Here is a 56,821-nt window from a genome sequence, read left to right on the forward strand (position 1 = left end):
GGGGGTTGTTTTTTTTTTTTTTCCTAGTTTTTATCGGGGGCGGTGATTCGCCATGGGTTTGGTATTCCGGGGGGGGGGGCCCCCTTCCAACCCGGGGCCCCCCCCACCGACGTATCCGGAGAAGCTAGTCCGCGTTCTCGCTGTCGATTCCCAGGCCTGGGAGGAGGCCCGGGAGGAGGGGTGGCAGGGTTACGTCCGGCTCTGCCGGTGGGGTGTTCTTGCCGGACGGGGAGGCGCTGGTCTCGTCCTCGGGCGGGTCCAGGAGGCCGCCGGTGTTGCCGCCGAGCAGGCCGTCGTCCTGGGTCTTGGACGTGGACGGCTTGGGGTTGCCGTTGCTGGAGCCGGTGCCGTCGGACGACCCGCCGCCGGTGGCGCTGGGGGCGGCCGGCCGGTCCGTACGGGACGAGCCGGTGGCGTCCGAGCTTGCGCCGCGGTGGCGGCCGGTGCCCTCCGGGGAGGGCGGCTGCGGGAGCAGCGAGCGCAGCGGTTCGACCTCTTCGTCTATGGCGTCGAAGACCGAGCTGACCTGGCGGCTGACGTCGCCCAGTTGCACGGGCAGCCGGTCGCGCAGGGCGCCCCAGGCCTCGCGGTGCGACTGGGAGAAGGCGGAGAGGGCCTGGATGGGGCCCAGGGAGTCCGGGTCCCGCTCATAGGCCTCGCGCAGCAGGCGGTGGCCCTCGGAGGCGTCGTGCTGCATGCCGGACAGCGCGCGCCGGATCTCGCCCAGGGACTCGTGGTCGAGGGGCCCCGAGCGGCCGCGCTCCATCAGGCGGCGCGCCTCGCTCAGCCGGGTGGAGGCCTGGTCGAGGTAGAGCCGGCCGCGGTCGCCCTCGCCGTCGGCCATGCCCAGCTTGAGGTCCTCCATGCCGCGCTTGAGCCCGTAGAGCGAGTCACCGGGCAGGGCGTCGGAACTGGCAGCGGCGACACCGCTGAAGGCTCCGGCGGCCACACCGACGGTGAGCCCGCCCGCGGCGAGCCCCTTCGACAACCGGGAACGCGGTCGCAACTTCCCAAGACCGGTCGCCCGGTGCGCGCCCCGGCCCCGGTGGGAACGCTGCTCGGGCACCGAAGGGTCCGCCGCCCGGCCTCCCGCGGCCGTGCCCTCCTGGAGCATGGCCTCCATCGCGGCCACCAGCTGGGCCCGCTGGACGACCTTGACCTCGGGGTCCAGCTCCGGTTTGGGCAGTTCGCCGAGGCCGGTCGCCAGGGACAGCATCCGGCCCTGCTCGGGCCGGTCCACGACGGCCGGAGCGGGTCCTTCGGACTGCTCGGCCGCCGTGCCCCGGTCGGGCTGCTCATCCAGGGCCTGGGCGAAGGCGTTCGCCCGCCGGTGCGCCGATACGTTCGCGATCACTGGCGGCACCTCCTCTCGTCATCACGGTCGACTCCCCAGGGGGTCCTGAGGGTTGCACACCCCGACCACGACCACTCGATCGAGTGATCGAAGTCGGCCAGGGTGTGACCACAGGGAGCCTGTATCCCGCACAACGAGCGGCTCGGCACTTGGGTTACGGACGACGGATGATCGGACCGCGAAGTCAACGGACTTTCACGGACGGTGAGTTGGGCATCGCTGAGCGTATGGAGCCATACGGATTCGTACGGAGAGGGGGCGGGGCAGGGCCCGCCGTGTACGGGGTCTCAGCGGGCGTCTTCCGGGAGGAGCCGGGCCAGTGTGCGCACCGCCCGGTACTGGAGGGTCTTGATCGCGCCCTCGTTCTTGCCCATCACGCGGGCGGTCTCGGCGACCGAGAGGCCCTGGAGGAAGCGCAGGGTCACGCACTCCTGCTGCTGCGGGTTGAGGCGGCGGACGGCATCCAGCAGCGCCGCGTTCGAGAGGGACTCCAGTACGGAGTCCTCGGGGGAGCGCTCGACCTCGTTGGCGTCGAGCATCTCGCCGGTGGTCACTTCGAGCCGGAAGCGGCTCGACTTGAAGTGGTCCGCGACGAGGTTACGGGCGATGGTGACTAGCCAGGCGCCGAAGTCACGGCCCTGCCAGGTGAACGTGCCGATGCGGCGCAGGGCGCGCAGGAACGTCTCGCTTGTGAGGTCTTCCGCGGTCGCCTTCCCGCCGACGCGGTAATAGATGTAGCGGTACACAGTGTCGCTGTACTGGTCGTAGAGCCGGCCGAAGGCCTCGGCCTCACCGGCCTGTGCGCGCTCCACGAGGTCCATCATCCGGGCGCTGTCACTGTCTGCGGCCGGGCGGCGTGCGGTGGTGGCCGACGCGCTCGAACGACCTCGTCTGCCCACCGCCGCGCTGCCGTCGGCCAGTGCGTAGCACGGGCCGACGGGCGCGACGGAGACAGCGAGGGCGGGGACGGCGTACGCGGTGGGGACGAAGCCGCGCAGGCGGTCGATGACCGTTGCGCGCAGCGTAGCCAGGCCCGAGGCGTCAACCCCGACGTGTGGGTACACGGGACTCCCAGAGGCAGAGCTTCCATCACGTGCAGTACCGGACCGTTCACCCGTCGTAGCGAAGAGCGGGGCCCGTCATGCGTCTGAGGAGAATAACGCTTCGTACAGGCAGTGCTACACCCAGTTGCTCAAATCATCGATTACGTCGCTTCTGTTACCGAACGACGCCTCTTCAAGTGCCGGAGAGTGACCGGTTGTTGATCGAATGAGTCCGTGTTCCGGCTGAGTCCGGGGCGTGTTGTGGCCGGGTGCCGTTAACGGGACTGGCGTGGGCTCTGTGCGGGTAGGACAGCACGATTGCCCGCATGTCAGTGCGGGGGGCCGCTGGTCAGCGGGTGTTCGAGGGGTGCCGGCGACGCTGCGTCAGCGTCTGTGTCAACGACGGCGGCGGTGCAGGGCGATCGCGGCCGCCGTGCCGCCCGCGACCGCGCCGACGCCTGCCGCCGCGGGAATGCCGACCTTCGCCGCCTTGCGGCCCGTGCGGTAGTCGCGCAGCCGCCAGTCGAGCCTGCGGGCGTGCTTGCGGAGCTTGGCGTCCGGGTTGATCGCGTACGGGTGCCCGACCAGCGAGAGCATCGGGATGTCGTTGTGGGAGTCGCTGTACGCGGCACAGCGGCCGAGGTCCAGGCCCTCCGCCGCGGCCAGGGCGCGTACCGCCTCCGCCTTCGCGGGGCCGTGCAGCGGTTCGCCGACGAGCTTGCCGGTGTAGACGCCGTCGACCGACTCGGCGACCGTGCCGAGCGCGCCGGTCAGGCCCAGGCGGCGGGCGATCACCGTGGCGATCTCGACGGGCGCGGCCGTGACCAGCCACACCTTCTGGCCCGCGTCCAGGTGGGCCTGGGCGAGGGCGCGGGTGCCGGGCCAGATGCGCTCGGCCATGTACTCGTCGTAGATCTCCTCGCCGATCGACATCAGCTCGGAGACGCGGTGGCCCTTCACGATGGACAGCGCCGAGTCGCGGGCGTCCTGCATGTGCTCGGGGTCCTCGACGCCGGCCAGCCGGAACCAGGCCTGCTGCCAGGCGAACCGGTAGAGGTCGCGGGACTCGAAGAACTTCCGCTTGTAGAGGCCACGGCCGAAGTGGAAGATCGCGGCGCCCTGCATCACGGTGTTGTCGAGGTCGAAGAACGCGGCGGCCTTGTCGTCACCGATGACCGGGAACTCCGGTTCGGTGCCTTCGGGCGCGGCTTCGTGCGCCAGCTCCTCCAGCTCCTGGGAGGACTTGCGCGCTGCCTCAGCCGAGGCCTCGCCTGCCAGCACGCTCCGCGCGGTGGCGGAGCGCCTACGGGGGGTGAGCCATCCGAGAGCGGCCATGGCGTGAGCATAGCCAGTTTGTTCGGTGGTTCCGGAGTCGGGAGGTTTGCTGGCTGTGAACTCTCCGCGACCGTGTCGTTAAAGAGCTCATCCCCTTGGGATCGCTCTTTGGCTTGCTTCGCGGTGGTTGTGCGTCGGGTGCGGGTCTGTGGGGGCTGGGCGCGCAGTTCCCCGCGCCCCTTACGGGGCGCTGTCGGCTGGGGCGGAGAATGGAGGGTATGAGTCCCATTTTTCGGCGTGGTGAGCGTCGTGCGGAGAAGAGTGTGACGCCGGAGCGGCTGGTCACCCTGATTGGGAAGCCCGACTGTCATTTGTGCGAAGACGCACAGGGAGTCGTGGAGAAGGTCTGTGCTGATCTCGGTGTCCGCTGGGAGAAGAAGGACATCACCCAGGACGAGGAACTGCACCGCGAGTACTGGGAGCAGATCCCGGTGGTGCTGGTGGACGGGGCCCAGCACACGTTCTGGCGGGTGGACGAGGAGCGGCTGCGCAGGGCGCTCAAGGCGTAGCCAATGGGGCGGAGTAATGGAACCGTGGCCTGACCGAGGCGTCCGGAGGGGCCGGAAAGTCACTTAGGATCGAGGGCGGTTCGAACTCGGGGGCGGGGATCGTAGAGGAGAGTGTGCGGTTTTGCCCCCAACATGTGAGGAACGAAGGTGCCTGTGCGCCGGTTCCGTACGGGTGCGCCGGGGGTGCGTGACCCCGGTCACGTTGGCCGGGCAAATCGGACACCATCTTTGTGCACGCGTTCACAAAGACATAGCCTGCATTCGACGGGGCGGTCTAGGTACGTGCGACCGCCTGCAGCCCCGCGCTACCCGCAGGAGCACCGTGGCAACTGGCCGAACTCACCGACCGGCGACCCGCAGCCGAGGGATTCCCGAGGCCACCGTCGCCAGGCTTCCGCTGTACCTCCGAGCCCTCACCGCTCTGTCGGAGCGCTCGGTACCCACGGTCTCCTCCGAGGAGCTCGCGGCCGCGGCGGGGGTCAACTCCGCCAAGCTGCGCAAGGACTTCTCGTACCTCGGGTCGTACGGGACGCGCGGTGTGGGCTATGACGTCGAGTACCTCGTGTACCAGATCTCCCGCGAGCTCGGTCTCACGCAGGACTGGCCGGTCGTGATCGTCGGTATCGGTAACCTCGGCGCGGCGCTGGCCAACTACGGCGGGTTCGCCTCGCGCGGGTTCCGGGTCGCGGCGCTGATCGACGCCGATCCCGAGATGGCGGGCAAGCCCGTCGCCGGGATCCCCGTGCAGCACACGGACGAGCTGGAAAAGATCATCGACGACAACGGTGTGTCGATCGGTGTCATCGCCACCCCCGCCGGCGCGGCCCAGCAGGTCTGCGACCGGCTCGTCGCCGCCGGTGTGACCTCCATCCTGAACTTCGCGCCGACCGTCCTGACCGTCCCGGACGGTGTCGACGTACGCAAGGTCGATCTCTCCATCGAGCTGCAGATCCTCGCCTTCCACGAGCAGCGCAAGGCCGGCGAGGAGGCCGAGGCGCAGGCCGGGGCCGCGATGGAGGCGGAGGCCGAGGCGGCCGCCGCGGCCAAGGAGGCCGGGAAAGGGCCCGACGGGGATGTCCCCGCCGTGATGCCGGCATGAGTCTTCTTGTCGTCGGACTGAGCCACCGCAGCGCTCCGGTCAGCGTCCTGGAGCGGGCCGCGCTGTCCGCGGACGCCCAGATCAAGCTGCTCCAGGACACGGTCGCCGCCGAACCGGCCGCCGAGGCCGCGGTGCTCGCCACCTGCAACCGGATCGAGCTCTACGCCGACGTGGACAAGTTCCACGCGGGCGTCGCCGAGCTCTCCACGCTGCTCGCGCAGCACAGCGGTGTCGGTCTCGAAGAGCTCACCCCTTATCTGTACGTGCACTACGAGGACCGGGCCGTCCACCACTTCTTCTCGGTGGCCTGCGGGCTCGACTCGATGGTCGTCGGCGAGGGGCAGATCCTCGGCCAGATCAAGGACGCCCTCGCCACCGCGCAGGAACTGCACACGGCCGGGCGGCTGCTGAACGACCTCTTCCAGCAGGCGCTGCGGGTCGGCAAGCGCGCCCACTCCGAGACCGGTATCGACCGGGCCGGGCAGTCCCTGGTGACCTTCGGCCTGGAGCAGCTGTCGTCCGGCGCCCCGGTCGACGCCTGGCTCAAGGGCAAGCGGGCCCTGGTGATCGGCGCGGGCTCCATGTCCTCGCTCGCCGCGGCGACCCTCGCGCGGGCCGGGGTGGCCGAGCTGGTCGTCGCCAACCGGACGTTCGACCGGGCGGAGCGCCTCGCGGCCCTCCTCGCCGAGCAGTACGGACAACGCCCCGCGGAACAGGGCGACCTGGACGTGCTGGCCCGCGCGGTACCGATGGAATCGGTGCCGGGCGAGCTGACACGTGCCGATGTCGTCGTGTCCTGCACCGGCGCGACCGGCCTCGTTCTGACGGCGGACCTCGTGGCCGAGGCCGTCGAGGGACGCACGGGCGCGCCCGCCGTGGAGCGCGCCGCGGACTCCGCCGCCGTACGGTCCGGCCTTCCGCCCACCAGCGTCGGCAGCGAGGACGGCTGTCCGCTGGACCTGGCTGCCGTGCAGGGTGCCGCCGTGCAGGGTTCCACCGGCTTCTCCGTCATGGGGGAGGCCGCGGTGGCCGGCATGGACGCGGCCACCCTGGAACAGCACGCCGCCTGGGTCGACAACGGGACCGTCGACCGTCGCGAGGGCCGCCGTACGCCCGAGATCGACACCGACGCCGTCGCAGCCCTCGCCGCCGCCGCGGCCACCCTCGGGCGGGTGCCCGAGCGGCGTCGGCCCGAGCCCGTCGCCGAGGTGCCCCGGCCGCTGCCCGTACTCTCCCTGCTCGACCTCGCCATGCCCCGCGACATCGACGCGGCCGTGCACCGGCTGCTCGGGGTGCGGCTGGTCGACATCGAGTCCCTCGCCGAGGCCTCCGCGGACGCCCCGATGGCCGCCGACGTGGACCAGGTGCGCGGGATCGTCTCCGACGAGGTCGCCGCCTTCGACGCCGCTCAGCGGGCTGCGCACATCACACCCACCGTCGTGGCGCTGCGCACCATGGCTGCCGATGTCGTGGCCGGCGAGATCGCCCGGCTCGACGGCCGGCTGCCCGGCCTCGACGACAAGCAGCGCGGCGAGATCACCCAGACCGTGCGACGCGTCGTGGACAAGCTCCTGCACGCGCCGACCGTACGGGTCAAGCAACTGGCCGCCGAGCCCGGCGGCGCCGGATACGCGGACGCGCTGCGGACCCTGTTCGACCTGGACCCCGAGACGGTCGCCGCCGTCTCCCGGGCCGACGACAGCCGGGACGGCAACAGCCGGGACGAGGACAGCGCTGCTCCTGGCGGTCCGGACTTCGGCCGCGAGAACTTTGACAGCAGCAATTTCGAGAGCGCCGAGAACCGAGGGCGAGCATGAATGGGCAAGCACTGAGACTGGGGACGAGGCGGAGCAAACTCGCCATGGCCCAGTCCCGGCAGGTGGCGGATGCCGTGAGCCAGGTGACAGGGCGATCCGTCGAGCTTGTGGAGATCACGACCTACGGGGACACGTCCCGCGAGCAGCTCGCGCAGATCGGCGGTACGGGGGTCTTCGTGACCGCCCTGCGCGACGCGCTCCTGAGCGGTGAGGTCGACTTCGCCGTCCACTCCCTCAAGGACCTGCCGACCGCGCAGCCCGACGATCTGGTGCTGGCCGCCGTGCCGGTGCGCGAGGACCCGCGCGACGTGCTGATCGCCCGCGACGGGCGCACCTTCGCGCAACTGCCCGACGGGGCACGGATCGGAACCGGCTCGCCGCGTCGCATGGCCCAGCTGAACGCGTACGCGCGGGACCACGGGATGACGATAGAGACCGTTCCGATCCGTGGGAACGTCGATACGCGGATCGGGTACGTGCGCAGTGGTGAGCTGGATGGTGTGGTGCTTGCCGCGGCTGGAATGAAGCGGATCGGACGGGTCGGGGACGTCAGCGAGTTCCTGCCCGTCGACACAATTTTGCCCGCCCCCGGACAGGGGGCCCTCGCGATCGAGTGTGCCGCGGACAACGCGGACCTCGTCGCTGCGCTCGCCGAGCTCGACGACCCGTTCACCCGGGCCGCCGTGACCGCCGAGCGGTCCCTGCTCGCCGCCCTGGAGGCCGGCTGCAGTGCACCTGTGGGTGCGCTCGCCGACCTTCTGGCCGACGGGCAGATTGTCAAGGAAATGCGCCTGCGCGGCGTCGTCGGCACGACCGACGGCTCGACGCTGGTGCAGTTGTCCACCACCGGTCCCGTGCCCGAGACACATGACCAAGCAATGGCGCTCGGCCGTGAACTCGCCGCCGAGATGCTTGCCAAGGGCGCGGCCGGTCTGATGGGGGAGCGAGCACATTGAGCCCCACCACCCTTCCCGCCGGCCTCGAACACGGGCACGTCACCTTCCTCGGTGCCGGACCCGGGGATCCGGGACTGCTGACTCTGCGCGCCGTCGAGGCGCTGGCGAACGCGGATGTCCTGGTCGCCGAACCCGAAGTGATCGACGTCGTCCGCACGCACGCCAGACGAAACGTCACCGTGCTCGACACCGATTCGGGCCCGAGCCCGGACACGCCTCAGCTAACGGTAGTTGACGGTGCGTCAACCACCTCTGGCGTCCCCGCGTCGAAGGACGCGGCCAATATTGTCATGGAGGCCGCGAGGGGTGGCAGGCGGGTCGTCCGTGCCGTCTCCGGTGACCCCGGACTCGATGCGTACGCCGCCGAGGAGATGCTCGCCTGTGCCGCCGCGGGTGTGCCCTTCGAGGTCGTACCCGGCGTTGCCGCCGCCGTCGGTGTGCCCGCTTACGCGGGTGTTCCGTTGCGGGACGCCCAGGGTGCGGACGTGCGGTTCGTGGACGCCCGTACGGCGTCCGGGCGCTGCTGGACCGAGGTCGGGGCGTCCGACGGGACCGTTGTCGTCTCGGCGACCCTTGATTCCGTGGGCGCTGCTGCGGGGGAGCTTGTCGCCTCGGGGCGCAAGCCCGATACGCCTATGACCGTCACTGTTGCCGGTACCACTACTCGGCAGCGGACCTGGGCCGCGACGCTCGGGACCATCGCGCAGACGCTCAAGCAGGCCAAGGTGCTGCCCTCGCCCGATGGCGGGCGGCCGGTGATAGCCGTGGTCGGTGAGCGTTCCGCCGCCGCCCAGCGCGACCAGTTGTCGTGGTTCGAGTCCAAGCCGCTGTTCGGCTGGAAGGTGCTCGTGCCGCGTACGAAGGAGCAGGCGGCTTCGCTCTCCGACCAGCTGCGGTCGTACGGGGCCGTGCCGCACGAGGTGCCGACGATCGCCGTCGAGCCGCCGCGGACGCCTCAGCAGATGGAGCGGGCCGTCAAGGGGCTTGTGACCGGGCGGTACGAGTGGATCGCCTTCACGTCGGTGAACGCGGTCAAGGCCGTGCGGGAGAAGTTCGAGGAGTACGGGCTCGATGCTCGGGCCTTCGCGGGGATCAAGGTCGCCGCGGTGGGGGAGCAGACCGCCAAGGCGTTGGTCGCCTTTGGTGTGAAGCCGGATCTGGTGCCCAGTGGGGAGCAGTCGGCTGCTGGGCTTTTGGAGGACTGGCCTCCGTACGATCCCGTTTTTGATCCGATCGATCGGGTGTTTCTGCCTCGGGCCGATATCGCTACGGAGACGTTGGTCGCCGGGCTGATCGAGCTTGGGTGGGAGGTTGACGACGTTACGGCTTATCGGACCGTGCGGGCCTCGCCTCCGCCTGCGGAGACTCGGGAGGCGATCAAGGGGGGTGGGTTTGATGCCGTTCTCTTTACGTCGTCCTCTACGGTGCGGAACCTGGTGGGTATTGCCGGGAAGCCTCACAACGTGACCGTCATCGCCTGTATCGGGCCCGCCACGGCCAAGACCGCCGAGGAGCATGGGCTGCGGGTCGATGTCATGGCTCCTGAGCCGTCTGTGCATCGGCTGGCCGAGGCGTTGGCGGACTTCGGGTTGCGGCGGCGGGCTGCGGCGCTTGAGGCCGGGGATCCTGTTACTCGGCCCAGTGAGCGGCGGCCTGGGTCTCGGCGGCGGCGTACTACGTAGTCGACGGTCCAGGTGTAGTGGCAGCGCGTCGCGTCCCTTGTGGGGTGCGGCGCGTTGTTGTGTGCGGCGCCGTTGTTCTTTTGGAGCGCGGGCCGTGCCGGTACGTCGAGCCCGCCGCTGCCGGGTGTACTGCTGTCGTTTTGATGGTTCCGTTTTTGGGAGGAGCCGTACGCGGCGGGCTTTCGACGTACCGGCACGGCCCGCTCCCGTGCGTACTTGGGTGCGCGGCGGATCTTGGTTTTATGCCGCTGGTGGTACTGCGTGGCCGTAGCGGAGGAGGTTTGCCGGGTCGTGGGTGGCCTTGGTTCGCTGGAGGTGCTTGTAGACCTCTGGGGTCCAGGCTCGGGCTCGGTCTGCTTCTGTGCCGGGGGTGCCGTGGATGTTGACCATGGTGTGGCCCGTGCCGTAGGGGGTCATTGCTTGTTGTAGGGCTGTTGTGGCTTCTTCTACTGCTTCTGCGGTTTTCGGGTCGGGCAGGATTGCCACTGATTCCAGGAAGTACGTTGCGTCCCGGGCGCAGACCGCGTCCTTGGTGCGGGCGGGGCGGGACAGTGCGCCGCCCATGTGGCGTAGTTCGACCAGGAGGAGGGGGCAGTCTGTTGCTGATGGCCCGACCTGGTCGAGGAACGTTTGGATGGCGTCTGGGGTCAGGTCGTTGAGCAGGGCGCATGATTCGCGGGCGGGGAGTGGGTCCTCGGGTTCCGCGTAGATCTGGTCCACGGCCGTGTAGTCCATGGGTGCGATGGTGTCGATCACCGGTGGTGCGGCTGCGCGTATGGGGGTCAGGAGGCGGTTGCCTTCTGTTGGGTCGCCTGTCCAGGCGACTGCTATTCGGGACCAGAAGCCGCCGCGCAGGGGTTCCGGGATCTGGGGGAGGGGAGGGAGGCGTAGCAGGCTGAATGCTGTGCACATCTCTGGGGGGAGGGTGCGTGTCCAGGTCGCGTACGCGTTGAGCAGGGGCTCCGCGTCCGTGCCCGCGCAGTAGATCGCGCCGCCCAGGATGCGGGAGAGCGGGATCAGGTCGGTGACCAGGGATGTTACGACGCCTACGTTGCCCTTGCCGCCGCGCAGGGCGCGGAAAAGGTCGGGCTCGTGGGTCGCGTCGGTCTCGTGCAGGACTCCGTCGGGGGTCACCACCTGGAAGGAGCGGACCAGGTCGGACGCGTAGCCGTAGGTCCGGCCCAGGACCGGCAGGCCGCCGCCCAGCGTGTAGCCGATCACGCCCACGTCGGTCGAGGAGCCGTTGAGTGCGGCCAGACCGTGGGGTGCGGCCGCCTCCAGGACGTCTCGCCATTTCGCTCCGGCCGAAACTGTGGCGGTACGTTCGGCCGGGTCTATTCGTACGTCCGTCATGCGGCTGGTGTTGATCAGCAGGCCGTCGTCTATGGGGAAGTTCGCTCCGTGGCCCGTCGCCTGGACCGAGACCGGGGTGCCTGTCGCCGTCGCCCAGCGCAGTGCCGCGACGATGTCGTCCGTTCCCGTTGCCCCGATCACTATGTCCGGTGCGTGGCGCTGCGCGAGGTTGAAGCCTGTGACCTCTGCTGTGTACGCCTCGTCGTCGGGTCTCAGGACCGGGCCCCGGATCTCCGAGAGGGCGAAGAGGTCGGGGGTGGTGGGGGTGCGGTGCGCCGTCGTCATCGCGTCCTCCTGCGCGGAGAGGCCGTCGGGGTCCTTGTTCTCCAGCTTGCGCCCCGGGCTTGCTGGGCGCATGTGGGGAGCAGAGGGTCCCCTGTGGCGCCGACGGCTTGTTGGCAAAGGGGGGTCCGGGGCGGGCGTAGCGTTGGTGTATGACGACGTACGGATCCTTTCCGGGCAGCCGGCCTCGGCGGCTGCGGACCACCCCTGTGATGCGGCGCATGGTCGCCGAGACGCGGCTGCATCCCGCCGACTTCATCCTCCCGGCGTTCGTGCGTGAGGGAGTGGCCGAACCCGTGCCGATCGCGGCGATGCCGGGCGTTGTGCAGCACACCCGGGACAGTCTGAAGAAGGCTGCCGCGGAGGCCGTGGCGGCGGGGATCTCCGGGATCATGCTCTTCGGTGTTCCGGAGGAGTCCAAGAAGGACGCGGTGGGGACTGCGGGGACCGATCCGGACGGGATTCTGCAGGTCGCCCTTCGGGATGTGCGGGCCGAGGTCGGCGACGAGCTGCTGGTGATGTCCGATCTGTGTCTCGATGAGACCACTGATCATGGACATTGCGGGGTGTTGGACGGTCAGGGGCGCGTCGACAATGACGCGACCCTGGAGCGGTATGCCGAGATGGCGCAGGTACAGGCCGATGCCGGGGCCCATGTGGTGGGCCCCAGCGGGATGATGGACGGCCAGATCGGCGTCGTGCGTGATGCTCTTGATCAGATCGGGCGCGAGGACGTGGCGATTCTGGCGTACACCGTCAAGTACTCCTCCGCCTTCTTCGGGCCCTTCCGGGAGGCTGTGGGCTCCTCGCTGAAGGGCGACCGGAAGACCTATCAGCAGGATCCCGCCAATGCGCGTGAGTCCCTGCGGGAGCTGGCCCTCGATCTGGAGGAGGGGGCCGACATGGTGATGGTCAAGCCGGCCGGCCCCTATCTCGACATCCTCGCGCGGGTCGCGGACGCCGTGGAGGTGCCTGTGGCCGCCTACCAGATCTCCGGTGAGTACTCGATGGTCGAAGCCGCCGCCGAGAAGGGGTGGATCGACCGGGATCAGGCGATCCTGGAGACGCTCACCGGGATCAAGCGGGCCGGCGCCCAGAACATCCTCACGTACTGGGCGACCGAGGTGGCGCAGAAGCTGCGCTGAGCTCCTCCGCTCACCAGGTGCTTACCAGGTGAGCGCGTCCGCCATCGTCTGCTGCCAGTACGTGACGGCGATCGAGTCGTCCACGTACACGCCCTTGGCGGGCAGCGACGGCTTCGACGCGGCTGCCGAGTCCTTCAGGTAGAGCGAGAGCGACTTGGCCGTGTAGCCGTTGGAGCCGCTGCCGTCCGCCGCGGAGAGGCGCACGCCCGCGTAGCCCGACTCGCCCGGGGCCAGCGTGACCACCGCCTGCGGCTGGGACTCCTCCATGACCGGCGGGACCGACTGCGCCTCGCCGAAGCGGACGGCCGGGTAGCCGATCACGTTGCAGTTCTTCGAGCCGGTGTTGGTGACGGTGAGGAGAAGGTGGTTCAGCGGGCGGGCGACCACCGTGGCCGTCATACGGGTGTTGGCGGCGGTGCAGGGCGTGCGGGTGGGGCCGGGGTCCTGCGAGTCCGACGACTTCGACGCGTCCGATGAGCCCGTCGAGCCCGACGAGTTCTGCGTGCCCTTCCCGTCCTTGGGCTTGGAGTTCGAGTCCGAGTCCGACGAGGAACCCGCCTGTCCCGCGTCCGTGGTCGTCTCCTTGTTCTTCTGCGACCCGGACGTCGGCGTGGACGACGGCTGGGACGTGGCGCCCGCCGAGGCGCCCTCGTCGCGTACGCCCTCTCCGTTGTTGCAGGCCGTCAGTGTCAGCGTGGCGACGGCGAGCGCTGCGGCGGCGAGGACACGGGTGCGGGTGGTGCGAGCGGACATGGATGATCCCCCTGATGCGGTACGGGCCTTGGTGCAGGCCGCTCGACCGAGTGACGGGAGCGGCGTGCTTGGATGGCCCAAGCTTGTGCGGCGATCTGTCCCGGCCGCCACACCTGCCGGGGTTTCCGGGACGCCGGAACGCTCGCAATGGCTCTGACCTGGGGGAACGACCCTCCCCTGGAACGCTGATCCGGGACGTGGGAGAGGGAGGAACGGTGGCGGGGGACGAGTTCTCAGAGCTCTTGGGACAGTTGAAGGAGCGGTCCGGGCTCAGTTACGGGGTGCTCGGGAAGCGGCTTCACACGAGTACGTCCACGCTTCACCGGTATGTCAACGGGGATGCCGTGCCGACGGACTACGCGCCCGTGGAGCGGTTCGCCCGCGCCTGCAAGGCCTCCCCCGAGGAACTGGTGGAGCTGCACCGGCGGTGGGTTCTCGCGGATGCGCGGCGGGGGCAGAAGGCGGGGGAGGGGGACGGTGAGTCCCCTCCGGCCGGTGGCTCGGCTTTGGGTTCGACCTTGGCTTCGGAGTCGACCATTGATTCGGGCTCGGCCACTGCCTCGGCGTCCGTTTCGGAGTCGGCCGCGGACGTGGCTGTCGGGGGCGATGTCGTCAGCTCAGCGGCGGCGGACGCGCCCGCTTCGCGGCGGCGGCGTACCGTCGTGCTCGCCGGTGCCGCCGTGGCCGCCGCGGTCGTGTCGGCCGCCCTCGTGGTGAACCTCGTGCCGGGCAAGAGCGATGACGGTGGGGGCAGGAAGCAGTCCGTGGGGGCCGCCGCCGAGACCGTCGACGACACTCCCGGGGCCAGTGAGTCCGGCGATGTGAAGGGCAGGTCGGCCTCGCCGTCCGCCTCGCGCAGTGGTACTCCCACGGCGTCCTCCTCCGCCTCCCGGAGCGCCGGCGCCGGGGGCGGGGCCGCGCAGGACTCCGGGGCGAAGGAGAGCGTCTCCGCGCCTACCGTCGCCGTCAATCCGTACAAGTGGGATTCCCCGTGCAGTCAGCACTACCTCGTCGACCGGAAGCCCGAGCAGGTGCCTCCGCCGCCGAGTGAGTCGGACGCGCGCGGGTGGGTCTCCGCGCTCGGCGGGGTCGCCGGCGGGCAGCAGATGCTCGCGCTGACCGTGCAGGGCACCGGGAAGGCCACCGTCGTCCTGGAGGCGCTGCATGTGCGGGTGGTGGAGAAGAGCGCGCCGCTCGCCTGGAACGACTTCGAGATGGGTGTGGGGTGCGGTGGCGGGGTGGAGACCACGTCGTTCGGCGTGAACCTCGACGCGGGGCGGCCCGCGACCTCGCCCAAGGCCGGGCAGCGCGACTTCCCGTACAAGGTGAGCGAGTCCGACCCCGAGGTCTTCTACATCTTCGCGGACGCCAGGACGCACAACGTGAGCTGGTATCTGGAGCTCGACTGGTCCAGCGGGACCAAGCAGGGCACCGTACGCGTCGACGACAAGGGGCAGCCCTTCCGGACCAGCGGGAACGTGGGGCGGCCCGCGTACTGGTATCCACTCGGTGACTCCGAATGGGGGCGGAACGAGTACGAGCCCGACGTTCCGGGCTGAGTGCCTCTCCGCTGCCGGCCGTGCGGCCGGCGGAATCCGGCGGACGCGAGTCGCACAGCGGATCTGCCGGTCGGGGCACCATCAAGTCACCCCGAGAGTTAGGTTGTTGCTCGTTTGATGACGCGACTCTCCAGGGAGGGGCCCTATGCCCGGTGATGCTCTCAGCCAGGACCCCGCAGAGCTGAGAAGGAGGATCGACACCACCAAGGCACACCCGGCACGTGTCTACGACGTCTTCCTCGGGGGCAAGGACAACTACGAGGTCGACCGGGCCGCTGCCGCAGCCGCGCTCACGGCCAACCCGCGCGGCTATCTGGACGTCCGGCACAATCGCGACTTCCTGCGCCGGGCCGTGAACACGCTGACGGGCGAAGAGGGCATCCGGCAGTATCTGGACATCGGCACGGGTCTGCCGACCCAGGAGAACGTCCACCAGATCGCCCAGCGCCTCGCCCCCGACTCCCGGGTCGTGTACGTCGACAACGACCCGGTCGTCCTCGCCCATGCGCGCGCCCTGCTCACCAGCGGGCCCGAGGGCCGGACCGACTACATCGACGCCGACCTCGAGAACCCGGCCCAGATCCTCGAAGCGGCCGCCAAGACCCTCGACTTCGAGCAGCCGGTCGCCCTCGCGCTGGTGGCGATCCTGCACTTCGTCGAGGACGACAAGGCCTACCCGATCGTGCGCGAGCTGATCGACGCCCTGCCCTCGGGCAGCCGGCTCGTGCTCAGCCACCTCACCGAGGATCTCAACGCCGAGAACATCCGCGCGGTCCAGCGGACGTACACCGAGCGCGGTTTCACCTTTGTGCTGCGCTCGAAGGCGGAGGTCGAGCGGTTCCTCACCGAGAACGGCCTGGAGGTCGACGAGCCCGGCGTGGTCCCCGCCCACCACTGGCGGCCCGACAACGCGGCCCCCGTCCCCGAGCAGCCCGAGCCCGGCTACTTCGACGGCCTCGACGACATCGAGAAGGTCAGGTACCGCGACATCAACGACGTGACGGACGCGGACATCAACGTGTACGCGGTCACCGGCCGCAAGCCCTGAGCCACCGGACCCGGCCGGCGCCGCGTCCGTCACACCGCCCGGCTCAGTCCCAACGGAACGTCCAGGAGCGGGCGCCGAGTACCTCCTGCTCGGCGTACGCCCACAAAGAGCCGTGGCCGCTCTGGTCGATGTTGTCCGGGCAGAACGCGTAGTGCTCGGCGGCGACCGCCTCCGCCTCGGTCGCTGTCCGGGGCGGGGCCGCGACCGAGACGATCAGCTGGTCGTAGGTCATCGCCACGATCCGTATCCCGAAGCGGTCCTCCCAGGAGCGGAGGACCGCGCACAGCGGCGCCACGTCGTCCAGGTGGTTGACCGGGCCGCACCAGCCGACGGCCGCCGGGATGTCCGCGCTGCGGCGGGCCGGCACGAGGGCGAGGTGCGCCCGCTCCAGCCAACTCCCGCCGCCGGTCAGGGAGTCGGCGACCTCGGCCGCCTGCTCGTCCGGGTCGGCGTCCGGCGGGCCCGCCTCGGCGAGGCCCGGCCAGTCGGCGTCCTGCGACTCGGCCGCGCACTCCTCCCAGAGGTCCGCCAGTACCTCCTCCGCGTCGTGGTCGCCCGGATACGACGCGAGGTCGGGGTCCAGCTCCCACTTGTCCGGGTGGGGTTCGCTGTCCGCGTCGGCGCCGAGCAGCACCGGATGCAGGCCCGCCGTGCGGCGCGCGGACGCCAGCCGCAGCCAGTCGCCCGGCGCCGCCCGGTCGTCGGCCCGCCACAGCAGCGGTTCGTCCCAGGGGCCGTCGACCGTCGTGTCGAGCAGCGTCCCGGGCGGGAGGTCGAGACCGAGCGAGCGGCCGGTCGGGTCGGCCGCCAGCGTCGGCAGCTGGTTCGGAAGAGTCGCCATGCAGGTGACTCTAGGGCCCGGCACTGACAACGCCCGCGGGAGCCGTCAGCCGGTGCCGAACCATGTCTCGGCGAGCGAGTCCAGCGTCCGCTCCGGCGGCTTGGGCAGCGCGCTCAGATAGTCGGGGAGGTTGCTGTAGACGTGCAGCAGCGTGTACGCCATGAGCGTGTGCGGGTCGATCGGCGGGCACCCGTAGGCCTCGTAGAACCGCTTCAGCAGCCGCGGGTCCCCGCACGAGATGAACAGGCCGACGCTCACGAAGTCGTACGCCGGGTCGCCGATCATCGCAGGCTCGAAGTCGAACAGGCCCGTCAGGCGCCAGCCGTCCGGGTCCACCGTCAGATGCTGGCGCATGAACTCCGTGTGCAGCAGTACGCGCCGGGCCGGCGGGGCCAGCGGCACCGAGCTCAGGAACCACGGGATCTGCTCCAGCCAGGTGTCCGACAGGCCGGCCTCGCGCTGCTGCTCCACCGCGTTCGCCCGCTGCGAGTCGACGAACAGGCCCCAGTCGGAGGGGCCGAGCGACCTCGCGAGCGGCGCCGCGTTCAGCGCGTGCAGCGCCGCGAGGGTCTCGCCGGCCTCCGTGACGATACGGTCCTGCTCCGCGGCCGGAATCCGCGGCCACGCGTCGGCGAGGCTCTCGCCGGGCAGCCGGGACATCAGGACGAACGACCAGCCGTTCTTGTACGCCCCGGCCGAGTACACCTGCGGTGTCGGAACCGGCAGCCTGCCGTACACATGGCTCAGTACCCGCTCCTCGCGCCTGGCGTCGATCTCCTCGAAGGCGGGGAACAGCTTGACGACGTGCGCGGCGCCGACGGAGTACACCGGAAGTGAACCCTCGATGAAGCGGATCAGCGGCTTCACGGTCACCCCGAGGCGCTCGCACAGGTCCATGACGGCGGGCCGCAGCAGGGCCTCGTCACGGACCATGTCGTCCAGTTCCTCGCCGGTCTCAACGAGTGGCAGCACGGGTCAACACCATCCAGACGGCCGAGGTGACGGAGAAGGGCAGTGCAGTGCTCATTGGGCTCCCAGTGCGGTCCAACAGGGCTCTGGATTCCCCGGAGTTGGGGTTTGCGCCCCGCAGCATCGCATACTCCGGGGTGCGCCCGAGCACCTCAACCTTTGGCCTTCACTCGTACGGATTGCCAGGTCAGCGGGGGTAGAGACCACTGGCATATGCGGGCCTCCGGCGCCGCACGGGTCACCTCTATCGCGGGCTTTCGCCTGTCGTGTACGCCTTCAACTTCCTTCACCCGAACGGGGGAAGCGGCCGGGCCGGTTGTCGTATGTGCCGAGACCCGGGCGCGGCCCCGTGGTGAGGGGCCGCGCCCGGGTCTCGGGTGGCTGCCGGTGGAGCTTGGCGGCGATCAGAGGCGGTCGGGCGTCCTGATGCCGAGCAGGGCCATGCCCTGGTGGAGCGTGCGGGCCGTCAGGTCGACGAGGAACAGCCTGTTCTCGACGACCTCCTTCGGGTTCTCGTCGCTCAGCACATGGCACTGGTCGTAGAACGTCGTCAGGTGCGACGCCAGCTGGTACAGGTACGAGGCCAGCTTGTGCGGCTCGTACCCCGACGCCACGTCCAGGAGCAGCTCGCCGAACTGGTCCAGGTGCAGTCCCAGCGCGCGCTCCGCCGGGGCCAGTCCGAGCTCCGGGTGGGCCAGCGGACGCGCGTCCCCTGCCTTGCGGAGGATCGACTGGATACGGGCGTACGCGTACTGGAGGTACACGCTCGTGTCGCCGTTCAGCGACACCATCTGGTCCAGGTCGAACTTGTAGTCCCGGACGGCCGACGTGGACAGGTCCGCGTACTTCACGGCGCCGATCCCGACGTACCGGCCGTTCTCGACGATCTCGTCCTCGGTGAGGCCCACCTTCCCGGCCTTCTCGCGGACCACCGCCGTGGCACGGTCGATCGCCTCGTCGAGCAGGTCGACCAGCCGGATCGTCTCGCCCTCACGGGTCTTGAACGGCTTGCCGTCCTTGCCGAGCACCGTGCCGAACGCCAGCTGCTCCGCCTTCGCGTCGCCGTTCAGCCAGCCCGCCCTGCGCGCCGTCTCGAAGACCATCTTGAAGTGCAGGGACTGGCGGGCGTCGACCACGTAGATCAGGTTGCTGGCCTTCAGGTCGAAGACGCGGTTCCTGATCGCGGAGAGGTCCGTCGCCGCGTAGCCGTAGCCGCCGTCCGACTTCTTCACGATCAGCGGGACCGGGTTGCCGTCCGGGCCCTTGACGTCGTCGAAGAACACGCACAGGGCGCCCTCGGACCACACCGCCACGCCGGCCTCTTCGAGGAGGCGGCACGTCTCGTCCAGCATGTCGTTGTAGCCCGACTCGCCGACGATGTCCGCGTCCCGGACCTCCATGTCCAGCTTCTCGAAGACCGAGAAGAAGTAGATCTTCGACTCGTCCACGAACTTCTGCCAGGTGGCCAGGGTGTGCGGGTCGCCCGCCTGGAGGTCGACCACCCTGCGCCGGGCGCGCGTCTTGAACTCCTCGTCGGAGTCGAAGTGCGTGCGGGCGGCCTTGTAGAGGCGGTTGAGGTTCGACATCGCCTCCTCGCCCGTCACCGCGGCGTCCTCGGCGGCGTCGTGGTCCAGCTCGTGCGGGTGCTCGTCCAGATACTGGATGAGCATGCCGAACTGGGTGCCCCAGTCGCCGATGTGGTGCCGCCTGACGACGGTCTCGCCGACGAACTCCAGGATCTGGACGACCGCGTCGCCGATCACCGCGGAGCGGAGGTGGCCTACGTGCATCTCCTTCGCCACGTTCGGCTGGGCGTAGTCGATGACCGTCGTGCCCGGGTTCTCCAGGAACGGGACGCCGAGGCGGTCCGCCGGGTCCGTGGCGCGGGCCGCGAGGTTCTCCGTGATCGCCCGGTCCGTGATCGTGATGTTCAGGAAGCCGGGGCCCGAGACCTCGATGTCCTTGATCACGTCACCCTTGACGATCCGGTCGACGACCTGGGTCGCGAGGTCCCTCGGGTTGGCCTTCGCCTTCTTCGCCAGGGCGAGGATTCCGTTGGCCTGGTAGTCCGCCCTGTCGCTGCGTCGCAGCAGCGGGTCCGCGGGCGCGGTCTCCGGCAGGGCTGCCGTGAGCGCGTCCGCCAGGCGCTGGTGGACGTGGGCGGTGAGGGACGTGACCGAGGCCATGGGGTGGGTGCCGTTCTCCTCGTGGGTACGGGTGGATCTGCCCAGTATCCCACGGTGGGTAAAGCGATTTTCGCCCCCGCCGCCCCTACCCATTCCCGTCACTTACTCAGGGGCTCCGCCCCCGAACCCCCGAAAGACTGCGCAGTTCCCCGCGCCCCTGAAGGGGCGCGACGAACCCGCGCACTCCCAGCCGCTCCGGCGTTTGAAAAGCTGTTTTCGTGGATGCGGGGGGAGCTGGGAGAATGGGGCGGTCAGCCGTGCGAACCGTACCGCCGGCCAAAGACACCTCCTGAGGAAAGAAGGACGTGCCGATCGTGGCTCAGAGCACCGAGACCACCGACTGGGTCTCCCGTTACGCGGATGAGGTCATCGAGGAGTCGGAGCGTCGGGCCCCGGGCAAACCGGTCGTCGTCGCGTCCGGACTGTCCCCTTCCGGGCCCATCCACCTCGGGAATCTCAGGGAGGTCATGACCCCGCACCTCGTCGCCGACGAGATCCGCCGCCGGGGCCACGAGGTCAGGCACCTCATCTCCTGGGACGACTACGACCGCTACCGCAAGGTGCCGAACGGCGTCGCGGGTGTCGATGACTCCTGGGGCGAGCACATCGGCAGGCCCCTCACCGCCGTACCCGCCCCGAAGGGCTCCCCGTACGCGAGCTGGGCCGAGCACTTCAAGGCCGCCATGGTCGAGGCCCTCGGCGAGCTGGGCGTCGAGTTCGACGGCATCAGCCAGACCGAGCAGTACACCTCCGGCACGTACCGCGAGCAGATCCTGCACGCGATGAAGCACCGCGGGGACATCGACACGATTCTTGATCAGTACCGGACCAAGAAGGCGCCCGCCAAGAAGCAGTCGCAGAAGGCCGTCGACGAGGCCGAGCTCGAAGCCGCCGAGGGGTCGGGCGCCGCGGCCGAGGACGACGGCTTCGGCTCCGCCGGGTACTACCCGTACAAGCCCTACTGCGGCGACTGCGGCAAGGACCTCACCACCGTCACGGCCTACGACGACGACACCACCGAGCTGACGTACACCTGCACCGCGTGCGACTTCTCGGAGACCGTGCGGCTCAGCGAGTTCAACCGCGGCAAGCTGGTCTGGAAGGTCGACTGGCCGATGCGCTGGGCGTACGAGGGCGTCGTCTTCGAGCCCTCCGGCGTCGACCACTCCTCGCCCGGCTCCAGCTTCCAGGTCGGCGGACAGATCGTCGGCAGCATCTTCGGCGGCAAGCAGCCCATCGGCCCGATGTACGCCTTCGTGGGCATCTCCGGCATGGCGAAGATGTCCTCCTCCAAGGGAGGCGTGCCCACCCCCGGTGACGCGCTGAAGATCATGGAGCCGCAGATCCTCCGCTGGCTCTACGCCCGCCGCCGCCCCAACCAGTCCTTCAAGATCGCCTTCGACCAGGAGATCCAGCGGCTCTACGACGAGTGGGACAAGCTGGAGGGCAAGGTCGCCGACGGGTCTGCCCTGCCGGCCGACGTCGCCGCGCACTCGCGTGCCGTCGGCACCGCCGCCGGTGAACTGCCGAAGACGCCCCGCCCGATGGCCTACCGCACGCTCGCCTCCGTCGCCGACATCACCGCCGGCGCCGAGGACCAGACCCTGCGCATCCTCAGCGAACTCGACCCCGCCGACCCGCTCTCGTCCCTCGACGAGGTCCGGCCGCGCCTCGACAGGGCCGAGGCCTGGATCAACACCCAGGTCCCCGCCGACCAGCGCACGGTCGTCCGCAAGGAGGCCGACACCGAGCTGATCAAGTCCCTCGACGACCAGGGCCGCGCATCACTGCGGCTCCTCCTCGAAGGCCTCGACTCGCACTGGTCGCTCGACGGACTCACGCACCTCGTGTACGGAGTCCCGAAGGTCCAGGCCGGCTTCTCCGCCGACGCCACGCCCAAGGAGCTCCCGGCGGAGATCAAGGTCGCCCAGCGCACCTTCTTCGCCCTGCTCTACCACCTGCTGGTCGGCCGCGACACCGGCCCCCGCCTGCCCACCCTGCTCCTCGCGGTGGGCCAGGAGCGGGTGAGGAAGCTGCTCGGGGAGTAAGCGACCGCCAGGCCCGGCACGGCCGTACGTGCCTGTACGTGGAGGGGGCGCCCGGAGATGTCCGGGCGCCCCCTCCACGTATCCACACCGGGCTTTACGCGATGTGGTCTTCCTGCAGTTCCGCCGTGTGGCGGTTGGTGAAGCGGTTGACCATGCGGTCGGCCTCGCGCTGCGGGAGCGTCGTGCCGTACGTCGCCTCCACGTCACCCCTGAACTGGCCCGAGGTCGGGTAGCTGCCGTCTATCGACTTCTTGAAGACCAGGTAGTAGTCCTCCTCGGTCGGCTCTGTGCCGCCGCCCGCCCCCATTTCACGGGTACGGCCCGGGCCTGCCGGGATCGGGAAGGTACCGGTGTCCTCCGGAGAGGGCTCCGGGACAAGAGCGGGCGGCTCCTCGAACTGCTGCGGGAACGCCTCCTGCTCGAACTGCCGCGGGTCCTCGAACTGCCGCGGGTCCTCGAACCGCCGCTGGTTCTCGAACTGTTCGGCCTGCTGCTGCTCCCCGTACCACTCGGCGTACGCAGCCTCCGGGTCGTACGTCGGGTCGTAGCCGCCCTGGTACTCGATGGACTGGGGGTCCCGGGCATGCAGCCACTGATTCTGCGGCTCGGCAAAGTCCGGCTGCTCGGGGGGTTCGTCGCCCTCGGGAGCGGGACGCTGCATCTGGGCAGCTGAGGCGTCGTTCTGTACGGCGTACGCGGACTCGGGGGTGTGACGGCCCGAAGCCGCGTTGACCGGCTCCAGGGCGGGCTGCGGCGCCGGAGGCAGCAGCGCGGGCTCGATGCCCGCCGCGGCCAGGCCCGAGGGGGCCGTCTCCGCCAGGGGTACGCCGTAGCGCGCGAGCCGCAGCGGCATCAGGGACTCGACCGGGGCCTTGCGGCGCCAGGCGCGGCCGAAGCGCGAACGCAGCCGGGCCTGGTAGACGAGACGCTCCTGCTCCAGCTTGATGACCTGCTCGTAGGAGCGCAGCTCCCACAGCTTCATCCGGCGCCAGAGGAGGAACGTGGGGAGCGGCGACAGCAGCCAGCGGGTGAGGCGCACGCCCTCCATGTGCTTGTCGGCCGTGATGTCCGCTATCCGGCCGATCGCGTGCCGGGCCGCCTCCACGGAGACCACGAACAGGATCGGGATGACACCGTGCATCCCGACGCCCAGCGGGTCCGGCCACGCGGCCGCGCCGTTGAACGCGATCGTCGCCGCCGTCAGCAGCCACGCCGTCTGGCGCAGCAGCGGGAAGGGGATCCTGATCCAGGTCAGGAGCAGATCGAGCGAGAGCAGGACACATATTCCCGCGTCGATACCGATCGGGAAGACGTAGCTGAATTTCCCGAAGCCCTTCTCGAGGGCGAGTTCGCGCACCGCCGCGTACGAACCGGCGAAGCCGATACCGGCGATGATGACGGCTCCGAAAACGACCACCCCGATGAGAATCCGGTGCGTCTTCGTGAGCTCCATAGGCGCGGACACCCGTACTCCCCTCCCATGAGGACCTGTTGCGCGCAACAGAGTGGCACATGTGTACGGGCTCCGGGCGCGCAGTCCGGCACCGGCCCGGCCCCCACGGAGGCCGGGCCGCTGCAAATGTCCTGGTCCGGCCGCGAGTTGGGCCCCGGCCGGATTGCCGGAACCGCCGTCAGTCCTTCTTCGTGGCCGACTTGCTCGGGCTGTTGCTCGTGCTCGTGCCCGAGTCCTTGCCGAGGTCCGATCCCTGGCCCGCGCTCTTGCTGGGGCTCTTGCTCGCGCCGGGGCTCTTGCTCGGTGCCGTGCTGCCACCGGCCGCTGAGCCGCCGCCGGCCCCGTTCGCCGTCCGGACCGCTTCCACGGCCTCCTTGGCGGCCTTCTCGGCCGCCTTCGTCAGATCGGCCACCTTCGGGGACTTGTCGCCCGCCAGGCCCGCGCCGTTGTAGTCGAGCGTCACGACGACGTTCTCGACCCGCGTCACGAGCGTCTGCTGCTTGAAGGTGCCTTCCTTCTTCTTCAGGTCGTACGTCACCAGCGTCGCCTCGTTGCCCATCCCGGTCAGCTGCTGCGACTTGGTGTCCTTCGCGCCCTCGACCGAGCGCGCGTCCTCGGCGTGCTTGGTGAAGTACTCCGAGGCCAGCTTCTCGCCCGTACCGCGGGCCGCGTCCGACTCGAAACGCAGCAGGGACACGTTCAGCCAGCGGAACTGCGAACCGTCCACGCCGTTGTTGTCCAGGCTGTTCCAGGAGCAGCTGCCGCGCGTCTCCGCGTCGCCCGACTTGCCCTCCTTGCTGGACTTGGTGCCCTTCGGCACCATTTCCTCCAACGTCTTGGACGAGAACACCTTGCAGGGCTCGGGAAGCTTCGCGTACGCGGCCTCCTTCACCACCGAGCCCGCCTCCGTCGTGGACGACGACGCCGAGGCGCCGGAGTCCTTCTTCGCGTCGTCGCCGGAGCCGTCGCCGGAGTCCGAGGAGCAGCCGGAGGCGACGAGCATCATCGGGACGGCGGCCGCGCCGACAAGGATGCGGGTGAGTCGCTGACGCTGGCGCTGTGCGGGTCGGTGCATGGTTCCTTCACTCAAGACGCTGGGTGTGCGTGCGAACGGCCGCGTCCTCGGTCGGCCGCACTCGGTCGGGTCCGAGGGGCCACGGTACGCCGAACGGGACACGGGTGACTCGGGTTCCGCCCAGCCCGAAACCCCTGCCGGGAGCCCCTAGTCGTTGAACGTCCCGGCGAGCTGGCCCGCCAGTTTCCGCGCTCTGTCCTGCATGTCCTTGCTGCTCGGGACGTCGGTCGTGGTCGCCGGCTGCTCGTCGTACCGGATCGTCACGACCACGTTGGACGTGCGGAACACCACAGTCACCGTGCGCTGCCGGGAGCTGCTCAGCGCGTCGTCCAGGAACGCCTCGTCGCCCAGGTCGTCGAGCGTGCGGGGCTGGAGGGCGGAGGGGGTGGAGCCGTCGGAGGGGGTGGCGGAACCGCTCTCGTCGTCGCTCCCCGCGCCCGACGCACTGGAACTCGGACCGGAACTGGAGTCGCCCGAAGGCGATCCGCTCCCATCGGGGGAAGATCCGGGCGAGCCGGATGATTCGGGCGACTCGGATGAATCCGACGACTCCGACGCGTCCGGTGATTCCGACGGGGCGGCCGGCTCCGGAAGGTCCGCCGCCGTCTCCCGCGTCAGGTAGATCTCCGTCGCGCGGTTGTCGTCGCTGACCGCGTTGTCGTACGAGACCACGCGCTCGAAGTCCACCAGCAGGTGATCCGTCGCCGACGTCGACTCCGCCTTCCAGCGGCAGCCGACCTTGCGGTCCGTGTCGTAGGTCTGCGTCGCCGTGCCCTCGTACGCCTGCTCGCGCTGCTCCTCGTCCGTGACCTGCTTGATGCCGGGCAGCAGCGAGTCCAGCGTGCCGTGCGACACCGCGGCGCACGGCTCGGGGAGCGTGCGGTACTTGCCGGGCTGCGCCGCGGTCGGCGTCGTGGCCGATTCGCCCGGCTTCGGGTCGGTCGAGCCGTCGTCGTCGCCCGATCCACCGGTGCAGCCGGCCAGCAGCACCGCGAGGAGCGCGGCGACGCCGGGTACGTACGCCTTCCGCTGCACGGTGGGGCTCCTCTCGACGGGTCGCCGCGCTGGGCGCGCGACCGGGGTGTCCTGTGGTTATGCGTTGGTTATTCAGTTGCCGCGCGGGGGCGGCTCCTGGAGACAATGTGTATCGCACGCACTGCCGTGGACGCCGGTCCGTTGTCCCAAACGTTGACCTTGGTGCCAGTTTTGCGATTTGCGACTTCTGCTTGTTTTACGGGGGAATGAGGACGATATGTCGTACGTGGAAGTGCCGGGCGCGAAGGTTCCGATCCGTATGTGGGCGGACCCGGCGTCGGTCGAGGACGTCGCGATGCAGCAGCTCCGCAACGTCTCGACGCTCCCCTGGATCAAGGGCCTCGCCGTCATGCCGGACGTCCACTTCGGCAAGGGTGCGACGGTCGGTTCCGTGATCGCCATGCAGGGGGCCGTGTGTCCTGCGGCGGTCGGGGTCGACATCGGCTGCGGGATGTCCGCGGTCAGGACGTCCCTGACGGCCAACGACCTGCCGGGCGACCTTTCCCGGCTGCGGTCGAAGGTCGAGCAGGCCATTCCGGTGGGGCGGGGTATGCACGACAGCCCGGTGGAGCCCGGACGATTCCACGGGCTGGCCACTTCGGGGTGGGACGACTTCTGGGGGCGGTTCGACGGTGTGGCCGAGGCGGTCAAATTCCGTCAGGAGCGGGCCACCAAGCAGATGGGAACGCTCGGATCCGGAAATCATTTTGTCGAAGTGTGCACGGATACGACCGGTTCTGTTTGGTTGATGCTGCACTCCGGATCCCGGAACATCGGCAAGGAACTGGCCGAGCACCACATAGGTATTGCGCAGAAGCTCCCGCACAACCAGGGGCTGATCGATCGGGACCTCGCCGTATTCATCGCGGACACCCCGCAGATGGCGGCTTACCGCAACGACCTGTTCTGGGCGCAGGAGTACGCGAAGTACAACCGCACGCTCATGATGGCTCTCCTGAAGGACGTGGTCCGCAAGGAGTTCAAGAAGGCGAAGCCGACCTTCGAGCCGGAGATCAGCGCGCACCACAATTACGTGGCCGAGGAGCGGTATGAGGGCATGGACCTGCTGGTCACCCGCAAGGGCGCGATCCGCGCGGGCTCCGGCGAGTACGGGATCATTCCGGGCTCGATGGGCACGGGTTCGTACATCGTGAAGGGCCTCGGCAACGAGAAGGCGTTCAACTCGGCCTCGCACGGGGCGGGCCGGCGGATGAGCCGTAACGCCGCCAAGCGTCGCTTCTCGACAAAGGATCTGGAGGAGCAGACGCAGGGTGTGGAGTGCCGCAAGGACTCCGGCGTCGTGGACGAGATCCCGAGCGCGTACAAGCCGATCGAGCAGGTCATCGACCAGCAGCGCGACCTCGTGGAGGTCGTGGCAAAGCTGAAGCAGGTCGTCTGCGTGAAGGGCTGAACTCATGGGTGGGGCTCGGGCTGTTGTCGGCCCGGGCCCCCTTTTTTCACTTCGTCGACGGGAACTGCCATTGCTGTCCAGCGAGTTGTTGGGTTTCCCCGCTGATGCGCCTGTCCTCATTGTCAATTGTGATGACTTCGGGATGCGTCGGGGGATCAATGCCGCCGTCGTCGAGGCGATCGAGAGCGGGATCGCCGGGTCGTGCAGCCTGATGGTGCCCTGTGGTGGGACGGAAGAGGCCATGCGGCTGTTGCGGGAGCGGCCCGAGGTGTCGTTCGGGGTGCATCTCTCGCTGGTGTGTGAGGTGGGGGCACGGAGTGGGCGGGGGCCCGCTGCGCCGAAGGCGGACGTCGGGTCCTTGGTTGATGCGGACGGGGAGCTCTATACGCCCGAGCGGAGTTCCGAGTTGATGGGGCGGGCTCGGATCGAGGATGTCGAGGTGGAGTTCCGGGCTCAGGTCGAGACGGTGGTCGCGGCCGGGCTGGAGCCGACCCATCTTGACTGGCATTGCCTGCTCGATGGTGGGCGCGGCGATATTTTCGAGCTGACCGTGGCCCTGGCAGGGGAGTACGGGCTTGCCGTGCGGGTCTGGGGGGAGGCCGGGCGGCAGCGAGTGCGTGGGCTGCCCGTTGTCGATCACGACTTTCTCGACAGCTTTTCGCTGCCGCTCGACGGCAAGGCGGAGCGGTACGCGCGGCTGCTGCGGGAGCTTCCGGTCGGGCTGAGCGAGTGGGCCGTGCATCCGGGGCTGGGGGATGCGGAGTCGCGGGTCGTTGAGCCTGGGGGGTGGCGGGTTCGGCAGGGCGACTATGAGTTTCTTGTCTCGGCCGGAGCTCGTGAACTCCTCAGGGAGGAAGGGGTGTTCGTGATCGACTACCGGGGTGTGCGGGAGGGGTGGCGGTCATGAGACCGGCCTGGGCGCACTACTTCGCGTGCGTGACCGCGTAGCCGGCCAGGCGGCGTTGTTCCTGGTCCTGAGTGGGTGAGGACGTGGTGGGCTGTTCCTGGGCCGGAGGGCCGGCGTCCGGCATTACAGCTCCCTGTGGACCTTTGTGTTGGAGGCCTGGGCGCGGGGGCGTACGACCAGGAGGTCGATGTTGACGTGGGAGGGGCGGGTGACCGTCCAGGTGATGGTGTCGGCGACGTCGTCGGCGGTCAGGGGCTCCGCCACGCCGGCGTAGACCTTCGAGGCCTTGTCCGTGTCGCCGCCGAAGCGGGTCAGGGCGAACTCGTCCGTCTTGACCATGCCGGGGGCGATCTCGATGACCCGGACCGGGGTGCCGACGATCTCCAGGCGGAGGGTCTCGGCCAGCACGTGCTCGGCGTGCTTGGCGGCCACATAGCCCGCGCCGCCCTCGTACGTGCTGTGGCCCGCAGTCGAGGAGACGACGACCACCGTGCCGTCGCCGGACGCGGTCAGGGCGGGGAGGAGGGCCTGGGTGACGTTCAGCGTGCCGATGACGTTCGTCTCGTACATCTGGCGCCACTCCGCCGGGTCGCCGGACGCGACCGGGTCGGCCCCGAGCGCCCCGCCCGCGTTGTTGATCAGTACGCCGATCTTCTTGAAGGCCGTCGCGAACTCGTCGACCGCCGCGCGGTCGGTGACGTCCAGCGCGTACGCCGTCGCCTGGCCGCCCGCCGCCTCGATCTCCTCCGCGAGCGCCTCGATACGGTCCTTGCGGCGGGCCGTGAGGACGACGCGGTAGCCCGCGGCCGCCAGCTGCCTGGCCGTCGCGGCGCCGATTCCGCTGCTCGCGCCGGTGACGACGGCGATGCGGGAGGCTGCGGAGGGCGCGGCGGATGCGGCGGCGGTCATGGGCTGCTCCTCGGGGGAGGGGGCGGGCGCGGCCGTGGTGCGGGGCCGCCGCTCGCTCGTACGGTCGATTGCTTCACCGGCCAGGATAGGCGGGCGGGGTGTGCGGCCCCGTCGGGCGTCTCACCTGATGGGCGGCGCCTGTCGTGCGGCCCAGGTGGCATACATCCGTCGACGTACGGAGACATGCGGGTCGACGCGGAGGACATGACACATGCGGATGCGGATTCTTTGTGGGCTGGGTGCGGTTGCTTTGGTGGCCCTGGGCTCTCCGGCTGCGACTGCCACTCCCATGGCGGCGGTACCGGGCGTGGCCCCGGCCCCGGCCCCGGCTGCGGCTGCGGCTGCGGCGCCCGAGGCTGATCTCGCCTATCACGGGCATCTGTCGATGACCGGCGGGCGCGTGGATCTGCGGATGACTCCGCAGAACCATGGTCCCGCTGGTGTCGCGGAGGCGACCGTACGGCTGCGGTGGTCGGTGCCGCTCGCGGACGAGCAGGGGCTGCCGGCCGGGTGCGCGCGGACGGAGGTGCGGACGGTGATGTGCCGGACGGGGTCGCTGCCGGCGGACGGGTGGGGGGAGGCGATCACCATGGCCGTACGGCTGAGGGGGGCGCCCTCGGAGGTGACGCTGGGCATCGACACGGTGTGGGGCGGCGGGGCGGTCGATCGGAACCATCACAACGACCGGCAGGAGGTGTTGGTGCTGGACACCGGGGACACGTATGTCTTCTAGCGGGTGTCTTTAGCGGGTTCCGGTGTGCTCTGGCTGGCGCCGGCGGGCGGTTGTGGATTGGCTGCGGGTGGGTGGGGGCTGGTCGCGCAGTTCCCCGCGCCCCTAAAAGGGGCTCGCGGTTCCGCGTGCCTGAAGGGGCTCCCCGGTCCCGTGTGCCTGAAGGGGCTCGCGGTCCTGCGTGCCTGAAGGGGTTCCCCGGTCCCGCGTGCCTGGGCTTGCTCCCAACCCTCCCCGCGTCCTTGAGGGGCGTCCCCCATTCCCTCCGCGTCCTCAGTGTGTGTTCTGGGTGTATGCCGTTGGGGGGACGCCCACTGTTGCTGTGAAGTCGCGGATCAGGTGGGCCTGGTCTGCGTAGCCGAGGTCTGCCGCGAGGGTGGCCCAGTCGGTGGTCGGGGTGGACTCGGCGTGCTCCAGGGCCTCGTGGATGCGGTAGCGGAGGATGATCCACTTGGGGCCCACGCCGACGTAGGTGGAGAAGAGGCGCTGCATCGCTCGTACCGTCATGCCCTGGGCGTGGGCGAAGTCGGCGACGCGGCGGATCGTGCGGTCGGTGCGGATGAGGTCGACCAGGGCCATCGCCCGGTCGGCGCGGGGGTCGGGGGCCGGGGCGAGGCCGAGCAGGAACGTGTCGAGCGCGGTCACCCGGTCGGTCTCGTCGGGCGGGGTCAGTACGGAGTCGAGGTTGCTTCGGGCGGCAGGGAGGACCTCCGTCAGGGGCAGGCGTCTGCCCGTCCAGTCGGACACCGGGTGCCGCGGTGCGAAGGGGTGGAAGGCGCCGGGCCGGAACTTGATGCCGCACACCCGGCCCCGCCCCTCCAGCTTCTGTGTGAAGAGCCCGAGCTGGATGCCCGCGACCTCGACGAAGGGGTCCTGGCCCTCGAACTGCTGGAAGACGATGTGGACCGCGGGGTGCGGGACCACGTGCGACACGTACGGCTCGGGGAGGTCCCAGTCGATCAGCCAGTAGTGCTCCACGTGGCGACGGAGGGGCTCGGCGGGCTCGGGGCGGCGGAAGTCCACACGCGCGAGGAACTCCGCGGGGTCGACGATGCCTCTGGTGTCGCGGCCGGTGTCGCGGTCGGCGTCACGGTTTGTGTCACGGCGTGGGGCGGCCATATGGGGATGGTAGGACGGGGCACTGACAACGGCCCGGGCACGCGCAGGGAGGCCTCGGCCCCTACCCCGGCCTCGGGGTACCGGAGGCTGGGAATAGCTCCGCCGGGTCCGTCGTTGGCGGGTATAGTTGAATCGTAAACAACCTGCGGAGGATGAGGCAGCCATGCAGTTCGGGATCTTCAGCGTCGGTGACGTCACGCCGGACCCCACCACGGGTCGTGCGCCGTCCGAGCACGAGCGGATCAAGGCCATGGTCGCCATCGCGCAGAGGGCCGAGGAGGTCGGGCTCGACGTCTTCGCGACCGGTGAGCACCACAACCCGCCGTTCGTGCCGTCGTCGCCGACCACCATGCTCGGCTGGATCGCCGCGCGCACCGAGAACCTCATCCTCTCCACGTCCACGACCCTCATCACCACCAACGACCCGGTGAAGATCGCCGAGGACTTCGCGATGCTCCAGCATCTGGCGGACGGGCGCGTGGACCTGATGATGGGGCGCGGCAACACCGGGCCCGTCTACCCCTGGTTCGGGCAGGACATCCGGCAGGGCATCAACCTCGCCGTCGAGAACTACGCCCTGCTGTACCGGCTGTGGCGCGAGGAAGTCGTCGACTGGGAGGGCAAGTTCCGTTCGCCGCTGCAGTCGTTCACCTCGACGCCCCGGCCGCTGGACGGCGTGCCGCCGTTCGTCTGGCACGGCTCGATCCGCTCGCCGGAGATCGCCGAGCAGGCCGCGTACTACGGTGACGGGTTCTTCCACAACAACATCTTCTGGCCGGCCGACCACACCAAGCGGATGGTCGAGCTGTACCGGTCGCGGTACGCGCACTATGGGCACGGCACGGCGGAGCAGGCGATCGTCGGGCTCGGCGGGCAGGTGTTCATGCGCCGGAACTCGCAGGACGCGGTACGGGAGTTCCGGCCGTACTTCGACAACGCGCCGGTGTACGGGCACGGGCCGTCCCTTGAGGACTTCACCGAGCAGACTCCGCTGACGGTCGGCTCGCCCGAGCAGGTGATCGAGAAGACGCTGGGCTTCCGGGAGTACGCGGGTGACTACCAGCGTCAGTTGTTCCTCGTGGACCATGCCGGGCTGCCGCTCAAGTCCGTGCTGGAGCAGATCGACATGCTGGGCGAGGAGGTTGTGCCGGTGTTGCGCGAGGAGTTCGCGAAGCGGCGGCCGGCGGGGGTGCCGGGGGCGCCGACGCATGCCTCGCGTGTTGCTGCGGCGGCCGAGGTCGACGCCGGTGCCGGTGCCGGTGTCGACAAGGAGGGGGCCTCGTCATGAAGCTGGTCGTCGTCTCTGCGGGGCTGAGTGTTCCGTCGTCCACGCGGCTGCTGGGTGACCGGCTGGCCAATGCGACCGCCGAGCGCACGTCGGCGGACGTCCAGGTGGTGGAGTTGCGTGACCTCGCGGTCGAGATCGCGCACAACTTCACCACCGGGTTTCCGGGGCCGGCGCTGGGTGCCGCCCTGGATGCGGTGGCGTCTGCGGACGGGCTGATCGTCGTCACGCCGGTGTTCTCCGCCTCGTACAGCGGTCTGTTCAAGTCCTTCTTCGACGTGCTGGACCCGGAGGCGCTGGCCGGGAAGCCCGTGCTGGTCGCGGCGACCGGGGGGTCGGCTCGTCATTCGCTGGTCCTGGAGCATGCGTTGCGGCCGCTGTTCGCGTATCTGCGGGCGGTAGTCGTGCCGACCGGGGTGTACGCGGCTTCGGAGGACTGGGGGGCCGAGGGGCTCGTTGAGCGGATCGGTCGGGCCGCGGGGGAGTTGGCGGGGTTGATGACTGGCCTGGCGGCGGGGCGGTCGGTGTCGGCGCCGGTGTCGGTGTCGTTGCCGGCGCAGGGTGGGGCGGAGCTTGTGCGTGGGGGTGGCTTCGAGGTGGTTCCCTTCGAGCAGCAGCTTGCCGCGTTGAGGAGCGAGTAGGGCTCGCTCGCGGTTGTTGCCGCATCGGCCGGCCGGGGGTGCGGGGGGTGTGGGGGTACCCCGGGATTTCTTCGGGGGCTGCGGTTGTGTTCTGGCTGCGGGCCGGTGGGGGCTGGTCGCGCAGTTCCCCGCGCCCCTGAAGGGGCGCGGTGGAGCCGCTTTGTGGGGGTACCCCGGGATTTCTTCGAGGGTCTGCGGTTGCGTTTCGACTGCGGGCCGGTGGGGGCTGGTCGCGCAGTTCCCCGCGCCCCTCAAGGGGCCCGGTGGAGCCGCAGGTCACGGCCCCGCACCCCGCATTGGGAACCCGCGCCCCGCGTCACGGCCGGGCCCCGCCGCGTGACCGTCTCGCGCCCACGCGTCACCAGCCCGCGCCCTGCGTCGCGGCTGACGGCCCCGCGCTTTTGCCCCCGTGTCGCCGTTTCGCGCCCGCGCGTCATCAACCCGCGCTCTGCGTCGCGGCTGACGCCCCAGCGCTTCTGCCCCGCGTCACCGCTTCGCGCCCACGCGTCACCAACCCGCGCCCCGCGGCGACGCGTCACGCCTCACACCCCCACGCTTCCGCCCCGCGTCACGGCCGACGCTCACGTGCCACCGCCCCGCGCCCGCGCGTCACGGCCCCACGCCCGAACCCAAACCCAAACCCGAACTCGCGCCCTCGCCCTCGCCCACGCCCACGCCCACGCCCACGCCCACGCCCACGCCCACGCCCACGCGAGGCTCCCCCCCCCCCGGGACCGCCCGCCGTGCGAAAGCGGGCGGTCCGGGGCACTGGCCCGGGAAGCCGGGCGGGCCGGTGCGGGGGCCGGGCGGGCCTGGGGGACTGGGAACCCGTGTGGGCCGCCCGGGGTACTGGGTGTGACGCCCTCGTCCGGGGTCTGCCCTCCCGTTGCTCGGAGGGGCCGGGTGTCACGGGCCCGTGGGTCTCGTGCTGTTGAGGGTGGGGGGTCGGCCGTTCGGGGTGCGGTGGAAGCGGTGGGTCTGGCGGCGGGCCCAGCCTGCGGCCCGGAGTCTGCCCCGGGTCCAGGCTCGGCGGGTGCGGGTTGCCTTGAGTTCGGTGAACAGGGACTCGTAGCGGTCGACGATCGGGGCGGCGTCGTAGCGGTGGGAGGTGCGGAGAGCCGCCTCGCCCATTGCTCCGCGCAGGGGTTCGTCCGTGATCAGGTCGAGCATCGCCTCGGCCAGGGAGCGGGCGTCGCCCACGGGTGTCAGGCGGCCGTCGACGCCGTTCGTGATGATCTCGGCGGGGCCCAGCGGGCAGTCCGTGCTGATCACCGGTACTCCGCAGCGCATCGCCTCGACCAGGGTCATCCCGAACGACTCGGCGTCCGAGGCCGAGACCACCATCGCCGATTTGGCGAACTCCGCCTCGATCGGCGTACGCGGACCCATCAGGCGGGCGTGCCCGGTCAGGCCCAGGCCGTCGATCAGGTGCTGGAGATGCTCCCGCTCGGGACCGCCGCCGAAGATCCGCAGCTGCCAGTCGGGTTCCTTCGAGGCGACCGCGGAGAAGGCCTCGATCAGCAGGTCGAAGCGTTTGCCGCGGACCAGGCGGCCGGCTGCCGTGATCACCTTCGTGGTTCCGTCCCGGGTGAGTCCGACCGGCGCGGGCACCATGTTCGGCACCGCGGCGACCCGTACTCCCGGCAGCGGCATCCGGCGCCGGTACACCTCCGCGTCCGCCTCCGTCGTCGTCACCACCGCGTCCAGCGAGCGGTAGGCGCGGGCCAGGACACCCCGCAGCCGCTTGCTGTGCGCGTCGTGCCGCAGATGCTCCTGGGCGATGCGCAGCGCCCGGCGCGGGGCGAAGCGAGCCACGTACACGTTGATGCCGGGGCGTGTGCCGATCACCACGTCCGCGTCGCAGTGCGTCAGGTAGTCGCGGGCGCGCTGGTCGGTGAGCCGGGTGTATTGCGTGTACCGCTTGTCGGAGGACGGGTAGTCGACGGCCGGCGCGGCGTACGACGGGTCCGTGAGGTCTCGGCTGCCGTCCCGTTCGTCCACCAGCGGGACCACCGTGATCCGCGGGTCGACGGTGAACCTCGGCTCGTCCCGGTGCCGCCTCATCGACACGATCTCCACGTCGTGCCGCCCGGCGAGCGCCGCCGCGAGGTTGAGCGTGGTGCGGACGGTCCCCCCGATGGCGTACGCGTTGTGCAGAAGGAACACGATCCTCATGCGTTCGGTGGTCTCCCTACGTTTCATGCGGTGCGCTGCCTCCCCGTCGCGGCGCTCGCCCCCGGCATCGGGGACACAGTGGCGGGGCGAGGTAAGCCACCGGTCCCGGCAGGGTGAGAGCCGGGTAAGAGGCCCGGCCGTACCCCTCTCCAGCAGGTAGTACGTACCGCGGAGCTTGGCAGACTGGTCCCGTGCCCCAGAATCTGCTGCTCGCCGAGGACGACCGTGCGATCCGCCACGCCCTGGAGCGGGCCCTGACCCTGGAGGGATACGCGGTCACGGCTGTCGCCGACGGCGTCGAGGCGCTCGCGCAGGCCCACCGCACGCCACCCGACGTGCTCGTTCTCGATGTGATGATGCCGGGCATCGACGGCCTCCAGGTCTGTCGCGTCCTGCGTGCAGAGGGCAACCGCACTCCCATCCTGATGCTCACCGCACTCGTCGAGACCGCGGACCGTATCGCCGGTCTGGACGCCGGCGCCGACGACTACGTGGTAAAGCCCTTCGACGTCGAGGAGGTCTTCGCCCGGCTCCGGGCCCTTCTCCGGCGTACGGGCGCCCCCGTCGACGTACCCAGTGAACCGCCGCGCACGCCCGACGGCCAGATCGCCGCAGCGGGTCTGCGCATCGATCCGCAGGCGCGTCGGGTGTGGCGGGGTCCGCACGAGGTCGAGCTCACCCGCACCGAGTTCGACCTGCTGGAACTGCTCGTCCGCAACGCGGGCATCGTCCTCGACCACACCACCATCTACGACCGCATCTGGGGCTACGACTTCGGGCCCGGCTCCAAGAACCTCGCCGTGTACGTCGGCTATCTGCGGCGCAAGCTCGACGAGCCGGGCGTGCCCTCCCTGATCCACACGGTTCGCGGTGTGGGGTACGTGCTGAGGGAGGACTGAGTGCGCTCCGGCGCACGCCTGAGGCGCTGGGTGGCGCGGGCGCGGCTGTCCTCGCTGCGCACCACCTTCACGGTGTCGTTCGCGGCGGTGGCGGCGGCCGTCACAGTCCTCGTCGGGTTCCTGTCGTACGACGCCGCCGCCCGGCTCGTACGCGTCGACCAGCAGACCGTGTTCGAGGGGGTCGTGCAGGATCTGCTCGACGAGGTGCGCCACAGCGCGCTGACCCCGGCCGACTTCGCCACCGCCGACGCCGACGGCGGCCCGCGCGACGAACTGATCAGGCCCAGCGGCACGGTCGTACAAGTGCTTGGGCCGGACGCGTCGGTCGTCGACCGGGGGCATCCGCCGCTGCCCGTCGGCGCCGACGACAGGCGGACCGCGGCCGAGCGCCCGGCCGGCCAATTGGTGGAACACCGTGACGTCGACGTCGGCGACGGCATGTACCGGGTGGCCACCGTCTCGCTCGGCGACGGGCGGGGCGCGGTGCAGATCGCGCAGGAGTTCAGCGACACCGAGGACCTGCTGCGCGAACTCCAGCAGCGGACCGTGCTGCTGGTGGGAGCCGTCGTGATCGCCGCCGGTCTCTTCGGCTGGTGGCTGGCCCGGCGCATCACCTCGCGGCTCGTCCGGCTCGCCGGGGCCGCCGAGGACGTGGCCCGCACCGGGCGGCTCGGCATCCAGGTGCCGGTCGCCGGATACGACGAGGTGGCGCGGCTCGGCCGCTCCTTCGACCGCATGCTGGGCCGCCTCGCCCAGTCCGAGGAGGACCAGCGGCGCCTCGTCCAGGACGCGGGCCATGAACTCCGTACGCCCCTGACCTCGCTTCGCACCAACATCTCGATGCTGCGCCGGATCGACGAGCTCCCGCCCGCCGTCCGCGGGGAACTGGTCGACGACCTCGCCCAGGAGTCCCGCGAACTCACCGACCTGGTCAACGAGTTGGTCGACCTCGCGGCCGGTCAGTCGGACCGGGAGCCGCTCCGGCGGGTGGCCCTCGCCGACCTCGCCGAGGACGTGGCCGTGGCGGCGCGGCGGCGGACCGGGCGGGCCGTCACCGTGCGGGTGTCCGGCGACACGGTGGTCGACGGCCGGCCCGGCGCGCTGCAGCGGGCGCTGTCCAACCTCGTCGACAACGCGGCGAAGTTCGACCGGGGCGGGAGTGAGCCGATCGACATCGTGGTGACGGGAGCGGGGACGCCTGCGGCAGGCACTGGCGCCGGTACAGGCACTGGCACTGGTGCCGGTGTCGGCTCCGGTGCCGCTGTCCGTGTCGAGGTTCTCGACCGCGGGCCCGGTATCGCCGAGGAGGACCTGGAGCGGGTCTTCGACCGCTTCTACCGCGCGCCGGACGCCCGGAGCCTGCCCGGCTCCGGGCTCGGACTGTCGATCGTCCGCGAGGTGGCGGCCGCCCACGGCGGCGGGCCGTTCGCCCGGCGCCGGGAGGGCGGCGGGTCGGCGATCGGGTTCACGGTGGGCGGGGGCGACGGGGGCGGCGGAGGCTGAGGCATCCGCGTACGGCTTCGGGCCGTCGGCCGTCGGCCGCCCCTGCGAAAGTCCGGCCGCGAGCTTCTCCGCGAGCCCCTACCAGCCCTCCTTCAGTTCGTCGTCCTCGCCCGCCTCCAGCAGGGTCGCCGCCGCGCCCACTATCCGCGGGTCCGGCTTGCCGACCACCTCGTGGTCCTTGCCCGTGTAGTCGAAGCGGGCCAGCACACTGCGCATGGCCTCCACGCGGGCCCGCTTCTTGTCGTTGCTCTTCACCACGGTCCACGGGGCCTGCTCGGTGTCCGTCTCGCGGAACATGGAGACCTTGGCGGCGGTGTAGTCGTCCCAGAGGTCGAGGGACGCGAGGTCCATGGGGCTGAGCTTCCACTGCCGTACGGGGTCGACCTGCCGGATCGTGAACCGGGTGCGCTGCTCGCCCTGCGACACCGAGAACCAGAACTTCACCAGGTCCACGCCGTCGTCGACGAGCATCCGCTCGAACGCGGGCGCCTGCCGCATGAAGCGCCGGTACTCGTCGCCCGAGCAGAAGCCCATCACCCGCTCCACACCGGCCCGGTTGTACCAGGACCGGTCGAACAGCACGATCTCCCCGGCCGTCGGCAGATGCTCGACGTACCGCTGGAAGTACCACTGTCCGCGCTCGCGCTCCGTCGGCTTCTCCAGGGCCACCACCCGGGCGCCGCGCGGGTTGAGGTGCTCGGTGAAGCGCTTGATCGTGCCGCCCTTGCCGGCCGCGTCCCGCCCCTCGAAGACGACGACGAGCCGGCGCCCGGTCTCCTTGATCCAGCTCTGCAGCTTCAGCAGCTCGATCTGCTGCAGCCGCTTGTGCCAGTCGTACTCACCGCGCTCCATGCGCTGTTCGTACGGGTAGTTCTCGCGCCAGGTGTCCACCGCGCTGCCGTCGGGGCGGATCAGCACCGGGTCGTCGTGGTCGGTGTAGTCGACGCGCATGTCACTCAGCAGTTCGGTCATCTCTACTCCCCGGGAGGATCAGTGGAACTGCGGCACGATCAGATAGATCCCGTACGCCACCACGGCCGCGCACGCCAGGAAACACAGCCCGGCCACGCCGAGCCCCATCGGGTCGGTGCCGCCGTCGCCCTCCCGCGCGGTCTCCGCGCGGGCCAGGCCCAGTACGCCGAGGGCGAAGACGACGACTACTCCGACCGTGACTCCGGTACTCACCGCGGCGACCTCGCCGAGGGCGCTCCAGTCCAGCTGCATCGTTCGTACTCTCCTTGCTCTCCCGGCTCTTCCGGCTCTTCCCGGTCTCCGTGACGCGGCTCAGGCGGCGGTGCCGACCCCGGCCGACGCGGTGCTGCGGACGCTGACCTCGTGGGTCTCGTTGACATTGGACGCGTGCACCGGGTTGCGGCGCGACATGACCACGATGAAGGTGGCGACGGCGAGCGCGAGGAGTGCGATTACCACGATGCCGAAGTTCCCGCCGTGCGTCACCACGCTCGCGGAGAGACCGCCGACGAGCGCAGCCGCGGGAAGCGTCACCAGCCACGCCACCACCATCCGCCCCGCCGTGCCCCACCGCACCTCGGCAAGACGCCTGCCCAGGCCCGCGCCGAGAATGCCGCCGGAGCACACCTGAGTGGTCGACAGCGCGAAACCGAGGTGCGCGGAGGTCAGGATCACCGTCGTGGAGGCGGCCTCCGCGGCGAAGCCCTGCGGCGACTGGATGTCGGTCAGCCCCTTGCCCATCGTCCGGATGATCCGCCAGCCGCCGAGATACGTACCGAGGCCGATCGCGAGACCGGCCGACGCGATCACCCACAGGGGTGGCCCGGCGTCGTGGCCGAGCGCGCCGGCCGAGATCAGCGTGAGCGTGATGACGCCCATCGTCTTCTGCGCGTCGTTCGTGCCGTGCGCGAGCGAGACCAGCGACGCCGAGGCGATCTGCCCGAGCCGGAACCCCTTCGTCACCGTCTTCTCCCGGGCCCGGGCGGTGATCCGGTACGCGAGGTAGGTCGCGATCAGCGCGGCCACACCGGCGATCAGCGGCGAGGCGACCGCCGGGAGCAGCACCTTCTCGACGACCTTGTCGAAGTGCACGCCGTGCTCGCCGGCGCCCACCCAGACGGCCCCGATGAGACCGCCGAACAGCGCGTGCGAGGAGCTCGACGGCAGCCCGAGCAGCCAGGTCGCGAGGTTCCACAGGATCGCGCCGACCAGCCCCGCGAAGATCATGCCCGGGGTCACCAGGGTGTCGTCCACGATCCCGCCGGAGATCGTCTTGGCGACCTCGGTGGACAGGAACGCACCGACGACGTTCAGTACGCCGCTGATCAGGACCGCCGTTCTGGGCCGCAGCGCGCCGGTGGCGATGGAGGTCGCCATCGCGTTCGCCGTGTCGTGGAAGCCGTTGGTGAAGTCGAAGGCGAGGGCCGTGACGATGACGACGGCCACAAGGAACGTGATGTGGTCCATGCCGTCGATGCAAGCAAGCGGAGGCGTACGCGCGGCGAAGCGGAGGCAAAGGGTACGCATGCGTGTGGTCATGCCCCCCACAAGTCCGCTGTTCCGGGCGGTGCGGAGCCCGCAATTCCCTCCGGAACCGGGGTTTACCTCCGGCGGGAGCGGGATTTCCCTCCCGGACAGGTGTCGCTGAGTACACCCCCCGATACGGGTTCTGCGCCCAATGTGCCTGCTCCGCCTTCTCCGTAGCGTCTTTGGCGGGGCACAGGAAGTGCCCGACAGCGGGGCACGGACGGTGCCCGACGGAGGCTGATGACGATGTTTCGCCGAACCGATCGACGCAACCAGGACCACGGCACGGGCCCCGCCGCCGAGGCACTTCGGCTGGTCAAGGTCACCAAGACCTACGGGGGCGAGGAGAACGCGGTGACCGCCCTGGACGGCGTGACGCTCGCCCTGCCGCGCGGCACGTTCACCGCGGTGATGGGGCCCTCGGGCTCCGGCAAGTCCACGCTGCTGCAGTGCGCGGCCGGACTCGACCGGCCCGACAGCGGCATCGTCGTGGTCGACGGCGCCGAGATGACCGGCGGCACCGAGGCCGAGCTGACGAAGTTCCGGCGCAACCGGATCGGCTTCGTCTTCCAGCAGTACAACCTGCTGGACACCCTCACCGTCGCCCAGAACACGATCCTGCCGCTCAAGCTCGCCCGCCGCCGCGTGAACCGGGCCCGGGTGGAGGAGATCCTCACCGCCGTCGGCCTCGGCGACCGCCTCGGCCACCGGCCTGACCAGCTCTCCGGCGGCCAGCGCCAGCGCGTCGCCATTGCCCGCGCCCTGGTCACCGAGCCGAGCGTGATCTTCGCCGACGAACCGACCGGCGCCCTCGACACCCGCAGCGCGCGGGACGTCCTGCGGCTCCTCCAGGAGGCGGTACGCGTCCACGGCCGTACGGTCGTCATGGTGACCCACGACCCGGTGGCGGCCTCGTACGCCGACTCGGTGCTCTTCCTCGCGGACGGCCGGCTCGCCGGTGAGATGCACCGGCCGACCGTGGACGCGGTGGCCGAGCGTCTCGCGCACCTCGGCGACGACGTGATGGCGGGGGTGTGACCGTCATGTTCGCTCTGGCCATGCGTTCCATCCGGCAGCGCCCCGGGCGCTTCGCCGCGACGCTGCTGTCCGCCTTCCTGGGCGCGGCGATCATCATGACCTTCAACTCGATGCACGACACGGCGGGCGCGAAGGGCGTCGACGCCACCAGCGCCGAGACCCTCTCCACCGCGGCGGGCGTCGTCGGCGGCTACGGCACCCTCCTGGTGTTCTTCGCCGTCGCCTCCACCCTGACGGTGAACGTCCGGCAGCGCTCCGCCGAGATCGAGCTGCTGCGCTGCTCGGGCGCGACCCCCGCCCAGATCAAGCGGATGGTCGTGGGGGAGTCGGTGGCCGTCGCCCTGGTGGGCGCGCTGCTCGCGATCGGCCCCGCGATGCTCGGCGGACGGCTGCTGCTGGACCTCTTCAAGGACAGCGGGCAGGTCGCCGAGTCCGTCGACCACTCCTTCGGGACCATCGCGCTGGTCTCGGGCATCGACATCACGGTCCTCGCGGCGGCGGGCGCTGCGTTCCTCGCGGTGCGCCGGGCCACCCGGAAGACCGGGCCCCGGGGCAGGGGACGGACCTTCTTCGTCCGCGCCGCCCTGGTCCTCGGCGGTCTGTCGGTCTGCTCCACCTTCGCGTTTTCCTCGACCGACGCCGCGCTGATGGCACCGGCCGCGTACGGCGCGATCCTGCTCGCCGTCGGCTTCGCACTGCTCTCCCCGAAGCTGCTGAGGGCCCTGCTCGACCGGCTTCCTCTGACGGGCCCGAGCGGCTATCTCGCCGTACGCACCATGCGGGAGCGTGCCGCGCAGCTGTCCGGGGTCCTCATGCCGCTGATCCTCTTCACCGCCATGGCGACGGCGACCCTCTACATGCAGGCGGTCGAGAACGACGCCATCGACGCCTCCGGAGTCCCGAAGTCCATCGACGCCAAGAACCTCGAAACCCTGAACCTCGTGGTCGTCGGCATCATCGTGGTCTTCTCCTGCATCATGCTGATCAACTCCCTGTACGCGGCGACGACCTACCGGCGCCGGGAGTTCGGCCAGCAGCGGCTGGCGGGGGCGACTCCCGGTCAGGTCCTCGGCGTCGTCGGCATCGAGTCCCTCGTCCTCACGGTGACGGGCGTCCTCTTCGGCACGGCGGCCGGGCTCGCCGGGATCATCCCCTTCACGATGGTCCGCACGGACTCGGTCCTCCCGGAGGAAGGCCTGGGCATCTGGTTCGGGATCGTGGGGGTCGCGACGGCGGCGGTGCTCGTGACCAGCCTCACGACGGCCCGCAGGGCGCTGCGGACGCCGGCGGTCGGAGCGGTTTCGCTGGTCGCTTGAGCCTTGGGTGGGCGGGGGTTGTGCGGCGGGTGCGGGTGGGTGGGGGCTGGTCGCGCAGTTCCCCGCGCCCCTGAAGACAAAAGGCCGGGGCTACCGCCCCGGCCTTTGCCTTCAGCGGCGGTAGCCCCGGCCTTTGTCTTTGGGGGCGGTAGCCCTTGCCTTTAAGGGGCGCGGGGAACTGCGCGATCAGCCCCCACCGGCCCGCACCCGAAGAACAACCCCCGCCCACCGGAGGCATTCAGGAGCCCGCGCTCCACCTGCCAAGCACCGGCTCCGCCACCGTGCGGGCAGCGACGCACAAGGTCTGGCCATGCTGTGCGAACAGCGCGTCCCGCGAGTCGAAGTGCCCGAGGTCCACCCGGACCTGGGCCGACAGATCGCACCCCCCACCAACGGCGCCGCAGGCAGCCGCACCGCCCCAGTCGACGCTCGTGCGAGCCACGGCATCGAAGAGCGTCTCACCGCCCCGGTTGGTGAACGCACCCTCCCCGTCACCCTTCCCGAACAGCTCGCCGATCGGCACCCACGCCCCCTCCAGCCGGAACTCGGGCCAGGCCAGCAGCACCTGCTCGGGCACCAGCGGCTTCAGCCGGGGAAACCGCGGGTACCAGAAGACCCCGTCGACGAGCAGACCCCGTACCCGCGTACGGACGCCCACGGCACGGGCGACCGCCTCAAGGACAGCCATCCGCTGACTGCACGAACCGCGTCCCAGCCGCAGCGTCGTCGAGACCCGCCGCCGGTCCTCCACGGAGTACACGGGCCGGATCTCCCGCGCGATGATCCGGTGTGCCACGCGCAGCGTCTCGGGTGCGGAGGCCCGCCCCCGGACCCGGTTCACCAGGGCCGTGACACCCGGGTCGGTCCAGTCCAGGATCTCGGTGGCCCGCGTCGAACCCCGTACCTCCGGTGGCCGGGCCACCCGCCGTACGTCCGACCGTGCCGCCCGTCCGGCGCTCCGGTACGGCATCAGCAACCGGCTGGTCATGGTCGCCCACCCCCGCTTCTCTCCACGACTTCCGCCATCATCACACGCCCCGTCGGCCGGTCCGGAGGAGCAGCACACGGCCGTGCCGCCTACCGTCGCGCGACCGCGGTACCGGGGTCGGCGCGCGAAGTGCGAAAAGCCGTACGTATCTTGGTGGTTGGACCTTGATCGGTGAATCTTGAACCTTATGTTTGTGCGTGTCCGTACACGCCTTGGATGAGAAGACGGTGCCCATGACCGACCACGAGAGCTCGACCGGCCCGGCGGCGAGGCAGAGAATCGACACCTCCGTGCCGCACTCGGCGCGGATCTGGAACTACTGGCTGGGTGGCAAGGACAACTACCCCGTCGACGAGGCGGCCGGCGACGCGTACACCGCCGTCTTCCCCGGCATCGTGACCATCGCCCGCAGCAGCCGCGCCTTCCTCGGCCGCAGCATCCGTCATCTGGTGGAGGAGGCGGGCGTCCGGCAGTTCCTGGACGTCGGTACGGGCCTGCCGACCGTGGACAACACCCACGAGGTCGCCCAGCGCATCGCGCCGGAGTCCAGGATCGTCTACGTCGACAACGACCCGCTGGTCCTCGCCCACGCGCGCGTCCTGCTGACCTCGTCGAAGGAGGGGGCCACCGACTACGTGGACTCCAGCCTCTACGAGCCGGACCTCATCCTGGCGGAGGCCGCCCGGACCCTGGACCTCTCCCGCCCGACCGCCCTGATCCTCAGCGGCATCCTCGGCCACGTCGCGGACTACGACCGGGCCCGCACTCTCGTCAGTGCCCTCGTGGACGGCCTCCCGTCGGGCAGCTATCTGTGCGTCAACGACGGCTCCCGCGGCACCGACCCGGCGTACGAGGCGGCCCAGGACGGCTACAACGAGACCGGCGCCGTCCCGTACTTCCTCCGTCCCGTCTCCCAGATCGAGGCGTTCTTCGAGGGCCTCGAACTCGTCGAGCCCGGGGTCGTCTCGGTTCCGCTGTGGCACCCGGAGAAGACGGACCCGGCCCCGACGCCGATCGGCCAGCACGGGGGACTGGGCCGCAAGCCCTGACCCGACGGTTGTCCGGACACCCAAGCACTCAGGTGGCCGTCTCCCACGGGAGGCGGCCACCTGAGCGCGTACAGGGCGCGCGTACGGGGCGCGAGGGGCGCTACGACTTCACACCGGCGGCCTCCGTGACCTCAACCCGACCGTCGCCCGTGTCCCCGGCCGGAGACCCGGCCCCCGCGGCGGCCCGCTGCCGTGGCAGGAACGCGGCGAGGACCAGCGCCAGGAGCGCCGCACCCGCACCGATGGCCATGACCACCTTGAAGCCGTTCTCGGAGGGCAGGGCGAACGAGCCGAAGTCCGTGGTCATCTGCGCCAGTACGACTCCGGCGACGGCGCTCGCGAACGACGTACCGATGGACCGCATCAGGGTGTTGAGGCTGTTGGCGGCGGCCGTCTCGGACGCGGGCACGGCGCCCATGATCAGCGCGGGCATCGCGCCGTAGGCGAAGCCGACACCGGCGCCGATGACGCAGGAGACCAGGATGAGGTGCCAGACCTCGGACATCAGCAGGATGTTCAGGCCGTAGCCGGCGGCGACGATCACGGCACCCGTCATCAGGGTGATCTTCGGCCCCTTGGTCTTGGTGATCGCGGCGGAGACCGGCGCCATCGCCATCATCACCAGACCCTGCGGGGCCAGCACCAGGCCGACGGTCATCATGGACTTGCCGAGGCCGTAACCGGTCTGCTCGGGCAGCTGGAGCAGCTGCGGCAGCACCAGCGACATCGCGAACATCGAGAAGCCGAACGCGATGGAGGCGAGGTTGGTGAACAGCACCTGCCGGCGGGCGGTGGTCCGCAGATCCACCAGCGGCTGGGACGTACGCAGCTCGTAGAAGCCCCATGCCACCAGCACGACGGCCGCGACGGCGAACAGGCCGAGCGTCGTGCCGCTGCCCCAGCCCCAGTCGGCGCCCTTGGAGATGGCCAGCAGCAGCGAGACCAGCGCGGCCGACAGACCGAGGGAGCCGACGAGGTCGAAGCGTCCGCCCGTACGCACCTTCGACTCGGGCACGATCGTCACCACGAGCGCGAAGGCGACGGCACCGAGGACCGCTGAGACCCAGAACAGCACGTGCCAGTCGTAGTTGTCGGCGATGAACGCGGCGGAGGGCAGACCCAGTGCGCCGCCCACGCCCAGCGAGGCGCTCATCATCGCGGTGGAGCCGGCGAGCCGCTCGGAGGGCAGTACGTCACGCATGACGCTGATGCCGAGCGGGACGACACCGGCCGCCAGGCCCTGCAGCGCCCGGCCGACGATCATCGGGACCAGTGAGTCGCTGAACGCGGCCACCACCGAGCCGCTCACCAGCAGGACGATGCTGACGAGCAGCATCCGCCGCTTGCCGAACATGTCGCCCAGGCGCCCGACGACCGGGGTCGCGACGGCGGCGGCCAGCAGCGTGGCGGTCACCGCCCAGGCGGCGTTCGACGCCGAGGCGTCCAGGTACTTCGGCAGCTCCGGGACGATCGGGATCACCAGGGTCTGCATCAACGAGACGACGATTCCGGCGAAGGCCAGGACCGCCACCACGGCGTTCGACCTGGGCGGGGCGGAATCCCCGACCTCGCCGGATCGGACAAGGGCGTCGGACATCGTGCTGCCTCCGTCGGAAGAGTCGCTGATTTGCTTGACTTACTCAACGATAGACAGAATTGATTGACTTACGCAAGCGGATTGGGTCGACGGTGCCGCAAAGACAGGGCAAAGGGGGACGGGGGCGGTGCCAGGTGCTGCCCGGTGCCCGGTGTTGTCCGATGCTGCCCGGCGCCTCGGATACCTCAGGTATCTCAGGTGTCTCGGGCGCCTCAGAGCAGCGTCGGCGCGTGGAATGTGCCGAGGCCCGAGGTCAGGTCGCGGTCCAGCCAGTAGCGGCGCGGTTCGGCGAGCATGACGTCGACGCTGACGCCGAGGATGCCGGGGATCCTGGCGAGTTCGTTGTCGATGAAGAGCGCCAGGGCGGAGCGGTCGGTGACCAGGCCGGTGGCGAGGACGGACATGTCGCTGGCGACGTGGGCGGCGAGCCGGGTCTGGGGGAGCCGGTCGATGCGGCGCATGACGTCGGGGGTCTCGCCGGGCGCGATCCGCAGCCGGAGTACGAAGGGGGTCTGGAAGCCCAGCCAGTCCGACACGATCTCCAGGCGTGGCTGGACCCATCGCTCGTCGAGGACCCGGCGGACGACGCGGTGTGCGGTGGAGGTGGCCAGGCCCGCGGCCCGGCCGATGCTCGCGGCGGAGGCCCGGCCGTCCTGGAGCAGCTGGGTGACGACGGTGCGTTCGGCCTCGCTGAGGGGTTTGGCGGGGGGTGTCGCGGTCGCGGTGCCCTCGGTGCGGGTGCCGGTGAGTTCGAGCAGGCCGGCCCGTTCGGTGTCGGTCAGGAACTGCGGGTCCCAGGTGATGCCCCGGCGCAGGGTGCTGAGCGCGGGCAGGGCCTTGACGCGGCGGACGCCGGGCACGGAGAACATCCGGTCGATCGCCTCGCTGGTGGCCGTGTCGGAGGGGGCGTGCACGACGGCGTAGAGCGGGTAGTCGCCCGAGATCTGTGCCAGGAGCTGGAGGTGGGGCAGGCCCCGGAGGCGGTCCAGGACGGCCAGCGGGGTCTCGCCCGTGATGTCCAGGAAGACGTGGACCGGCATCGCCGTGGAGTGCATGCCCCAGTCGGCCTGCCCGATCACGCGGACCATCCGGGCCTCGTGCAGCCGGTCGTAACGGCGCTTCAGCGTGCCGGCGTCGGCGGACAGGATCGCGCCGATGTCGTCCCAGGTGGCCCGGGGTGCCAGGTGGAGTGCCCCGATGAGGCGCCGGTCGAGCTCGTCGAGGAGAGGGCGGGTCATAGCGCCCCACCTTAGACTGCCGATTAATCCCACCGTTACATCCAGGGTATAGAGAATCTCTCATCTGAATGCCATTGTTCGCGGGAACATCCCTCAAATGCACGAAGAGGTACGGATGAGTGCCACCTCTGCCCAGCCACAGCCGACCGAGCCCCGGTCGAGAGCCCTGCGTGCCGCGTTCCGGAGTTTCGCGGCGATCGAGAAGGTCGGGAACAGACTCCCCAACCCGTTCTGGCTGTTCTGGATCCTCGCGGGGGTCGTCGCCGTCCTCAGTGCCGTGCTGGCGGCGGTCGGTGTCAGCGCCGTCCACCCCGGCACGCACGAGACCATCGACGTGCAGAACCTGCTCAGCAGGGCCGGCCTCACCATGGCCGTCGAGGGCGCCGTCGAGAACTTCGCGGCCTTCCCTCCGCTGGCCACCATCCTCACTGTGATGTTCGGCATCGCCGTGGCCGAGCGGAGCGGACTGTTCTCCGCCCTGCTGCGCCGCATGGTCGCGCGGGTGCCGGGCAAGTACCTGACCTTCGCGCTGTCGATGACGGCCATGGTCAGCCATGTCGCCGGTGACGCCGCCTACGTCACCCTGATCCCGCTCGGTGCCCTGGTCTTCCGTGCGGCGGGCCGCAGTCCCGTGCTCGGCTGCGTCGTCGCGTACGTCTCGATCGCGGCCGGTTACGACGCCTCCCCGTCGCTCACCACGACCGACGTCCTGCTGTCCGGGATCTCCACGGCCGCCGCCCACACCATCGACGCGGACTACGTCGTCACCCCGGTGGCCAACTACTTCTTCGGGCTCGGCTCGTCGGTCCTGGTGGCCCTGGTGATCACCCTCGTCGTCGACAAGGTCCTCGCCCGCCGCGCGGACCTGGAGCCCGACGAGCCGGTCGCCGCGCTCGACGCCGACGAACTGGAGGAGATCGAGGTCACCGGGCAGCAGCGCCGCGCGCTGCGCGTGACCGGGCTGGTCGCCCTCGGCTTCGCCGCGTTCCTGGTGGTGGCCATGATCCCCGCGTCCTCACCGCTGCGCGGCGAGGGCGGCGGCATCGTCGAGTCCCCGCTGATCGGTGGGATGGCGCTCGTCCTGGGTGTGTTCTTCGCCGTGCTCGGCACGGTCTACGGCCGGATGACGGGGAGCTTCTCCGCCGCGGGCGACATCATCACCGCGATGGTCGACGGCACCCGTTCGATGGCGCCGATCCTCGTCCTGTTCTTCGCGATCTCCCAGTTCCTCGCCTACTTCAAGTGGACGAACATCGGCAACATCCTCGCCGTCAAGGGCGCGGAGACCCTGCGCGAGCTGGACATGGACGGCTGGACCGTACTGGTCGGCATCGCCGTGCTGATCACCTTCATGAACCTCGTCATCACGAGCGGTTCCGCACTGTGGGCGCTGGCCGCTCCCGTCCTCGTACCCATGCTGATGCTCATCGGCATCGAGCCCGAGACGACCCAGGCCGTCTACCGCGTCGCCGACTCGGTCACCAACTGCGTGACCCCGATGAGCCCGTACTTCGTGATGGCCCTGGGCTTCATTCAGCAGTACCGCAAGTCCGCGGGCATCGGCACGCTGGCCTCCTTCACGATCCCGATCGCCGCCGTCGTCTGGGTCGTCTGGGTCGCGTTCTTCGTGGCCTGGTACCTACTGGGCATCCCCTTCGGCGTCGGCTGACCGCAGCCTCCGCCACCGCACCCTCCGCCAGGGAGCGCCGCCCCACCCCCGTACGAGAAACACGAGAAAGAAGACGATGACCGCATCACCCGCACCCGCAGCCGCCGCCCTCACCGCCCGAGCCCAGGAGGTCTCGACGGAGATCGTCGACGACATCCTGACCCTCGTACGCCAGGAGACCAGCAGCTACGACCTGCCCGGACTCGCGGCGGGCCTGGACCTCCTGCGCGAACTGACGGTCCAGCGGCTCGGGCAGCCGGACCACGAGCACCGCCACCCGGGCGGCGAGTGCGGGGACACGCTGACTCTGACGTACGCCGGGACCGGCACCGGTGCCGGTACGGGCGCCGGGCACGTCCTGCTCGTCGGCCACTACGACACCGTGTGGCCGACCGGGACGCTCGCCGGATGGGAGCAGCCGGGGCCGTCCGACGACGGTCGGGAGAAGCTCGGGGGGCCGGGCATCTTCGACATGAAGACCGGTCTGGCCCAAGGGATCTGGGCCCTGAAACTGGCCCGGGAGAGCGGCGCGCCCGTGCCCACCGTCACCTTCCTCTTCAACGGCGACGAGGAGATCGGCTCCCTGTCCTCGCGGCCGGTGATCGAGGAGGCCGCGCAGAAGGCCGACGTCACGCTGGTGCTTGAGCCGAGTGCCCACGGCGCGGTCAAGACCGCCCGCAAGGGCACCGGGATCTTCCAGGTCACGGCCACCGGCGTCGAGGCACACGCCGGGCTCGCGCCGCAGGACGGGGCGAGCGCGATCACGGCGCTGTCGGAATTCGTGGTCGCCGCGGCGAAGGTCGCCGCACCCGAACGGGGCACGACGATCAACACCGGCCTCTTCAGGGGGGGTTCGGCCATCAACGTCGTCGCCGGACAGGCCACCGCGGGCGTCGACATCCGGGTCAGCAGCGAGGCCGAACAAGCCCGTGTGGATGAGGAGTTGGACGCCATCAAGGTCAGCGACCCCCGCGTCCACATCGAGATCGACCACGCCTGGAACCGCCCCCCGATGACCCTCAACGCCGCCTCCGCCCCACTCCTCGCCCTCGCCCGTGAGGTGGCCCTGGAGCAGGGCCGTGACTCCTTGCCCGACACCGCCGTCGGCGGCGCCAGCGACGCCAACTTCGTCGCCGTACTCGGCCTGCCGGTCCTCTGCGGCATGGGCGCGGTCGGCGACGGCGCCCACGCCCAGGGCGAGTTCATCTACCCGGACACGGTGGCGGCGCAGACGGCGCTGGTGGCGGGGTTGCTGGGTCGCCTGACGCGGCCGTTGCGGGGCTGAGCACCGTACGCAGGGGTGACCTGAGGTTTCTTGGTCGGGTGTTCGTCGACCCGGGGGAACACCTCTCCAAGATTGCCTACTCGCCTACTCGCCGACGAGCGGTCGCAGTGTCCTGTGGGCGATCCGCAGGCCCTGCTTCACCTTCTCCTCTGTTCCGGACCAGACGGGGTCCTCGTGTTCGACGGAGACGGTGCCGGTGTAGCCGAGTTCGTGGAAGCGGTCGACGACGCGGCGCCAGTCCACCTCGCCCAGGCCGGGTACCCGGTAGCGCCACCAGCCCGTCTCCCAGGGGTTGTCGCCCTTGTGCACGGTGCCGAAGGAGCCGAAACGGTCGCGCTTGGCGGGGAAGAGTTCCACGTCCTTGGCCTGGGTGTGGACGATCCGGTCGATGTACGGCTCGATCGTGGTGAGGGGGTCGATGCCGATCCAGGTCAGGTGCGAGGGGTCCCAATTGAGGTAGAAACCGAGCTCGAACATCCACTCCCACAGTTCGGGCGAGTAGGCGAGGTTGCCCGGGTAGCCGTCGGGGTGCCAGCCCTCCATCACACAGTTCTCGATCACGATTTTGATCCCGTGATCCGTCGCGTAATCCACCAGCTCGGGCAGGATCTTCTCGCCCTCGCGCAGGTTCTCCACGACGGAGAGCCCCGGATCGCGTCCGATGAACGTGCCGACCGACTCCACGCCCAGCCGTGCCGCCACGTCGATCACCTGCCGGAGATGGGCTCTGACCGTCTCCCGGGCCGCGGGGTCGGGGTGCAGGTTGTTCTCGTAGTAGGCCAGGGAGCTGATCTCCAGGCCGGTGCGGTTCAGGAGTTCGCGGGTCGTGTCCTCGTCGGCCTCCGAGAAGGTTGCCACGGGGAGGTGGGAAGCCTCGAAGTCGCGGCCGCCGGTGCTTGGCCACACCGCGACTTCGAGGGTCTGGTAGCCCTCGGCCGCGGCCCAGTCGGCGATCTCGTCGAGCGACAGGGAAGGGAGGCAGGCTGTCAAGAAACCGAGCTTCATGGCGCGGGTCCTTCGCTTCGGTGAGTGAGAGGGATGGGGGGCAGCCGGGGGGCACACGTGTCGGTCAGCCGGGGACCGTGGTCCACGCGCGCCGGTCCGCCGAGGCCAGGACCGCGTCGACGAGGCGGGCGGACCGTACGCCGTCGAGCACGGTCGGCAGGCCCTCCGGGGCCTCGCCGCGCAGCGCCGCGTAGGTGTCCTTGACGAAGTTCTCGAAACACTCCAGGTAGCCCTGGGCATGCCCGGCGGGTACGAAGGAGAGCCGGGCCGCCTCACGGACGTTGGACGCCGGATCGCGGACCACTGTCTCGGTGCGGTTGCCGTAGCCGAGCCACAGGGACTCGGGGAGCTCCTGGTCGAAGACGGCGCTGGCGTCCGCGCCGTCGAGTTCGAACCACAGCCGGTTCTTCCGGCCGGCCGAGACCTGGGAGACGGTCGCGGACACCAGGACCCCGTCCGTCGTCCGCCCGAGCACTCCGACGGCGTCCTCCGTGGTGACCGGGACGCGTACGGAGCCGGCGAGCGGCTCGCCGGAGAACGTCGGGCCGCCGGCGTCGAGCCGTTCGGCCACCGTCGTGGCGGTCTCGGCCAGCACCTCGGCGATCTTGACCCCGGCCACCCACTCCACCAGGTCGAACCAGTGCGAGCCGATGTCGGCGAAGGCCCTCGACGGGCCGCCGGCCACGGGATCCACCCGCCAGCTGGTGCTCTCGGGTGGAAGCAGCCAGTCCTGGAGGTACGAACCGTGCAGCAGCTGCCAGGGGCCGAAGTCGCCGGCCGCGACCCGGGCCCGCAGTTCGCGGACCATGGGGTGATAGCGGTAGACGAACGGCACGGTGGCGATCCGGCCCGAGGCCGCGGCTGCGTCGGCGAGCAGCCGGGCCTCGGCCGCCGAGGTGGCGATCGGCTTCTCGCAGACGACGTGCTTGCCCGCGAGCAGCGCGTCGCGGGCCTGGGCGACGTGCAGGTGGTTGGGCGTGCAGATGTGCACCACGTCGACGCGGTCGTCGTTCAGGACTGCGTCGACGTCCGGGTAGGCGAGGTCGATCTGCCAGTCGTGCGCCGCCGCCCGGCTCCGCTCGGGTGAGGAGGCCAGGATGCCGACCACATCGGCGCCGGCCGCGCGTGCGCTGCGGACATGGACTCCCGCGATCATCCCGGCGCCGAGGACGGCTACCCGTGGGTGCGGGGTACGTGGACGTCGTACGCGAGTTTCAGTGACGTGTGGGGTGTGCGTGTGCCCAGTCGGGGCAGCCATGCAAGATCCTTTCGGCAATTGCCGTACGGGAGCTCGCTGTTTCCGGCCTCATCCACGGCCAACAGTAAGAGACCGACTTCTGTCCGGAAAGCCCTTTGAATATTGTCGTTTCTGGAATATTAATCGTCCGTTGGTGTCGTCGGCCTCACCAGGGGAGCGAATGTGGCAGCACGACTCGGCGCACCGGGTACCGGCTCGCGCCGTCATCCCGACGCGGTCCGCAGCCAGATAGCCCGGCTGGTCGCGGCGGGCGAGGCGTCCCACCGCCTCGATCTGTCCCGGCTCACCGGGCTCTCACGGTCCTCGATCCACACCCACGTACAGGACTTGGTGGACGCGGGCCTGTTGCACGGGGAGGACGCCGGGGGCGGCGGAGGAAGAGGGCGGCCCGCCCTGCGGCTCAGCCTCGCCGGTGACGCGGGCGTCGTGCTCATCGCCGACCTCGCCCCCTTCTCGACGCGCTGCGTGGTGACGGACCTGACCCAACGGGTGCTCGCCGACGCCGACTTCCCCTGGCGGCTGTCCGAAGGCCCTGAGCCCACCGTGGCCCTGCTGGTGGAGCAGTTCGCCGGCCTGCTCGAACAGGCGAAGGTCCCGGCGGACCGGCCCCGCGTCCTGGTCGTCGGACTGCCGGGCCCGGTGGACGTGGCACGGGGCATGGCCGTCCGCCCGCCGATCATGCCGGGCTGGGACGGCTTCCCGGTGGCCGAACGGCTCGGGGGAGTGCTCGGCTGCCCCGTCCTGGTGGACAACGACGTCAACCTCATGGCGCTCGGTGAGGCGCGGACCGTGCCGCCCGAGCAGCTGCCCGTGCTGTTCGTGACCGTCGGCGCCGGCATCGGCGCCGGGTTCGTGCTCGCGGACGGAACGCTGCACCGGGGCGCCGACGGCGCGGCCGGAGACATCGGGCACATCCGCGTCCCCGGCGCCGAGGACGTGGTGTGCCGGTGCGGAAAAGCGGGCTGCGTCGAGGCCGTGGCGTCCACCGCGGCGCTCGCACGGGGCCTCACGCCGAGCGGTGAACCGCCCCTCGACATGGCGGAGCAGGGTGCCGCGATGCGGGCCTTCGTGGCACAGCTGCGTGACGGTCTGCCGGACGCGCTGCACGCGGTGCGGGCTGCCGGGGCCACGCTGGGCGAGGTCATCGCCCTGTGCATCCACATGCTGAACCCGCGGCACGTCGTCGTCGGCGGCGATGTCGTCGAGGCCAGCGACGACCTGCTCTCCGCGGTGCGCGGCGTGGTGTACCGGCACGCCCTGCCGCTCGCCACCCGCGAACTGTCCATCACCCGCAGCCACTTGGGGCCGGACGCATCCACGGTGGGGGCGATGGTGCTCGGCATCGAGCATCTGCTCTCGCCGACCGGGATCGGCCGCTTCCTGGCTCCGCGCGGCACTCCTTGAGGTGAGCGGCACTCCATGAGATAAGCGGCTCCCCTTGAGGTGAGCGGCACTCCATGGGGGAGCGGGACTTCTTGAGGTGAGCGGCACTTCCCGACCGTGAGGCAGGGCGGTCCGCTCAGCGAACCAACGTCCTTCCCGCCTCCCGCCGCCGTCACTAGTTTCCATCGCGTCTCGCACGTCCGGTCTCATCCACCGGCGGACTCGCTCCGCTCGACCGAGACTTGGGAGACACGGTGAAACAGTCCACCCCTCGTGCACGCATCGGCGTCGTCGGCGCAGGCATGGTCTTCGACGCCTACGCCCGGGGCCTCGCCTGGTACGGCGACCTGCCCGTCATCAGGATTGCCGACATCGACGTCGGCAGAGCCCGCGCCAAGGCCGAACTCCACGGCATCCCCGCGTACGGCACGCCCGCCGAGCTCTACGCGGACCCGGACGTCGACGTCGTCGTCAACATCACGCCACCCGCCGCCCATGGGGAGGTCACCCGGGACGCGCTCGCCGCGGGCAAGCACGTCTACAGCGAGAAGCCCCTCGCCGCGACGGTCGCCCTGGCCCGCGAGAACCTGGCACAGGCACGGGCCGCCGGACGCGTCCTCGCCGGCGCCCCCGACACGTTCCTCGGCACGGCAGGCCAGACGGCACGCGCGGCCGTCGACAGCGGCCTGATCGGCACGCCCTTCGCCGCCACGTCCTTCGTCCGCTCGTCCAAGGTCGAGGCCAAGCACCCCAACCCCGGGTTCTTCTTCCAGCCCGGCGGCGGACCGACTCTCGACTGGGGCCCCTACCACGTGGCCGCCCTGGTCAACTTGCTCGGACCCGTCGCCGAGGTCGTCGGCACCAGCACGATCCCGAGCCCCACAATCACCGTGACCACGCCGGACCGAGTCGTCGACGAGGTCGAGGTCAACGTCCCGACGACCACGGCCTCCATCCTGCGCACGGTCTCCGGCGCGGTCGTCACCACCCTCTACAGCTTCGACATCTGGGACATGACGCTGCCCCACATCGAGGTGTACGGCACCGAGGGCACCCTGAACATCCCCGACCCGAACCGCCATGACGCCCCGGTCCTCATCAAGCGCCGTACGGACGCGGACTGGTCCGAACTCCCCCCGGTCGTCCCGCCCACCCGCGCCCCGGAAGCAGGCCCGTTCCGCGGCCACGGCGTCAACGACCTCGTCGAGTCCCTGCGCGGCGGACCGCTGCGCGTCCCGGGCGAGTTCGCGCTGCACGTGCTCGAAGTGCTGGAGGCCATCGAGCAGTCGACGTTCGCCGCCGGCGCCCGGGCCGTCACCAGCCGGGCCGAGCGTCCCGCGCCCGCGGCCCTCCCGCAGTCCGTCTCCGCCTGAGTCCGTCTCTGCCTGAGTCCGTTTCCGCCTCAGCCCTTCTCCGCCTCGGCCTTCTCCGCCCGAGTCCCCTCCGGCCCCGCACGCCGGCACCGATCCCTCGCACCACCTCAATCGATCACGCATGACCTGAGAGGAATCCCCATGCAGCGCAGAACCCGTGCAGTCGCGCTCGCGGCTGCCGCGACGCTGGCAGCCGCCGGTGTCACAGCGTGCGGCGGCGGCTCCAGCTCCGCCTCCGGTGACAAGACCATCACCTACTGGGCGACCAACCAGAGCACCAGTCTCGACGCGGACAAGAAGATCCTCCAGCCGGAGATCGACAAGTTCACCAAGCAGACCGGCGTCAAGGTCAAACTCGAAGTCATCCCCTCGGCCGACCTGCTCAACCGCATCCTCGCGGCGACGACCAGCGGCAAGGGCCCCGACGTACTGAACATCGGCAACACCTGGTCCGCGTCGCTGCAGGCGACCGGAGCCTTCGTGGACTGGGACAAGGAGCTGATGGCCAAGGTCGGCGGCGAATCCCGCTTCCTGCCCGCGGCGCTCAAGTCCACGGGCGCCACCGGCCAGGACCCGGCGAGTCTGCCGCTCTACACCAGCGCGTACGAACTCTTCTACAACAAGAAGCTGTTCGAGGCCGCGAAGATCGGCTCACCGCCGAAGACCTGGAGCGAGTTCGTCTCCACCGCACGCAAGCTCACCAAGGACACCGACGGCGACGGCAAGGCCGACCAGTGGGGTCTGGGCCTGCAGGGCGCTTCGCCGTCGTTCGCCGCGCACTTCGCGTTCATTCTCGGCACCCAGCACGGAGCCAAGGTCTTCAGCGATCACACCCCGAAGTTCGACGAGGCGGGAATGGTCGACGGGATCGACCAGTGGCTGTCCTGGATCGGCAAGGACGGCATCGTCAACCCGTCCGACGCCGAGACCACCGACAAGGTCGCTCTCCTGAAGAACTTCGCGTCCGGCAAGGCCGGGATGATCCTCGCCCAGTCGTCGACCGGCCTGACCCTGGGCCAGTACGACATGACGACGGACGACTACGGAGTCGCCCCGGTGCCCGCCCAGGACTCACCGGCCGCAGGCGCCAAGGACATCGGTTCGTTCGTCGGCGGCATCAACGTGGCGATCTTCAAGAACACCGGGAACCTCGACGGCGCCACGCAGTTCGTGAAGTTCCTGACCAGCGCCAAGGAGCAGGTGATCCTCAACAAGGTCTACGGAACGATGCCCTCGGTCACGGACGCCAAGGACCCGGCGTTCGACACCCCGACGCTTGCCGTGGCCCGCGAAACCCTCACCTCCCGGGCCGTACCGCTTCCGCAGATCGCCGAGGAAGCGCAGTTCGAGACCCTGGTCGGCCAGGCGATGAGCTCCTTCGCCGCACAGACCGCGACCGGGAAGCAGCCCGGCAAGGCCAAGATCAAGAGCGAGATGGCCGCGGCGAACCAGAAGCTCGAAGCCGGCAGCTAGGAGAAGGACGATGGCAGTCATCAGTCCTTCCGGGACACGCGAGAGCCCCGGAACCCCGGACACACCGAAGCGGTCCCGAGCCGGCCGCGCCCGGGGGCGCAGCCGCAAGTGGATCCCGTACCTCTTCCTGCTCCCCGCCCTCGCCCTCGAACTGCTCATCCACTTCGTGCCCATCGTGCTCGGCGTGGCGATGAGCGGGCTGCGCGTGACGCAGTACCAGATCAGCCGCTGGTGGGAGGCGCCCTTCACCGGCCTCGGGAACTTCAGGATCGCCCTGGACTTCGAGGGCCCCACCGGCAAGTCCCTGCTCCAGTCGTTCCTGGTCACCCTCGGCTTCACGGCCGTCGTCCTGACCGGGGCCTGGCTCGTCGGCATGGCGGCGGCGCTCGCACTGCAACGGAGCTTCCGCGGCCGGGGGTTGCTGCGGACGCTGTTCCTCGTGCCCTACGCGCTGCCCGCGTACGCCGCGGTCATCACCTGGCGCTTCATCTTCCAGCGCGACAACGGCATGCTCAACCACCTGCTCGGC

The 56,821-nt window shown here is 70.2% G+C and carries 47 protein-coding genes (1 of these 47 running past the window's edge); 25 read left to right on the forward strand and 22 right to left on the reverse strand.

The window, feature by feature from the left end; translation table 11 throughout:
- Positions 1-124: 124 nt before the first annotated feature.
- From ACFWXQ_RS40650 to ACFWXQ_RS40660, 3 genes are all read right to left on the reverse strand, one after another.
- Entirely contained in the window at positions 125-1,354 is a 1,230-nt protein-coding gene (locus ACFWXQ_RS40650; RefSeq protein WP_383951819.1) for a DUF5667 domain-containing protein, read from the reverse strand.
- A gap of 287 nt (positions 1,355-1,641) precedes the next feature.
- A complete protein-coding gene (locus ACFWXQ_RS40655) occupies positions 1,642-2,418 on the reverse strand; it encodes an ECF subfamily RNA polymerase sigma factor, BldN family (protein WP_361063681.1) in 777 nt (258 codons plus the stop codon).
- Between the two features lie 375 nt (positions 2,419-2,793).
- Entirely contained in the window at positions 2,794-3,732 is a 939-nt protein-coding gene (locus ACFWXQ_RS40660; RefSeq protein ID WP_200397514.1) for an HAD family phosphatase, read from the reverse strand.
- A 209-nt stretch (positions 3,733-3,941) separates the two neighbouring features.
- On the opposite strand from ACFWXQ_RS40660, the gene ACFWXQ_RS40665 reads away from it, so the two are divergent.
- The 5 genes from ACFWXQ_RS40665 (at position 3,942) to ACFWXQ_RS40685 (ending at position 9,795) form a co-directional block, all read left to right on the forward strand.
- The gene (locus ACFWXQ_RS40665) at positions 3,942-4,241 is read left to right on the forward strand and encodes a glutaredoxin family protein (protein WP_383951817.1); all 300 of its coding nucleotides are present in this window, start codon (positions 3,942-3,944) and stop codon (positions 4,239-4,241) included.
- Between the two features lie 322 nt (positions 4,242-4,563).
- On the forward strand, positions 4,564-5,340 hold the full coding sequence (locus ACFWXQ_RS40670; RefSeq protein WP_189844922.1) for a redox-sensing transcriptional repressor Rex: 777 nt from the start codon (positions 4,564-4,566) through the stop codon (positions 5,338-5,340).
- A complete protein-coding gene (locus tag ACFWXQ_RS40675) occupies positions 5,337-7,157 on the forward strand; it encodes a glutamyl-tRNA reductase (RefSeq protein WP_383951815.1) in 1,821 nt (606 codons plus the stop codon). Before ACFWXQ_RS40670 ends, ACFWXQ_RS40675 begins: the two co-directional genes overlap by 4 nt.
- Positions 7,154-8,113 carry a hydroxymethylbilane synthase gene (gene hemC / locus ACFWXQ_RS40680; protein ID WP_383951812.1) on the forward strand — a complete coding sequence of 320 codons (960 nt, stop codon included), beginning with the start codon at positions 7,154-7,156 and terminating at the stop codon, positions 8,111-8,113. Before ACFWXQ_RS40675 ends, hemC begins: the two co-directional genes overlap by 4 nt.
- Positions 8,110-9,795 (forward strand): bifunctional uroporphyrinogen-III C-methyltransferase/uroporphyrinogen-III synthase, encoded by a 1,686-nt coding sequence (locus ACFWXQ_RS40685; protein WP_189844919.1) that lies wholly within the window; start codon positions 8,110-8,112, stop codon positions 9,793-9,795. The genes hemC and ACFWXQ_RS40685 overlap by 4 nt, the downstream gene beginning before the upstream one ends.
- A gap of 240 nt (positions 9,796-10,035) precedes the next feature.
- On the opposite strand, the gene ACFWXQ_RS40690 is transcribed toward ACFWXQ_RS40685, so the two are convergent.
- Positions 10,036-11,505 (reverse strand): FAD-binding oxidoreductase, encoded by a 1,470-nt coding sequence (locus ACFWXQ_RS40690; RefSeq protein ID WP_383951809.1) that lies wholly within the window; start codon positions 11,503-11,505, stop codon positions 10,036-10,038.
- A 77-nt stretch (positions 11,506-11,582) separates the two neighbouring features.
- On the opposite strand from ACFWXQ_RS40690, the gene hemB reads away from it, so the two are divergent.
- Complete coding sequence (hemB, locus tag ACFWXQ_RS40695; protein ID WP_383951806.1) at positions 11,583-12,575, forward strand: porphobilinogen synthase; 993 nt, start codon at positions 11,583-11,585, stop codon at positions 12,573-12,575.
- A gap of 21 nt (positions 12,576-12,596) precedes the next feature.
- Here hemB and ACFWXQ_RS40700 read toward each other — a convergent pair whose 3' ends face one another.
- Positions 12,597-13,328, reverse strand: a complete 732-nt coding sequence (locus tag ACFWXQ_RS40700) for a DUF4232 domain-containing protein (RefSeq protein ID WP_383951803.1) — start codon at positions 13,326-13,328, stop codon at positions 12,597-12,599.
- Between the two features lie 215 nt (positions 13,329-13,543).
- On the opposite strand from ACFWXQ_RS40700, the gene ACFWXQ_RS40705 reads away from it, so the two are divergent.
- Positions 13,544-14,887: a helix-turn-helix domain-containing protein gene (locus ACFWXQ_RS40705; RefSeq protein ID WP_383951800.1), complete on the forward strand. Its 1,344-nt coding sequence runs from the start codon at positions 13,544-13,546 to the stop codon at positions 14,885-14,887.
- Between the two features lie 145 nt (positions 14,888-15,032).
- A complete protein-coding gene (locus tag ACFWXQ_RS40710) occupies positions 15,033-15,935 on the forward strand; it encodes an SAM-dependent methyltransferase (RefSeq protein WP_383951797.1) in 903 nt (300 codons plus the stop codon).
- Positions 15,936-15,978: 43 nt separating this feature from the next.
- Here ACFWXQ_RS40710 and ACFWXQ_RS40715 read toward each other — a convergent pair whose 3' ends face one another.
- The 3 genes from ACFWXQ_RS40715 to argS form a co-directional block, all read right to left on the reverse strand.
- The gene (locus ACFWXQ_RS40715; RefSeq protein WP_383951795.1) at positions 15,979-16,776 is read right to left on the reverse strand and encodes a DUF4253 domain-containing protein; all 798 of its coding nucleotides are present in this window, start codon (positions 16,774-16,776) and stop codon (positions 15,979-15,981) included.
- Between the two features lie 45 nt (positions 16,777-16,821).
- The gene (locus ACFWXQ_RS40720) at positions 16,822-17,748 is read right to left on the reverse strand and encodes an aminoglycoside phosphotransferase family protein (protein ID WP_383951792.1); all 927 of its coding nucleotides are present in this window, start codon (positions 17,746-17,748) and stop codon (positions 16,822-16,824) included.
- Positions 17,749-18,149: 401 nt separating this feature from the next.
- Positions 18,150-19,931 (reverse strand): arginine--tRNA ligase, encoded by a 1,782-nt coding sequence (gene argS, locus ACFWXQ_RS40725; protein ID WP_383956911.1) that lies wholly within the window; start codon positions 19,929-19,931, stop codon positions 18,150-18,152.
- Positions 19,932-20,236: 305 nt separating this feature from the next.
- Here argS and lysS point away from each other — a divergent pair, with 305 nt between their 5' ends.
- Positions 20,237-21,979, forward strand: a complete 1,743-nt coding sequence (gene lysS / locus ACFWXQ_RS40730) for a lysine--tRNA ligase (protein WP_383956908.1) — start codon at positions 20,237-20,239, stop codon at positions 21,977-21,979.
- Between the two features lie 94 nt (positions 21,980-22,073).
- Here lysS and ACFWXQ_RS40735 read toward each other — a convergent pair whose 3' ends face one another.
- The 3 genes from ACFWXQ_RS40735 to ACFWXQ_RS40745 all read right to left on the reverse strand — a co-directional run bounded on the left by ACFWXQ_RS40735 (position 22,074) and on the right by ACFWXQ_RS40745 (position 25,542).
- A complete protein-coding gene (locus tag ACFWXQ_RS40735; RefSeq protein ID WP_383951025.1) occupies positions 22,074-23,432 on the reverse strand; it encodes a DUF2637 domain-containing protein in 1,359 nt (452 codons plus the stop codon).
- A 178-nt stretch (positions 23,433-23,610) separates the two neighbouring features.
- Positions 23,611-24,507: a DUF3558 family protein gene (locus ACFWXQ_RS40740; RefSeq protein ID WP_383951023.1), complete on the reverse strand. Its 897-nt coding sequence runs from the start codon at positions 24,505-24,507 to the stop codon at positions 23,611-23,613.
- A gap of 147 nt (positions 24,508-24,654) precedes the next feature.
- Complete coding sequence (locus tag ACFWXQ_RS40745; protein WP_383951020.1) at positions 24,655-25,542, reverse strand: DUF3558 domain-containing protein; 888 nt, start codon at positions 25,540-25,542, stop codon at positions 24,655-24,657.
- A gap of 217 nt (positions 25,543-25,759) precedes the next feature.
- Between ACFWXQ_RS40745 and ACFWXQ_RS40750 the strand changes: the two genes are divergently transcribed.
- Together ACFWXQ_RS40750 and ACFWXQ_RS40755 are read left to right on the forward strand one after the other, a co-directional pair.
- Positions 25,760-26,953: an RtcB family protein gene (locus ACFWXQ_RS40750; protein WP_383951017.1), complete on the forward strand. Its 1,194-nt coding sequence runs from the start codon at positions 25,760-25,762 to the stop codon at positions 26,951-26,953.
- A gap of 70 nt (positions 26,954-27,023) precedes the next feature.
- Entirely contained in the window at positions 27,024-27,860 is an 837-nt protein-coding gene (locus ACFWXQ_RS40755; RefSeq protein ID WP_383951014.1) for a carbohydrate deacetylase, read from the forward strand.
- A gap of 123 nt (positions 27,861-27,983) precedes the next feature.
- Here ACFWXQ_RS40755 and ACFWXQ_RS40760 read toward each other — a convergent pair whose 3' ends face one another.
- Positions 27,984-28,769 (reverse strand): SDR family NAD(P)-dependent oxidoreductase, encoded by a 786-nt coding sequence (locus ACFWXQ_RS40760; RefSeq protein ID WP_383951012.1) that lies wholly within the window; start codon positions 28,767-28,769, stop codon positions 27,984-27,986.
- A 289-nt stretch (positions 28,770-29,058) separates the two neighbouring features.
- Between ACFWXQ_RS40760 and ACFWXQ_RS40765 the strand changes: the two genes are divergently transcribed.
- Positions 29,059-29,502 carry a hypothetical protein gene (locus tag ACFWXQ_RS40765; protein ID WP_383951010.1) on the forward strand — a complete coding sequence of 148 codons (444 nt, stop codon included), beginning with the start codon at positions 29,059-29,061 and terminating at the stop codon, positions 29,500-29,502.
- 270 nt (positions 29,503-29,772) lie between these two features.
- On the opposite strand, the gene ACFWXQ_RS40770 is transcribed toward ACFWXQ_RS40765, so the two are convergent.
- Positions 29,773-30,618, reverse strand: a complete 846-nt coding sequence (locus ACFWXQ_RS40770; RefSeq protein ID WP_383951007.1) for a DUF6597 domain-containing transcriptional factor — start codon at positions 30,616-30,618, stop codon at positions 29,773-29,775.
- Between the two features lie 163 nt (positions 30,619-30,781).
- On the opposite strand from ACFWXQ_RS40770, the gene ACFWXQ_RS40775 reads away from it, so the two are divergent.
- Entirely contained in the window at positions 30,782-31,906 is a 1,125-nt protein-coding gene (locus ACFWXQ_RS40775; protein WP_383951004.1) for an LLM class flavin-dependent oxidoreductase, read from the forward strand.
- Positions 31,903-32,544 carry an FMN reductase gene (locus ACFWXQ_RS40780; protein ID WP_383951001.1) on the forward strand — a complete coding sequence of 214 codons (642 nt, stop codon included), beginning with the start codon at positions 31,903-31,905 and terminating at the stop codon, positions 32,542-32,544. The genes ACFWXQ_RS40775 and ACFWXQ_RS40780 overlap by 4 nt, the downstream gene beginning before the upstream one ends.
- Before the next feature lie 906 nt (positions 32,545-33,450).
- Here ACFWXQ_RS40780 and ACFWXQ_RS40785 read toward each other — a convergent pair.
- Positions 33,451-34,719, reverse strand: a complete 1,269-nt coding sequence (locus ACFWXQ_RS40785; protein ID WP_383951028.1) for a glycosyltransferase family 4 protein — start codon at positions 34,717-34,719, stop codon at positions 33,451-33,453.
- 191 nt (positions 34,720-34,910) lie between these two features.
- Here ACFWXQ_RS40785 and ACFWXQ_RS40790 point away from each other — a divergent pair, with 191 nt between their 5' ends.
- Together ACFWXQ_RS40790 and ACFWXQ_RS40795 are read left to right on the forward strand one after the other, a co-directional pair.
- The gene (locus ACFWXQ_RS40790; protein WP_383950998.1) at positions 34,911-35,618 is read left to right on the forward strand and encodes a response regulator transcription factor; all 708 of its coding nucleotides are present in this window, start codon (positions 34,911-34,913) and stop codon (positions 35,616-35,618) included.
- Entirely contained in the window at positions 35,619-37,121 is a 1,503-nt protein-coding gene (locus ACFWXQ_RS40795) for an ATP-binding protein (RefSeq protein WP_383950995.1), read from the forward strand.
- Between the two features lie 78 nt (positions 37,122-37,199).
- On the opposite strand, the gene ppk2 is transcribed toward ACFWXQ_RS40795, so the two are convergent.
- Genes ppk2 through ACFWXQ_RS40810 form a run of 3 tightly spaced genes read right to left on the reverse strand, consistent with a single transcriptional unit; the run spans position 37,200 to position 39,560 of the window.
- Complete coding sequence (ppk2, locus tag ACFWXQ_RS40800) at positions 37,200-38,093, reverse strand: polyphosphate kinase 2 (protein ID WP_383950992.1); 894 nt, start codon at positions 38,091-38,093, stop codon at positions 37,200-37,202.
- An 18-nt stretch (positions 38,094-38,111) separates the two neighbouring features.
- On the reverse strand, positions 38,112-38,345 hold the full coding sequence (locus tag ACFWXQ_RS40805; RefSeq protein ID WP_383950989.1) for a hypothetical protein: 234 nt from the start codon (positions 38,343-38,345) through the stop codon (positions 38,112-38,114).
- A 60-nt stretch (positions 38,346-38,405) separates the two neighbouring features.
- Positions 38,406-39,560 (reverse strand): anion permease, encoded by a 1,155-nt coding sequence (locus tag ACFWXQ_RS40810; protein ID WP_383950986.1) that lies wholly within the window; start codon positions 39,558-39,560, stop codon positions 38,406-38,408.
- Between the two features lie 300 nt (positions 39,561-39,860).
- Between ACFWXQ_RS40810 and ACFWXQ_RS40815 the strand changes: the two genes are divergently transcribed.
- Positions 39,861-40,658: an ABC transporter ATP-binding protein gene (locus ACFWXQ_RS40815; protein WP_383950983.1), complete on the forward strand. Its 798-nt coding sequence runs from the start codon at positions 39,861-39,863 to the stop codon at positions 40,656-40,658.
- Between the two features lie 5 nt (positions 40,659-40,663).
- Positions 40,664-41,974: an FtsX-like permease family protein gene (locus tag ACFWXQ_RS40820; protein WP_383950980.1), complete on the forward strand. Its 1,311-nt coding sequence runs from the start codon at positions 40,664-40,666 to the stop codon at positions 41,972-41,974.
- Positions 41,975-42,212: 238 nt separating this feature from the next.
- On the opposite strand, the gene ACFWXQ_RS40825 is transcribed toward ACFWXQ_RS40820, so the two are convergent.
- Positions 42,213-42,962 carry a transglutaminase domain-containing protein gene (locus tag ACFWXQ_RS40825; protein ID WP_383940057.1) on the reverse strand — a complete coding sequence of 250 codons (750 nt, stop codon included), beginning with the start codon at positions 42,960-42,962 and terminating at the stop codon, positions 42,213-42,215.
- Positions 42,963-43,195: 233 nt separating this feature from the next.
- Between ACFWXQ_RS40825 and ACFWXQ_RS40830 the strand changes: the two genes are divergently transcribed.
- Positions 43,196-44,011, forward strand: a complete 816-nt coding sequence (locus ACFWXQ_RS40830; protein ID WP_383940060.1) for an SAM-dependent methyltransferase — start codon at positions 43,196-43,198, stop codon at positions 44,009-44,011.
- A 100-nt stretch (positions 44,012-44,111) separates the two neighbouring features.
- Here ACFWXQ_RS40830 and ACFWXQ_RS40835 read toward each other — a convergent pair whose 3' ends face one another.
- Together ACFWXQ_RS40835 and ACFWXQ_RS40840 are read right to left on the reverse strand one after the other, a co-directional pair.
- The gene (locus ACFWXQ_RS40835) at positions 44,112-45,608 is read right to left on the reverse strand and encodes an MFS transporter (RefSeq protein ID WP_383940063.1); all 1,497 of its coding nucleotides are present in this window, start codon (positions 45,606-45,608) and stop codon (positions 44,112-44,114) included.
- A gap of 212 nt (positions 45,609-45,820) precedes the next feature.
- Positions 45,821-46,846: an Lrp/AsnC family transcriptional regulator gene (locus ACFWXQ_RS40840; protein ID WP_383940066.1), complete on the reverse strand. Its 1,026-nt coding sequence runs from the start codon at positions 46,844-46,846 to the stop codon at positions 45,821-45,823.
- A 115-nt stretch (positions 46,847-46,961) separates the two neighbouring features.
- On the opposite strand from ACFWXQ_RS40840, the gene ACFWXQ_RS40845 reads away from it, so the two are divergent.
- Entirely contained in the window at positions 46,962-48,515 is a 1,554-nt protein-coding gene (locus ACFWXQ_RS40845) for an AbgT family transporter (RefSeq protein WP_383940069.1), read from the forward strand.
- Positions 48,516-48,591: 76 nt separating this feature from the next.
- Positions 48,592-49,800, forward strand: coding sequence for a M20 family metallopeptidase (locus ACFWXQ_RS40850; RefSeq protein WP_383940071.1), 1,209 nt, complete (start codon positions 48,592-48,594; stop codon positions 49,798-49,800).
- Between the two features lie 84 nt (positions 49,801-49,884).
- Here ACFWXQ_RS40850 and ACFWXQ_RS40855 read toward each other — a convergent pair whose 3' ends face one another.
- Together ACFWXQ_RS40855 and ACFWXQ_RS40860 are read right to left on the reverse strand one after the other, a co-directional pair.
- Positions 49,885-50,805, reverse strand: a complete 921-nt coding sequence (locus tag ACFWXQ_RS40855; RefSeq protein ID WP_383940074.1) for a sugar phosphate isomerase/epimerase family protein — start codon at positions 50,803-50,805, stop codon at positions 49,885-49,887.
- Positions 50,806-50,869: 64 nt separating this feature from the next.
- Entirely contained in the window at positions 50,870-52,063 is a 1,194-nt protein-coding gene (locus tag ACFWXQ_RS40860; protein ID WP_383940076.1) for a Gfo/Idh/MocA family protein, read from the reverse strand.
- A gap of 162 nt (positions 52,064-52,225) precedes the next feature.
- On the opposite strand from ACFWXQ_RS40860, the gene ACFWXQ_RS40865 reads away from it, so the two are divergent.
- The 4 genes from ACFWXQ_RS40865 to ACFWXQ_RS40880 all read left to right on the forward strand — a co-directional run.
- Complete coding sequence (locus tag ACFWXQ_RS40865) at positions 52,226-53,467, forward strand: ROK family protein (RefSeq protein ID WP_383940079.1); 1,242 nt, start codon at positions 52,226-52,228, stop codon at positions 53,465-53,467.
- Positions 53,468-53,700: 233 nt separating this feature from the next.
- Entirely contained in the window at positions 53,701-54,819 is a 1,119-nt protein-coding gene (locus ACFWXQ_RS40870) for a Gfo/Idh/MocA family protein (RefSeq protein ID WP_383940082.1), read from the forward strand.
- A 141-nt stretch (positions 54,820-54,960) separates the two neighbouring features.
- The gene (locus ACFWXQ_RS40875) at positions 54,961-56,292 is read left to right on the forward strand and encodes an ABC transporter substrate-binding protein (protein WP_383940086.1); all 1,332 of its coding nucleotides are present in this window, start codon (positions 54,961-54,963) and stop codon (positions 56,290-56,292) included.
- 10 nt (positions 56,293-56,302) lie between these two features.
- Positions 56,303-56,821, forward strand: partial view of a carbohydrate ABC transporter permease gene (locus ACFWXQ_RS40880; RefSeq protein WP_383940089.1) — the 5' portion only. Its footprint extends 465 nt past the window's final position; 519 of the gene's 984 nt are visible here — the first part of the coding sequence; its start codon is at positions 56,303-56,305; its stop codon lies beyond the right edge, outside the window.

The organism is Streptomyces sp. NPDC058697 (genome assembly GCF_042715345.1).
GTDB classification, from domain to species: Bacteria; Actinomycetota; Actinomycetes; order Streptomycetales; family Streptomycetaceae; genus Streptomyces; species Streptomyces liliifuscus.

Bases quoted from the DNA above. Each gene is read 5' to 3' on its own strand.
- ACFWXQ_RS40805 (WP_383950989.1), bottom strand. From the start codon at position 38,345: ATGCAGCTGGACTGGAGCGCCCTCGGCGAGGTCGCCGCGGTGAGTACC.
- ACFWXQ_RS40840 (WP_383940066.1), bottom strand. From the start codon at position 46,846: ATGACCCGCCCTCTCCTCGACGAGCTCGACCGGCGCCTCATCGGGGCA.
- ACFWXQ_RS40760 (WP_383951012.1), bottom strand. From the start codon at position 28,769: ATGACCGCCGCCGCATCCGCCGCGCCCTCCGCAGCCTCCCGCATCGCC.
- ACFWXQ_RS40675 (WP_383951815.1), top strand. From the start codon at position 5,337: ATGAGTCTTCTTGTCGTCGGACTGAGCCACCGCAGCGCTCCGGTCAGC.
- ACFWXQ_RS40735 (WP_383951025.1), bottom strand. From the start codon at position 23,432: ATGGAGCTCACGAAGACGCACCGGATTCTCATCGGGGTGGTCGTTTTC.
- ACFWXQ_RS40855 (WP_383940074.1), bottom strand. From the start codon at position 50,805: ATGAAGCTCGGTTTCTTGACAGCCTGCCTCCCTTCCCTGTCGCTCGAC.
- ACFWXQ_RS40715 (WP_383951795.1), bottom strand. From the start codon at position 16,776: ATGGCGACTCTTCCGAACCAGCTGCCGACGCTGGCGGCCGACCCGACC.
- ACFWXQ_RS40660 (WP_200397514.1), bottom strand. From the start codon at position 3,732: ATGGCCGCTCTCGGATGGCTCACCCCCCGTAGGCGCTCCGCCACCGCG.
- ppk2 (WP_383950992.1), bottom strand. From the start codon at position 38,093: ATGACCGAACTGCTGAGTGACATGCGCGTCGACTACACCGACCACGAC.
- hemB (WP_383951806.1), top strand. From the start codon at position 11,583: ATGACGACGTACGGATCCTTTCCGGGCAGCCGGCCTCGGCGGCTGCGG.
- ACFWXQ_RS40810 (WP_383950986.1), bottom strand. From the start codon at position 39,560: ATGGACCACATCACGTTCCTTGTGGCCGTCGTCATCGTCACGGCCCTC.
- ACFWXQ_RS40775 (WP_383951004.1), top strand. From the start codon at position 30,782: ATGCAGTTCGGGATCTTCAGCGTCGGTGACGTCACGCCGGACCCCACC.
- ACFWXQ_RS40815 (WP_383950983.1), top strand. From the start codon at position 39,861: ATGACGATGTTTCGCCGAACCGATCGACGCAACCAGGACCACGGCACG.
- argS (WP_383956911.1), bottom strand. From the start codon at position 19,931: ATGGCCTCGGTCACGTCCCTCACCGCCCACGTCCACCAGCGCCTGGCG.
- ACFWXQ_RS40770 (WP_383951007.1), bottom strand. From the start codon at position 30,618: ATGGCCGCCCCACGCCGTGACACAAACCGTGACGCCGACCGCGACACC.
- ACFWXQ_RS40690 (WP_383951809.1), bottom strand. From the start codon at position 11,505: ATGCGCCCAGCAAGCCCGGGGCGCAAGCTGGAGAACAAGGACCCCGAC.
- ACFWXQ_RS40850 (WP_383940071.1), top strand. From the start codon at position 48,592: ATGACCGCATCACCCGCACCCGCAGCCGCCGCCCTCACCGCCCGAGCC.
- ACFWXQ_RS40820 (WP_383950980.1), top strand. From the start codon at position 40,664: ATGTTCGCTCTGGCCATGCGTTCCATCCGGCAGCGCCCCGGGCGCTTC.
- ACFWXQ_RS40785 (WP_383951028.1), bottom strand. From the start codon at position 34,719: ATGAGGATCGTGTTCCTTCTGCACAACGCGTACGCCATCGGGGGGACC.
- ACFWXQ_RS40835 (WP_383940063.1), bottom strand. From the start codon at position 45,608: ATGTCCGACGCCCTTGTCCGATCCGGCGAGGTCGGGGATTCCGCCCCG.
- hemC (WP_383951812.1), top strand. From the start codon at position 7,154: ATGAATGGGCAAGCACTGAGACTGGGGACGAGGCGGAGCAAACTCGCC.
- ACFWXQ_RS40765 (WP_383951010.1), top strand. From the start codon at position 29,059: ATGGCGGCGGTACCGGGCGTGGCCCCGGCCCCGGCCCCGGCTGCGGCT.
- ACFWXQ_RS40825 (WP_383940057.1), bottom strand. From the start codon at position 42,962: ATGACCAGCCGGTTGCTGATGCCGTACCGGAGCGCCGGACGGGCGGCA.
- ACFWXQ_RS40710 (WP_383951797.1), top strand. From the start codon at position 15,033: ATGCCCGGTGATGCTCTCAGCCAGGACCCCGCAGAGCTGAGAAGGAGG.
- ACFWXQ_RS40860 (WP_383940076.1), bottom strand. From the start codon at position 52,063: ATGGCTGCCCCGACTGGGCACACGCACACCCCACACGTCACTGAAACT.
- ACFWXQ_RS40875 (WP_383940086.1), top strand. From the start codon at position 54,961: ATGCAGCGCAGAACCCGTGCAGTCGCGCTCGCGGCTGCCGCGACGCTG.
- ACFWXQ_RS40740 (WP_383951023.1), bottom strand. From the start codon at position 24,507: ATGCACCGACCCGCACAGCGCCAGCGTCAGCGACTCACCCGCATCCTT.
- ACFWXQ_RS40780 (WP_383951001.1), top strand. From the start codon at position 31,903: ATGAAGCTGGTCGTCGTCTCTGCGGGGCTGAGTGTTCCGTCGTCCACG.
- ACFWXQ_RS40830 (WP_383940060.1), top strand. From the start codon at position 43,196: ATGACCGACCACGAGAGCTCGACCGGCCCGGCGGCGAGGCAGAGAATC.
- ACFWXQ_RS40665 (WP_383951817.1), top strand. From the start codon at position 3,942: ATGGAGGGTATGAGTCCCATTTTTCGGCGTGGTGAGCGTCGTGCGGAG.
- ACFWXQ_RS40750 (WP_383951017.1), top strand. From the start codon at position 25,760: ATGTCGTACGTGGAAGTGCCGGGCGCGAAGGTTCCGATCCGTATGTGG.
- ACFWXQ_RS40845 (WP_383940069.1), top strand. From the start codon at position 46,962: ATGAGTGCCACCTCTGCCCAGCCACAGCCGACCGAGCCCCGGTCGAGA.
- ACFWXQ_RS40700 (WP_383951803.1), bottom strand. From the start codon at position 13,328: ATGTCCGCTCGCACCACCCGCACCCGTGTCCTCGCCGCCGCAGCGCTC.